This is a genomic window from Sphingomonas sp. UV9 (genome assembly GCF_004101245.1).
Classification (GTDB): domain Bacteria; phylum Pseudomonadota; class Alphaproteobacteria; order Sphingomonadales; family Sphingomonadaceae; genus Sphingomonas.
The window spans coordinates 254,127-311,246 of record NZ_SCIN01000001.1; the positions used below are offsets into that span (position 1 = coordinate 254,127).

General features: G+C 66.3%; 48 protein-coding genes and 1 riboswitch (2 of these 49 running past the window's edge). Of the genes, 21 read left to right on the forward strand and 27 right to left on the reverse strand.

The genetic code is table 11. The features are described 5' to 3' along the window. Positions 1–992, reverse strand: the 5' end (the start) of a protein-coding gene (locus tag EQZ23_RS00990; protein WP_128452627.1) for a penicillin acylase family protein. It extends 1,204 nt beyond the left edge of the window; the window shows 992 of its 2,196 coding nt (coding positions 1–992); the start codon lies at positions 990–992; its stop codon lies beyond the left edge, outside the window. A 79-nt stretch (positions 993–1,071) separates the two neighbouring features. Beyond that, complete coding sequence (locus tag EQZ23_RS00995) at positions 1,072–1,797, reverse strand: DUF6629 family protein (protein WP_128452628.1); 726 nt, start codon at positions 1,795–1,797, stop codon at positions 1,072–1,074. Positions 1,798–1,944: 147 nt separating this feature from the next. Continuing rightward, positions 1,945–2,054, forward strand: a riboswitch (TPP riboswitch). Between the two features lie 102 nt (positions 2,055–2,156). On the opposite strand from EQZ23_RS00995, the gene EQZ23_RS01000 reads away from it, so the two are divergent. The 4 genes from EQZ23_RS01000 to EQZ23_RS01015 are packed head-to-tail and all read left to right on the forward strand — an operon-like array spanning position 2,157 to position 9,537. Then, positions 2,157–4,412: a TonB-dependent receptor gene (locus EQZ23_RS01000; protein WP_240663322.1), complete on the forward strand. Its 2,256-nt coding sequence runs from the start codon at positions 2,157–2,159 to the stop codon at positions 4,410–4,412. 1 nt (position 4,413) lies between these two features. After that, on the forward strand, positions 4,414–5,556 hold the full coding sequence (locus EQZ23_RS01005) for an aminoglycoside phosphotransferase family protein (protein WP_128452629.1): 1,143 nt from the start codon (positions 4,414–4,416) through the stop codon (positions 5,554–5,556). Further along, on the forward strand, positions 5,553–6,113 hold the full coding sequence (gene pnuC / locus EQZ23_RS01010) for a nicotinamide riboside transporter PnuC (protein ID WP_128452630.1): 561 nt from the start codon (positions 5,553–5,555) through the stop codon (positions 6,111–6,113). Before EQZ23_RS01005 ends, pnuC begins: the two co-directional genes overlap by 4 nt. 37 nt (positions 6,114–6,150) lie before the next feature. Then, the gene (locus tag EQZ23_RS01015; protein ID WP_240663100.1) at positions 6,151–9,537 is read left to right on the forward strand and encodes a PAS-domain containing protein; all 3,387 of its coding nucleotides are present in this window, start codon (positions 6,151–6,153) and stop codon (positions 9,535–9,537) included. 65 nt (positions 9,538–9,602) lie between these two features. On the opposite strand, the gene EQZ23_RS01020 is transcribed toward EQZ23_RS01015, so the two are convergent. Together EQZ23_RS01020 and acs are read right to left on the reverse strand one after the other, a co-directional pair. Further along, positions 9,603–10,226 carry a response regulator transcription factor gene (locus EQZ23_RS01020; protein ID WP_128452631.1) on the reverse strand — a complete coding sequence of 208 codons (624 nt, stop codon included), beginning with the start codon at positions 10,224–10,226 and terminating at the stop codon, positions 9,603–9,605. After that, positions 10,223–12,178, reverse strand: coding sequence for an acetate--CoA ligase (gene acs, locus EQZ23_RS01025; protein ID WP_128452632.1), 1,956 nt, complete (start codon positions 12,176–12,178; stop codon positions 10,223–10,225). Before acs ends, EQZ23_RS01020 begins: the two co-directional genes overlap by 4 nt. A gap of 145 nt (positions 12,179–12,323) precedes the next feature. On the opposite strand from acs, the gene EQZ23_RS01030 reads away from it, so the two are divergent. Together EQZ23_RS01030 and EQZ23_RS01035 are read left to right on the forward strand one after the other, a co-directional pair. Beyond that, the gene (locus EQZ23_RS01030) at positions 12,324–13,766 is read left to right on the forward strand and encodes a DcaP family trimeric outer membrane transporter (protein WP_128452633.1); all 1,443 of its coding nucleotides are present in this window, start codon (positions 12,324–12,326) and stop codon (positions 13,764–13,766) included. Positions 13,767–13,814: 48 nt separating this feature from the next. Next, positions 13,815–15,482, forward strand: a complete 1,668-nt coding sequence (locus tag EQZ23_RS01035) for an MFS transporter (RefSeq protein WP_128452634.1) — start codon at positions 13,815–13,817, stop codon at positions 15,480–15,482. A 151-nt stretch (positions 15,483–15,633) separates the two neighbouring features. On the opposite strand, the gene EQZ23_RS01040 is transcribed toward EQZ23_RS01035, so the two are convergent. Then, a complete protein-coding gene (locus EQZ23_RS01040) occupies positions 15,634–16,218 on the reverse strand; it encodes a glutathione S-transferase N-terminal domain-containing protein (RefSeq protein ID WP_128452635.1) in 585 nt (194 codons plus the stop codon). 133 nt (positions 16,219–16,351) lie between these two features. Then, positions 16,352–17,131: a class II aldolase/adducin family protein gene (locus EQZ23_RS01045; protein WP_128452636.1), complete on the reverse strand. Its 780-nt coding sequence runs from the start codon at positions 17,129–17,131 to the stop codon at positions 16,352–16,354. 105 nt (positions 17,132–17,236) lie between these two features. Between EQZ23_RS01045 and EQZ23_RS01050 the strand changes: the two genes are divergently transcribed. Next, positions 17,237–17,902, forward strand: coding sequence for a Crp/Fnr family transcriptional regulator (locus tag EQZ23_RS01050; RefSeq protein ID WP_128452637.1), 666 nt, complete (start codon positions 17,237–17,239; stop codon positions 17,900–17,902). 63 nt (positions 17,903–17,965) lie between these two features. On the opposite strand, the gene paoC is transcribed toward EQZ23_RS01050, so the two are convergent. From paoC to paoA, 3 genes are read right to left on the reverse strand one after another with little or no spacing between them, the layout of a single operon-like run. Beyond that, complete coding sequence (gene paoC, locus EQZ23_RS01055) at positions 17,966–20,158, reverse strand: aldehyde oxidoreductase molybdenum-binding subunit PaoC (RefSeq protein ID WP_128452638.1); 2,193 nt, start codon at positions 20,156–20,158, stop codon at positions 17,966–17,968. A 5-nt stretch (positions 20,159–20,163) separates the two neighbouring features. Beyond that, positions 20,164–21,114 (reverse strand): xanthine dehydrogenase family protein subunit M, encoded by a 951-nt coding sequence (locus tag EQZ23_RS01060; RefSeq protein ID WP_128452639.1) that lies wholly within the window; start codon positions 21,112–21,114, stop codon positions 20,164–20,166. Then, positions 21,111–21,767 (reverse strand): aldehyde dehydrogenase iron-sulfur subunit PaoA, encoded by a 657-nt coding sequence (paoA, locus tag EQZ23_RS01065; RefSeq protein WP_128452640.1) that lies wholly within the window; start codon positions 21,765–21,767, stop codon positions 21,111–21,113. Before paoA ends, EQZ23_RS01060 begins: the two co-directional genes overlap by 4 nt. A 99-nt stretch (positions 21,768–21,866) precedes the next feature. On the opposite strand from paoA, the gene EQZ23_RS01070 reads away from it, so the two are divergent. Then, positions 21,867–22,067 (forward strand): hypothetical protein, encoded by a 201-nt coding sequence (locus tag EQZ23_RS01070; RefSeq protein ID WP_128452641.1) that lies wholly within the window; start codon positions 21,867–21,869, stop codon positions 22,065–22,067. 146 nt (positions 22,068–22,213) lie between these two features. Here the strand turns inward: EQZ23_RS01070 and EQZ23_RS01075 are convergent, their stop codons facing one another. Further along, on the reverse strand, positions 22,214–23,629 hold the full coding sequence (locus EQZ23_RS01075) for a dihydrolipoyl dehydrogenase (protein ID WP_128452642.1): 1,416 nt from the start codon (positions 23,627–23,629) through the stop codon (positions 22,214–22,216). Positions 23,630–23,731: 102 nt separating this feature from the next. Here EQZ23_RS01075 and EQZ23_RS01080 point away from each other — a divergent pair, with 102 nt between their 5' ends. Next, on the forward strand, positions 23,732–24,358 hold the full coding sequence (locus EQZ23_RS01080; protein WP_128452643.1) for a glutathione S-transferase family protein: 627 nt from the start codon (positions 23,732–23,734) through the stop codon (positions 24,356–24,358). 46 nt (positions 24,359–24,404) lie between these two features. Here the strand turns inward: EQZ23_RS01080 and EQZ23_RS01085 are convergent, their stop codons facing one another. Genes EQZ23_RS01085 through EQZ23_RS01095 form a run of 3 tightly spaced genes read right to left on the reverse strand, consistent with a single transcriptional unit; the run spans position 24,405 to position 26,072 of the window. Then, positions 24,405–24,974 (reverse strand): DUF1190 domain-containing protein, encoded by a 570-nt coding sequence (locus EQZ23_RS01085; RefSeq protein ID WP_128452644.1) that lies wholly within the window; start codon positions 24,972–24,974, stop codon positions 24,405–24,407. A gap of 10 nt (positions 24,975–24,984) precedes the next feature. Continuing rightward, complete coding sequence (locus EQZ23_RS01090) at positions 24,985–25,398, reverse strand: DUF350 domain-containing protein (RefSeq protein ID WP_128452645.1); 414 nt, start codon at positions 25,396–25,398, stop codon at positions 24,985–24,987. A 32-nt stretch (positions 25,399–25,430) separates the two neighbouring features. Continuing rightward, the gene (locus tag EQZ23_RS01095) at positions 25,431–26,072 is read right to left on the reverse strand and encodes a DUF2491 family protein (protein WP_128452646.1); all 642 of its coding nucleotides are present in this window, start codon (positions 26,070–26,072) and stop codon (positions 25,431–25,433) included. Positions 26,073–26,200: 128 nt separating this feature from the next. Between EQZ23_RS01095 and EQZ23_RS01100 the strand changes: the two genes are divergently transcribed. The 4 genes from EQZ23_RS01100 to EQZ23_RS01115 are packed head-to-tail and all read left to right on the forward strand — an operon-like array spanning position 26,201 to position 29,084. Continuing rightward, complete coding sequence (locus EQZ23_RS01100) at positions 26,201–26,635, forward strand: YjfI family protein (RefSeq protein ID WP_206364141.1); 435 nt, start codon at positions 26,201–26,203, stop codon at positions 26,633–26,635. A 25-nt stretch (positions 26,636–26,660) separates the two neighbouring features. Further along, positions 26,661–27,410, forward strand: a complete 750-nt coding sequence (locus tag EQZ23_RS01105; protein ID WP_128452648.1) for a PspA/IM30 family protein — start codon at positions 26,661–26,663, stop codon at positions 27,408–27,410. After that, positions 27,410–28,579 (forward strand): glutathionylspermidine synthase family protein, encoded by a 1,170-nt coding sequence (locus EQZ23_RS01110; RefSeq protein WP_128452649.1) that lies wholly within the window; start codon positions 27,410–27,412, stop codon positions 28,577–28,579. The genes EQZ23_RS01105 and EQZ23_RS01110 overlap by 1 nt, the downstream gene beginning before the upstream one ends. Continuing rightward, entirely contained in the window at positions 28,572–29,084 is a 513-nt protein-coding gene (locus EQZ23_RS01115; RefSeq protein ID WP_128452650.1) for an ankyrin repeat domain-containing protein, read from the forward strand. Before EQZ23_RS01110 ends, EQZ23_RS01115 begins: the two co-directional genes overlap by 8 nt. 118 nt (positions 29,085–29,202) lie before the next feature. On the opposite strand, the gene EQZ23_RS01120 is transcribed toward EQZ23_RS01115, so the two are convergent. The 5 genes from EQZ23_RS01120 to hppD all read right to left on the reverse strand — a co-directional run bounded on the left by EQZ23_RS01120 (position 29,203) and on the right by hppD (position 33,890). After that, the gene (locus EQZ23_RS01120; protein WP_128452651.1) at positions 29,203–30,159 is read right to left on the reverse strand and encodes a rhodanese-related sulfurtransferase; all 957 of its coding nucleotides are present in this window, start codon (positions 30,157–30,159) and stop codon (positions 29,203–29,205) included. A 54-nt stretch (positions 30,160–30,213) separates the two neighbouring features. Continuing rightward, positions 30,214–30,579, reverse strand: a complete 366-nt coding sequence (locus EQZ23_RS01125; RefSeq protein WP_128452652.1) for a Rieske (2Fe-2S) protein — start codon at positions 30,577–30,579, stop codon at positions 30,214–30,216. After that, positions 30,576–31,220 (reverse strand): maleylacetoacetate isomerase, encoded by a 645-nt coding sequence (gene maiA, locus EQZ23_RS01130; protein WP_206364142.1) that lies wholly within the window; start codon positions 31,218–31,220, stop codon positions 30,576–30,578. Before maiA ends, EQZ23_RS01125 begins: the two co-directional genes overlap by 4 nt. Further along, the gene (hmgA, locus tag EQZ23_RS01135) at positions 31,217–32,557 is read right to left on the reverse strand and encodes a homogentisate 1,2-dioxygenase (RefSeq protein WP_128452653.1); all 1,341 of its coding nucleotides are present in this window, start codon (positions 32,555–32,557) and stop codon (positions 31,217–31,219) included. Before hmgA ends, maiA begins: the two co-directional genes overlap by 4 nt. A gap of 262 nt (positions 32,558–32,819) precedes the next feature. Beyond that, positions 32,820–33,890, reverse strand: a complete 1,071-nt coding sequence (gene hppD, locus EQZ23_RS01140; protein WP_128452654.1) for a 4-hydroxyphenylpyruvate dioxygenase — start codon at positions 33,888–33,890, stop codon at positions 32,820–32,822. A 79-nt stretch (positions 33,891–33,969) separates the two neighbouring features. Here hppD and EQZ23_RS01145 point away from each other — a divergent pair, with 79 nt between their 5' ends. Then, positions 33,970–34,470: a MarR family winged helix-turn-helix transcriptional regulator gene (locus EQZ23_RS01145; protein WP_206364143.1), complete on the forward strand. Its 501-nt coding sequence runs from the start codon at positions 33,970–33,972 to the stop codon at positions 34,468–34,470. Here the strand turns inward: EQZ23_RS01145 and EQZ23_RS01150 are convergent. Then, on the reverse strand, positions 34,425–35,300 hold the full coding sequence (locus EQZ23_RS01150) for a LysR family transcriptional regulator (RefSeq protein WP_128452655.1): 876 nt from the start codon (positions 35,298–35,300) through the stop codon (positions 34,425–34,427). The genes EQZ23_RS01145 and EQZ23_RS01150 overlap by 46 nt on opposite strands. Positions 35,301–35,394: 94 nt before the next feature. Here EQZ23_RS01150 and EQZ23_RS01155 point away from each other — a divergent pair, with 94 nt between their 5' ends. Together EQZ23_RS01155 and EQZ23_RS01160 are read left to right on the forward strand one after the other, a co-directional pair. Further along, on the forward strand, positions 35,395–37,512 hold the full coding sequence (locus tag EQZ23_RS01155) for a malate synthase G (protein ID WP_128452656.1): 2,118 nt from the start codon (positions 35,395–35,397) through the stop codon (positions 37,510–37,512). Next, positions 37,512–38,051, forward strand: coding sequence for a gamma carbonic anhydrase family protein (locus EQZ23_RS01160; RefSeq protein WP_128452657.1), 540 nt, complete (start codon positions 37,512–37,514; stop codon positions 38,049–38,051). Before EQZ23_RS01155 ends, EQZ23_RS01160 begins: the two co-directional genes overlap by 1 nt. Positions 38,052–38,114: 63 nt before the next feature. Here EQZ23_RS01160 and EQZ23_RS01165 read toward each other — a convergent pair whose 3' ends face one another. The 4 genes from EQZ23_RS01165 to EQZ23_RS01180 all read right to left on the reverse strand — a co-directional run bounded on the left by EQZ23_RS01165 (position 38,115) and on the right by EQZ23_RS01180 (position 43,685). After that, positions 38,115–39,446, reverse strand: coding sequence for an outer membrane protein transport protein (locus EQZ23_RS01165; protein ID WP_128452658.1), 1,332 nt, complete (start codon positions 39,444–39,446; stop codon positions 38,115–38,117). Between the two features lie 50 nt (positions 39,447–39,496). After that, entirely contained in the window at positions 39,497–39,907 is a 411-nt protein-coding gene (locus EQZ23_RS01170; RefSeq protein ID WP_128452659.1) for a DUF2147 domain-containing protein, read from the reverse strand. A gap of 323 nt (positions 39,908–40,230) precedes the next feature. After that, positions 40,231–42,549 (reverse strand): 3-hydroxyacyl-CoA dehydrogenase/enoyl-CoA hydratase family protein, encoded by a 2,319-nt coding sequence (locus EQZ23_RS01175; protein ID WP_128453519.1) that lies wholly within the window; start codon positions 42,547–42,549, stop codon positions 40,231–40,233. Further along, a complete protein-coding gene (locus EQZ23_RS01180) occupies positions 42,549–43,685 on the reverse strand; it encodes a thiolase family protein (RefSeq protein ID WP_128452660.1) in 1,137 nt (378 codons plus the stop codon). The genes EQZ23_RS01175 and EQZ23_RS01180 overlap by 1 nt, the downstream gene beginning before the upstream one ends. Positions 43,686–43,821: 136 nt before the next feature. On the opposite strand from EQZ23_RS01180, the gene EQZ23_RS01185 reads away from it, so the two are divergent. Both EQZ23_RS01185 and EQZ23_RS01190 read left to right on the forward strand, forming a co-directional pair. Then, entirely contained in the window at positions 43,822–45,504 is a 1,683-nt protein-coding gene (locus EQZ23_RS01185) for a long-chain fatty acid--CoA ligase (protein WP_240663101.1), read from the forward strand. Beyond that, positions 45,501–45,893: a MerR family DNA-binding transcriptional regulator gene (locus EQZ23_RS01190; RefSeq protein WP_056058932.1), complete on the forward strand. Its 393-nt coding sequence runs from the start codon at positions 45,501–45,503 to the stop codon at positions 45,891–45,893. Before EQZ23_RS01185 ends, EQZ23_RS01190 begins: the two co-directional genes overlap by 4 nt. 221 nt (positions 45,894–46,114) lie before the next feature. On the opposite strand, the gene EQZ23_RS01195 is transcribed toward EQZ23_RS01190, so the two are convergent. Both EQZ23_RS01195 and EQZ23_RS01200 read right to left on the reverse strand, forming a co-directional pair. Further along, positions 46,115–48,592 (reverse strand): PhoX family phosphatase, encoded by a 2,478-nt coding sequence (locus EQZ23_RS01195; RefSeq protein ID WP_128452661.1) that lies wholly within the window; start codon positions 48,590–48,592, stop codon positions 46,115–46,117. A gap of 49 nt (positions 48,593–48,641) precedes the next feature. Then, positions 48,642–51,029 carry a TonB-dependent receptor gene (locus EQZ23_RS01200; protein ID WP_206364144.1) on the reverse strand — a complete coding sequence of 796 codons (2,388 nt, stop codon included), beginning with the start codon at positions 51,027–51,029 and terminating at the stop codon, positions 48,642–48,644. A 169-nt stretch (positions 51,030–51,198) separates the two neighbouring features. On the opposite strand from EQZ23_RS01200, the gene EQZ23_RS01205 reads away from it, so the two are divergent. Beyond that, positions 51,199–52,878: an alkaline phosphatase D family protein gene (locus EQZ23_RS01205; RefSeq protein ID WP_128452662.1), complete on the forward strand. Its 1,680-nt coding sequence runs from the start codon at positions 51,199–51,201 to the stop codon at positions 52,876–52,878. On the opposite strand, the gene EQZ23_RS01210 is transcribed toward EQZ23_RS01205, so the two are convergent. Continuing rightward, positions 52,861–53,514 (reverse strand): DedA family protein, encoded by a 654-nt coding sequence (locus EQZ23_RS01210; protein ID WP_128452663.1) that lies wholly within the window; start codon positions 53,512–53,514, stop codon positions 52,861–52,863. The two genes, EQZ23_RS01205 and EQZ23_RS01210, sit on opposite strands and share 18 nt — an antisense overlap. A gap of 78 nt (positions 53,515–53,592) precedes the next feature. Further along, the gene (locus EQZ23_RS01215; protein ID WP_240663102.1) at positions 53,593–54,150 is read right to left on the reverse strand and encodes a DNA-deoxyinosine glycosylase; all 558 of its coding nucleotides are present in this window, start codon (positions 54,148–54,150) and stop codon (positions 53,593–53,595) included. A gap of 139 nt (positions 54,151–54,289) precedes the next feature. Between EQZ23_RS01215 and EQZ23_RS01220 the strand changes: the two genes are divergently transcribed. Then, the gene (locus tag EQZ23_RS01220; RefSeq protein WP_276318448.1) at positions 54,290–55,801 is read left to right on the forward strand and encodes an ATPase domain-containing protein; all 1,512 of its coding nucleotides are present in this window, start codon (positions 54,290–54,292) and stop codon (positions 55,799–55,801) included. A 1-nt stretch (position 55,802) separates the two neighbouring features. Continuing rightward, positions 55,803–57,120, forward strand: partial view of a hybrid sensor histidine kinase/response regulator gene (locus tag EQZ23_RS01225; protein ID WP_128452665.1) — the 5' portion only. Its footprint extends 659 nt past the window's final position; only the first 1,318 of its 1,977 coding nucleotides appear in the window; the start codon lies at positions 55,803–55,805; its stop codon lies off the right edge, out of view.

A 57,120-nucleotide genomic window follows, 5' to 3' on the forward strand; every position in this document is an offset into this window, starting at 1 on the left:
GGGCCGTGATGCGTGCGATAGGTCGTGAAGCTTCGGTCGCCGGTCGAACCGTCCGGCTTGCGGTACCGTAGCGTCACGATTTTCGTCGCGACCGGTCGGCTGATCTTGCCATAGCGATAGGTATAGCCGTCGCCGCGCCGCGCGATCCGTTCGGCGAATTCGTCGACATTGTCGACCGTCGACGAGGTATGCATCCAGCCGGCCTTCGCGTTGAAGCCCTGATAGATGAAGAACTGTCCCCAGGTGCTCGCGCCGTACGCGTTCAGTCCCTCGGTGCTGGTCATCTGCGCCTCGGACCGGAAATAGAAGCTGGTGTGTGGATTGATCAGCAGCAGCGCATGGCCGTTCGCGGTCAACTTCGGCGCGATCGCGATGCCGTTGGAGCCCGACGGTTCGCGCGGAACCATGCCGCGCTCCTCGGGGGTGGGCGGGGTCGGGCGTCCGTAGAACGTCTTAAGGTCGCTGAGCGAGATACGCTCGATATCGCCGCCGATACTGCCCTCGGTGAAGCTCAGCGCCATCCAGGGCTCGAACCGGGTCAACACCTTGGGCCTGATCTGCGGATGCGTCGCGAGATAATAGTTCAGCCCGTCCGCCCAGGCCTGCATCAGCGTGCGCAGCCACGCCGGGCTTGCCGCATACTGCGCCTGGAGTTCGACCGGATCGGCGAACAGCCGTTGCCGCAGATCCGCCCAGATCGCGTCCTCGCCCGCCGCTTCGGCGGTACGGCCCAGCGCGGTCAGGTAATTCGCCTCGATCCGCGGAAAATCGTCCTCGGCCTGCGCATAGATCAGGCCGAACACCGCATCGGCATCCGAACGCCCCTGGATATGGGGGATCCCCCAATCGTCGCGCGTGATGGTGACACGGGCGGCTTGCGCCTGCCACCGCGTCCGCTCGGTCGGCGGCGTACCGGGGGCGGCCGTGAGGGGGGCGCCCAGCAGGGCCAACAGGATCACCGGAGTGCGCGCGCGTTGAAAAACCGAGGTCATGGAGACAGCGTAAGGCGACAAACGGCGAAAGACCATGCGTCGGCACGGCACGGTCGATCCGCGCGACGACGTCGCCATTTTAGGCGTGCGACGTCGCTCTTGACCGCGTGGGCCTCAGCCAGATGAGCAGGAACGGTCTTTCTGCCACGGAAGCGCCGTTGGGGGTGCTGATATCGATTTTCCGCCGGTGGAACTGCCAATAGAGAATCACGCTGAGGATCGCGGCGTAGAAGCACCAGACCGAGGCGAACGCATAGCCTTTGACCAGATGAACGATCGTCAGCCCGATCACGTTGACGATGCCATAGGTCCGGACGACGCGGTGGCTCGACAGCAGCAGTGCGCCGCAGGTCGCGAGGATGTAGAAGACCGACACCACGATGTTGCTCGTCATCGCGTTCAGATACGCGATCGAGTGCTGTTCGATGAAGGCATGGGTCGGAAACAGCACGAGCCCGGCAATGTCCCACAGGCAGACGAGCGCGCCGGTGATGGTCAGGCCGACGATCGCGGTCCGGCGCCAGCCGGGCGGTTCCATCAATGCCACCGCGGTCGGCATCAGCACGGGCAGGATACCGAGGGCGTAGACCGTGAACAGCAGCACGGCGTGATCGAGCGCGACCTTGCCCAGTTCGCCGTGCAGGGCCAGCCATACCAATCCTTCGCTGAACTGGTGAACCGCGAACAACAGTGGCACGGAGGCGAAGAGCAGCGCGCGTGGCTCGCGGACATGCCGCAAGGTGGCGACGCCGATCGTGGCGAGTACCCCGGAGGCAGCGAAGCTTGCGGTCGCCGAAAAGCACATGCGCGGTCGTCCAGGCTGTTGGCGGTTCGTCAGGGCGTGGCGTGTTTCCTGCCACATAGCCAGCGCCGCTTGGCCGTATCGGCTCTCACATCCGCCAAGGGTCTGTGGCGATGACGCTTTCCAACACCCGATCGAGCGCCTAAGCGACGGAAATCCCCGGGGGGCCGCTGATGCGCGGCTGAGAGGTGGGCTGCAGCCCATGACCCGCTGAACCTGATCCGGCTTATACCGGCGTAGGGAGGGTCTGCGGCTGGCCCGTCGTCCCTCCGATTGGAGTGGACGTGACGTTTTTCAGTGCTGGTTCGAGTGTGACTAATGCCGGGCGCGAGCGCAGGCTGTTGGGGCGGGTCGCGCTGACCCTGTCGGCGACCCTCGCCGCATCGTCGGCCGGGGGACAGGTCGCATCCGAGCCCGTCGAACCCGCCGAGATCCGGGTGGTCGGCAAGCAGGATCCGGCCGGACTGCTCCCCGACCAGAAGGTGCCGCGGGCGCAGAGTGCGATCTCCGCCGACTTCATCGTCAAGCAGGCGCCGACGCTCAACGCGTTCCAGCTGGTGACGCTGCTGCCCGGCGCCAACGTCGCGTCGAGCGATCCGTACGGCCTGTCGACGAGCTCCAGCCTGACGCTGCGCGGTCTCGGCCAGGACGAGATCGGCGTGCTGATGGAAGGCGCGCCGCAGAACGATATCGGCTATTATTACGCCTATCCCTCGCAGTTCGCCGATCCCGAGAACCTCAAGCGCATCTCGCTCGCCCAAAGCTCGGTCGATATCGATTCCCCCACGCTCGGCGGGGCAGGCGGGCTGTTGTCGCTCGCGCTCGACGATCCCAAGGCGCGTCCCGGCGGGCTGGTCGACCTGTCGCTCGGCAGCTACGCGGCGCGGCGCGCGTTCGTCCGCATCGATAGCGGGACGATCGGCAATACCGGGTTGAAGGCCTTCCTCTCCTATTCGAACACGCGCGCGGACAATTGGCGCGGCGCCGGCTACGATACGCGCCAGCATATCGACGCCAAGATCCTTAATGAATGGGGCGCCGGCAACCGCGCCAGCCTCGCGCTGTCGTACAATGACGCGAACTCGTCGAGCTACCCCAGCCCGACGCTCGCCGAGTGGAACGCGCAGGGTCGCGATTTCAATTTCGACGAGCGCTACACGCCAGGGAACACCAACTATTGGCGGCTGTACCGCGCGCCGTTCCGCAACCTCTACGCCTCCGCGCCGGTGCATATCGTGCTGAACGACCGGCTCGCGCTCGACACCACGAGCTATCTCCAGTTCGGCTACGGCAACTCGCCCTACGGGACGCAGCTCACCACCGACGGCAATTTCCTCGGGACCGAGGAATTGGCCCAGCCGATCGCGCTGCCCGGTGCGGTCGACGGCGTCGCGACCGTGCTCGGCAATTATACCGGCGACCAGATGCGCGTCGGCAACGTCAGCAAACTGACGCTCAAGGCTGGCGTGCACACGGTCACCGCCGGGCTCTGGCTCGACTACGGCACCGACCGCGTCACGCAGTCCTACACCTCGATCGACGCCGACGGGCAGCCGGTCGACCGCTGGGGGTATCGTGCCAAGGCGATCCGCACCGCCGATGGCCGCCTGCTCGCCTATGAGAACCAGCGCACCGTCACCGTGACGAAGGGCTTCTTCCTTGCCGACAGCATCGCGCTGACGCCGCGGCTGACGATCGACGCCGGTTTCAAGGGCGTGAACGTCCTGCGCAACGGCCGCACCTATCTGCCAGGACCGCAGGACAAGGTGCGCAACGACAGCTTCGCCGCGCTGCCACGCGCCGCCATCCACTACCGGCTCGACGATCGCCAGCAGCTGTTCGCCAACATCACCACCAACTTCCGCACGCCGAACGAATTCACGCTCTACAACAGCTATTTCGGCGGCGAGTTGGTCGTGCGGGGGACGAACGCACTCAAGAACGAATATTCGGTCTCGCAGGAGATCGGCTATCGCTTCATCGGCGAGCAGCTCTCGGCGTCGGTGACGGGCTTCCACTACAAGTTCCGCAACCGCCAGCTCGCCACGGTGATCGATCAGGGCGGCGCGCAGGTGAACGCGACGATCAACGCCGGCGGACAGACCTCGTACGGCGTCGATGCGGAGATCGACTACCGCCCGGTGGCAGGCGTCAGCCTGTACCTCTCGGGCGAATATCTGCGCGCGCGGATCGACGACGACCTGCCCGTCGGAGCGGACTTCCTGCCGACCAGGGGCAAGCGCGCGGTGTCCAGCCCGACCGTCCAGTTCGGCGCCGGCGGAATCTATGACGACGGCCGGTTCTTCGGCAGCGTCGCGTCGAAATATATCGGCCGGCAATATGCGACCTTCATGAACGACGAGGCGATCAAGGGCTATGCGACGCTCGACCTGTCGGTCGGCATGCACCTCGCCGACTGGCTCGACGGCAAACGCACCGATCTGCGCGTCAACGCGATCAACGTCACCGATCCGCATGTCCTCGCGGGCGTCCAGTCGGTCAGCCCCAACGCGCAGGACACGATCGGGCGCAACGGCACGGTCATCGTGGGCGCGCCGCCGGCCTATTATATCGGCAGCGGCGCGGCGGTCATGGCGACGGTCTCGCGGGCGTTCTGAGATGGCGACGCAGCCTGCACACCTGGTCCACGGCATGGGCACGGCGATGGAGGCGCCGACCTGGCCCGCGATCACCGCCGACGAGGCAGATGCGGCGATCGCCTGTTTTCCGGCGGCGGGACGGCTGACCGGGCTGCACTGGCATTCCCCGCGACCCTTCTCCGCCGCGACGCTGGCGCATACGACGCAGGGCGCGTTCCTGGTGAAGCGCCACCACCACAGCGTCCGCTCGATCGCAGGGCTGGCAGAGGAACACGCGTTCATCGCGCACCTAGCCGGCGCCGACATGTCGGTGCCCGAGGTGATGGCGACCGCGGCGGGCGCGACGGCGGTGGCGAGCGGCGCGTGGTCGTACGAACTGCACCGCGCGGCGCCGGGTGCGGACCTGTACCGCGACAGCCTGTCGTGGACGCCGTTCGCTTCGCACGCGCATGCCCATGCCGCCGGCGTGGCGCTCGCGAATTTGCATGCGGCGGCGCGCAGTTTCACCGCGCCGGCGCGCCGACCGCAGCCACTGGTTGCCAGCTTCACGATCCTCCCCGCCGCCGATCCGATCGCCGCAGCCGAAGCCTATGTCGCGGCCCGTCCCGCGCTGGCCGCGTTCCTCGAATCCAGGCCTTGGCGACGCGAGCTCGCGAGCCTGTTCGATGCCTTGGGGCAGGGGGTGGCCGCTTTGCTTGCCGGACAAGCGCCGCTGTGGACGCACAACGACTGGCACCCCTCCAACCTGCTCTGGGCAAGTGACGGCAGTGTCCGAACCGCGTTCGACTTCGGACTCGCCGACCGCACCTGTGCCGTGCACGACATCGCCACCGCGATCGAGCGGACGGCTGTTCGCTGGCTCGACCTGGGGCAGGGGACGGACGATATCGGCGATCCGGAGGCGGCACTGGCCCTCCTCGCGGGCTACGCCACCGTCGCACCGCTCGGCCGCGCGGCCCTAGCCGCGATCGTGCGCGTGTTGCCGCTGGTCCACCTCGAGTTCGCGCTGTCGGAGATCGACTATTTCACCGCGGTCGTCGAGGATCCGGCCTCCGCTGTGCTGGCCTGGGACGGGTATGTAGTCGGTCACGCCGCGTGGTTCCGCTCCGCGTCGGGCCGGGATTTCCTCCGTGCGCTCGAAACGGGAGCACCCCAGCAATGACCGCGTTCGAAATCGTCGCGGTCGCGGTCAGCGTCACGGGCATCTGGCTGACCGCGACGCGGCGCATGCTGTGCTGGCCGGTCAACCTCCTCGCCTGCGCGCTCTATTTCAAGCTGTTCCTCGACGTCCGGCTCTATGCCGACATGGTCCTGCAAGCGCTGTTCGGAATTGCGATCCTTTACGGCTGGGTCGCCTGGACCCGCGGCAAGGACGCCACCGGCGACGTCGTCGTGGTGCCGCTCCGCCCCGCGCACGCGATCGCGAGTCTCGCCGCGGGCGCGGCCGGCGCGGTCGCGATCGGATGGTTCATGAGCCGCTACACCGACGCCGCATTGCCCTGGATGGACGCCGGGCTCAGCAGCTTCAGCCTCGTCGCGCAATATTGGACCGCACGCCGCCACACGGCGAATTGGCTGCTCTGGATCGCCGTCGACATCCTCTATGTCGGGATGTTCCTCGTCAAAGGCCTGACGCTGACCGCGGGCCTCTACGCGGCGATGATCGCGCTTGCGGTGATCGGCTACCGTCAGTGGCGCAAGGCCGAGGCGATAGTCTGACGACCGTATCGGTGGACGCGAGCGCTCCGCCGATCCTGTGCTAGGACGTGTCCTCGGACAGCCAGAACGGAGCGCCACCATCGTCGGGCCCAGTGTCATCCTCGCCATCCTCGGCTATGGTATCCTGCTGTTCGGAATCGCGTGGGTGGTGGACCGGCGCGGGCTGTCGCAGCGGCTCGGGCGGATCGCGTATCCGCTGTCGCTGGCGGTGTATTGCAGCAGCTGGACGTTCTTCGGCGGGGTCGGCACCGCGGCGACGCGCGGCTGGGATTACCTCGCTATCTATCTCGGGCCTGCGCTGGTGTTCCTGCTGGCGCCGAAGTTTCTCGCGCGGCTGGTGCAGCTGGCGCGCGAGGAGGGGTCGAGTTCGATCTCCGATTTCATCTCCGCGCGCTATGGTCGCAGCCGGGGCACCGCCGCGATCGTCGCGGGGACGGCGTTGCTCGCATCGGTGCCGTATATCGCGCTCCAGCTGCGGTCGGTCACGCTGAGCTTCGGCGCGATCGCCGGGGTGGGCAGTTCGGCGGAGGTCGGCACGTTCGTCGCCCTGCTGCTGGCTGTGTTCGCGATCCTGTTCGGCGCGCGGCGGTATGAGGTGGCGGGGCGCAATCCCGGCGTGGTCGCGGCGATCGCAGCGGAGTCGTTCATCAAGCTGCTATGCTTCGTCGCGCTGGGTGTGTTCACGGTGATGCTGCTCGCCGACGTGCCCGCGGAGGCGCTGGCGGCGCCACTCGCCCAGCTTGAGTCCGGCTTCACCTGGGGCGCGCTGACCTCCGATTTCTGGGTGCGGACTTTGTTGTCGGCGCTCGCGATCCTGTGCCTGCCACGCCAATTCTATGTCGGCGTAATCGAGGCGCGCGGCCCCGACGCGGTGGCGCGCGCGCGCTGGCCGTTCATCGCCTATATGGTGGCGATCTCGCTGCTCGTGCTGCCGCTGGCGCTCGCCGGGATGACGCTGTTGCCGGGCGATGCCGAACCCGATCTGTACGTGCTGGCGGTGCCGTTGCAGCAGGGCGAGCATCTGGTCGCGCTGATCGCGTTCATCGGCGGGTTCTCGGCCGCGACCGCGATGGTGGTGGTCGAGACGATCGCGCTGTCGACGATGGCGACCAACGACCTGCTCGCTCCCCTGTTGCTGCGGCGCCACGGCGAGGCGGGCGAGGGCGAGCTGGGCCGGCGGATGCTGCGCGTGCGGCGGGTCATCATCGCCGCGATCGTCGCGGTCGCGCTGATCTATGGCCGGAGTCTCGGCGCAGACCTGCCGCTGGCGTCGATCGGGCTGATCGCGTTCGCCGGCGTCGCGCAGTTCGCGCCGGCGCTTATCGCGACGGTCGGCTGGAACTTCGCCAACCACAGCGCGGCCCGGGCCGGGCTGATCGGCGGCGTGATCGTCTGGATCTACTGCCTGTTGCTACCCTCGATCGGCGAGGGCGTCGGGCCCGCAATGGCGAAGTTCACGCTGGGCTGGCTCGATCCGGATGCGTTGCTCGGCTGGCGGATCGGCTCGCCACTGGTCAACGGCACGGTGTGGAGCCTGGGCGTCAACGTCGCGCTGATGGCGGGCCTGCACCTGCGCGAACGGCATCGCGGGAATGCTGCGCTCGATCATGTCACCACGCTCGGAGAATTGCGGATGCTCGTCGCGCGGTTCGTCGGCGACGGCGAGGCGGAGGCGATCGGCGTGGCGTCGCCGGACTTGCGCGCACCGATCGACGGCCCCGCCGCGCGCACCGCCGAGCGGTTGATCGCCGGCGTGATCGGCGCACCCTCGGCGCGGAAGATCGTCGCGTCGAGCATCGCCGGCTCGGCGATCGACGTCAGCGACGTGGTCCGCCTGCTCGACCAGCGCGGCCGCTCGCTGCGGTTCTCGCGCAATCTCCTGTCCGCGACGCTAGAGACGATCGATCCGGGCGTCAGCGTGATCGACGCGGACCTGCGGCTGGTCGCGTGGAATCCGCGCTATGTCGAGATGTTCGACTATCCCGAGGGCTATGTCGTGGTCGGCCGCTCGATCGCCGACCTGATCCGCTACAATGCGGAGCGCGAGGGTAAGGGCCCGGGCGATATCGAGGCGCATGTCGCGCGGCGGATGGGGCATCTTGCGCGCGGCACGCCGCATAGTTTCGAGCGCCAGCGGCCATCGGGGCGCTGGATCAAGATGGTCGGGCGGCCGATGCCGGGCGGCGGCTATGTCCAGAGCTTCACCGACATCACCGCGGAGAAGGAGGCGCAGGCCGATCTCGAGGCGCGGGTGACGGCGCGAACGCAGGATCTGGCGCAATCGAACGCGATGCTGGGCGAGGCGCGCGCGGTGGCCGAGACCGCGACCCGCGACAAGACGCGGTTTCTCGCGGCGGCGAGCCACGATTTGTTGCAGCCCCTGCATGCGGCGCGGCTGTTTTGCGCGGCGCTCGACGAGGGCCTCGATGACGATAGGGCGCCGCACCAGGCCGAGCTGGTGCGCGCGATCGATGGCGCGATCGGCTCGGCGGACACGTTGCTGCGTGCCCTGCTCGACGTGTCGCGGCTCGATGCGGGGGGCGTGGTGCCGAAGGTCGAGCGGTTCGCGTTGGGGGCGTTGATCGAGGAATTGGTGGTGCAGTTCCGGCCGTTGGCGGCGGAACGCGGGCTAGTGCTCGCGTCGCATCCAAGCGCGTTCAGTGTCGCGACCGATCGCTCGTTGTTGCGGTCGATCCTGCAGAATTTCCTGTCGAACGCGGTGCGCTATTCGTCGGACGGGCGGATCTGGATCGGCGCGCGGCGGAGGGGCGACGATGTGTCGATCGAGGTGCGCGATGCCGGGCCGGGGATCGCCGATGCCGATCGCGAGCGGATCTTCGAGGAGTTCGAGCGGCTCGAAAGCAAGGGGAGTGCGGGCTGCGGCGTCGGTCTGGGGCTGGCGATCGTACGGCGGACGGCGCGGTTGCTCGAGGCGCCGGTCGAGTTGCGGTCGGCGCCGGGGCGGGGGACGACGTTTGCGGTGCGCGTGCCGATTGCGCCGGCCGGGCTCGACGTACCGTTGCCGACGCCTTCGGCGACGGGCGCGTTGGTGCCGGGGTTGCGGGTGTTGTGCCTCGACAACGACGCGACGATTCTAGTAGCGCTCGATGCGGCGTTGCGCGCGCGGCGGTGCGTGCCGTTGCTGGCGGCGACGATCGCCGAGGCGCTGCAACTCGCGGCGGACGAGGAGCCGGATGTCGCGCTGGTCGACTATCATCTCGACGAGGCGGAGGACGGGCTGGATGTGGTCTCGCGGTTGCAGGCGATGGAGCCCGCCCCGGCGATCGCGTTGGTGACGGCGGATCGCGCGGTCGCGGATGATCCGCGGTGTGCCGGGCTGGTGGTGCTGACCAAGCCGGTCGTGCCGGCGGATCTGTGGCGGTTTATCGAGGAGGCTTCGGCCGCAGCGGCGCGGGGGAGGTGAGCCCTTGTTTCCTCCCCCTTGCGGGGGAGGATTGTGTGCGCTGATGGGGGCGCAGTTGGTGGCCGTCAGTCTGCGAAATGGATGTCCATCGCTCTCGCCGCGAGGACCGCCTGCGTGCGGTTCTGCACGCCAAGTTTGCGCAGGATCGCCGTCATGTGACCCTTCACCGTGCCCTCCGAGATACCGAGGTCGAACGCGACCTGCTTGTTCAGGCGACCGGCGAGCACGCCGAGCAGCACCTTCAATTCGGTCGGCGTCAGGCTGGCCACGCGCGCCGCCATGGCGTCGACGGGGGCGCCCTCGCTCGGCGCATCGCGTTCGCCGGCCAGCGCTCGCGCGACGGCGTTTTCCAGCGCGGCAAGATCGGCGGTCTTCGAGACGAAGCCGATCGCACCATAAGCACGCGCACGCGGTGCCGCCTCGGCTTCGTCCGCCGACGATACCACGACGATCGGCGTGTCGGGCCGCTCTGCATGCAGCAGCGCGACACCCGCGAACCCTTCCGACCCCGGCATCCGCAAATCGAGCAGGATCAGGTCGAGATGCACCGTACTGCGTACCGCATCGGCCGCCTCGCAGAGCTGCCCCGCCTCGATCACCACCGCATCGGGCGCAGCACGGCTGACCGCCAGCTTCAACGCCTGGCGGAACAGCGGGTGGTCGTCCGCGATGAGGATCGTGCGCGTCATGCCGGAACGGGGATGGCCTCCTCGCGGCCCGCGATCAAGGCGTCGACCACCGCCGGATCGGCGAGCGTCGAGGTGTCGCCGAGCTGGTCGAGCTGGTTCTCGGCGATCTTCCGCAAAATGCGGCGCATGATCTTGCCCGAGCGCGTCTTGGGCAGCGCCGGCGCGAACTGGAGGATGTCGGGCGTCGCGATCGGCCCGATCTCGCGGCGGACCCACTGGACGAGTTCCTTGCGCAGAGCGTCGCTTGGCTCGGCGTTCGCGTTGAGCGTCACGTACGCATAGATGCCCTGGCCCTTCACGTCGTGCGGCATGCCGACGACCGCGGCCTCGGCGACCTTCGAGTGAGCTACCAGTGCGCTCTCGACCTCGGCGGTACCCATGCGGTGACCGCTGACGTTGATGACGTCGTCGACGCGGCCGGTGATCCAGTAATAGCCGTCTTCGTCGCGGCGGCAGCCGTCGCCGGTGAAATACTTGCCCGGATAGGTCGAGAAATAGGTCTGGAAGAAGCGATCGTGATCGTTCCACACGGTCCGCATCTGACCCGGCCAGCTGTCGGCGATGACGAGGTTACCCTCGACCGCGCCATCAAGGACCTTGCCGTCCGCATCGACCAGCTCGGGCATCACGCCGAACAGAGGCTTGGTCGCGCTGCCGGGTTTGAGCGCGGTCGCGCCGGGCAGCGGGCTGATCATGTGACCGCCCGTCTCGGTCTGCCACCAGGTGTCGACGATCGGGCAGCGGCCGTCGCCGACGACGTTGTGATACCAGTTCCACGCCTCCGGATTGATCGGTTCGCCGACCGAGCCGAGCAGGCGGAGCGACTTGCGGCTGGTGCGCGTCACCCAGTCGTCGCCCTCGCGCATCAGCGAGCGCAGCGCGGTCGGCGCGGTGTAGAGGATGTTGACCTGGTATTTGTCGACGATCTGCCAGAAGCGGCTGTGGTCGGGATAGTTGGGCACGCCCTCGAACATCACCGTCGTCGCGCCGTTCGCGAGCGCGCCGTAGAGCGAATAGGTGTGGCCGGTGACCCAGCCGACGTCGGCTGCGCACCAGAAGATTTCGCCGGGGCGGTAGTTGAAGACGTATTCGTGCGTCATCGACGCCCAGACTAGATAGCCGCCGCTGGTGTGAAGCACGCCCTTGGGCTGGCCGGTCGAGCCGCTGGTGTAGAGGATGAACAGCGGGTCTTCGGCGTTCATCGGTTCGGGGGCGCAGTCGGTCGACTGGTCGGCGACGCACTCGTGATACCAGCAGTCGCGGCCTTCGGTCATCGTGACCTTTCCACCGGTGCGCCGGACGACGATGACCGCCTCGACGCCGAGATCGCCGTGGTCGAGCGCGGCGTCGACATTGGCCTTCAACGGCACGGTCTTGCCACCGCGCAGCCCTTCGTCGGCGGTGATGACGATGCGGCTGTCGCAGTCGTGGATGCGGTTGCACAGGCTCTCGGGCGAGAAGCCGCCGAAGACCACCGAATGGATCGCGCCGATCCGCGCGCAGGCGAGCATCGCGAACGCCGCCTCGGGGATCATCGGCAGGTAAATGGTGACTCGGTCGCCCTTCTTTACGCCGCGCGCCTTGAGGCAGTTGGCGAGCTTCGACACCTCGTCGCGCAGTTCGGCATAGCTGATCTTGCGCGACTCGTCGGGGTTGTCGCCTTCCCACAGGATCGCGGTCGCATCGGGGCCGGCGTCGGCATGGCGATCGACGCAGTTGGCGGCGACGTTGAGCTGACCGTCCTCGAACCAGCGGATGTGGAAATCGCTCTCGTCGAACGAGGTATCCTTGATCTTGGTCGGCGGCACGATCCAGTCGAGGCGCCTGGCTTCCTTGGCCCAGAACGCGTCGGGATCGCTCGCGGCCTCGGCATACATCCGGTCATAGGCGGCGGCGTCGATCAGCGCGTCCTCTGCCCATGCTGCGGGGACGGGATAGCTGGCCTCGGTCATCTGGCTCTCCTTTTGCCGCGCTGTACCCGGTCGCCCCGGCCAGTTCATCCCGCACCAAAGTCAGGGATGGCCGGGCGTTCGTGATGCGCCATGATCACGAGGCTTATTCCACGCGCAAGACCAGTGGAAGGGCGCGGAGACGGGTATGACACGAAAGGCGTTCAAGACGCGGCTGGCACTGCCGGCGTTGCTGGCGGGAACTGCGCTGGTACCGGGCATAGCGCAGGCGCAGACGGCACGTGAGATCGAGCTCGAGACGCGGTTGAAGGCGCTCGAAGCGGCGGTGCAGGATCTGCGCGGCGAGTTGACCGCGGCGCGCGCGACGGCTTCGGCGCCGATCGCCCCAACGTCCATGAACGCCAATCCCATGACCGCGTCTTCGATGACCGCGTCTTCCGAGTCGCCAGGCCAATCGTCCGGCGCGACCAATGTGGCCCAGGCCAGGCCCGTCGCGACGAAGTCCGCACCCACCGACGGTTTCCGCGTCGGGAACACCACGGTCAAGCTGGGCGGCTTCGTGCGGCTCAACGCCATCGCCAGCCGCTACAGCGGTGGCGAGGTCGCGGTCGGGGGGCTGGGCAAGGAATTCTTCCTGCCGCAGCAGATCCCGGTCGGCGGCGGGTTCTCCAGCCAGGACCTGCTGCTCTCCGCGCGCCAGACCCGCCTGCTGTTCAGCACGGCGACGCCGATGAACGGCACCGACATAAAGACGCTGGTGGAGTTCGATTTCGCGCTCGCGACGGCGCCGGTCGGCGCGCAGCGCGCGACCAATCCCTACACGCCCACCTTCCGCCGTGGCTTCATCGAATATGGCAACCTGTTGGTCGGGCAGGAATGGTCGACCTTCCAGAACATCGCGGTGCTGCCCGAGACGACCGATTTCGTCGGACCGCTCGACGGCACGGTGTTCAACCGCCAGGCGCTGATCCGCTATTCCATCCCGTTGCGAACCGGGCTGACGTTGCAGGTCGCGGTCGAGAACCCCGAAACGGAAACCGCCCTGCCGGCCAACGCGGCGCTGGTCGACACGGATGACGACCGCCTGCCCGACGTGGTGGCACGGCTGAACTGGAAGTCGACGCTGGGCGATTTCGCGCTGGCCGGTCTCGCGCGCGAACTGCGCACCGATACGCTGGGCCGCGGCGATACCGCCTTCGGGTGGGGCGTTTCCGGGTCCGGCAAGATCCCGATCGGCAAGCGTCACGACCTGCGCTTCATGGCGACCTACGGGCAAGGCATCGGCCGGTATCTGGGATTGGGATATGTCCCCGACGCGATCTACGGCGGCACCGCGACCCGGCTCGAGCGGATCGACAATTTCGCGGCCTTCGCGGCGCTGCGGATCGGCTGGACCGATTCGATCCACTCGACCGTCATGGGCAGCTACCAATCGGCCGATTATCCGGCCGGCGTGATCGTCACGGGACTGGCCAATGCCAAGTCCTATGGCGGCGCGGGAAACCTGTTCTGGTCGCCGGGCAAGGGCTTCGACATCGGCGTGGAATATCGCCACGCCGTCCGCGAACTGGTCTCGGGTGACACCGGTGCGCTCGATCGCTTGGAATTCGCCTTCAAATACGGGTTCTGATTGCCCGACCCTCCACACTCCCACCGCTCCACCCAAGAGGATACCGCCATGGCAACGACAACAGGGGACGCATCGCCCCTTGGTCACGTGAAGCAGAGCCAGCCGTTGATCATCATCGCATCCTCGCTGGGTGCGGTGTTCGAATGGTATGACTTCTACCTCTACGGCCTGCTCGCGACGATCATCACCGCGCAGTTCTTCTCGGGCGTCAACGAGACGACCGGGTTCATCTTCGCGCTGGCGGCGTTCGCGGCCGGGTTTGCGGTGCGGCCGTTCGGCGCGCTCGTGTTCGGGCGGATCGGCGATGTCGTCGGGCGCAAGAACACCTTCCTCGTCACCATGGCGATCATGGGGCTGTCGACGTTCCTCGTCGGCTTGCTCCCGAGCTACGCGTCGGTCGGCGTCGCCGCACCGATCGCGCTGGTCGTGCTGCGCTTGTTGCAAGGCCTCGCGCTCGGCGGCGAATATGGCGGTGCCGCGACCTATGTCGCCGAGCATGCGCCCGACAACAAGCGCGGGCTGTTCACCAGCTTCATTCAGACCACCGCCTCGCTCGGCCTGTTCGCGGCGTTGCTGATGGTCATCGGTGTCCGCACGGTCGTCGGCGAGGAGGCGTTCGCCGCCTGGGGTTGGCGCATCCCGTTCATCGTCTCGATCGCGCTGCTGGCGGTGTCGCTCTGGATCCGCATGCAGCTCGAAGAGAGCCCGGTGTTCCAGAAGATGAAGGACGAGGGCAAGACCTCGAAGGCGCCGCTGACCGAGGCGTTCGGCCAGTGGAGCAATTTGAAGATCGTCCTGATCGCGCTGTTCGGTGCGGTCGTCGGGCAGGGCGTCGTGTTCTACACCAGCCAGTTCTACGCGTTGTTCTTCCTCGAGAAGAACCTGCGCGTCGACGGGCCGACCACCAACATCCTGATCGCGATCGCGCTGCTGATCGCGACGCCCGCGTTCATCTTCTTCGGCTGGCTGTCGGACAGGATCGGTCGCAAGTGGATCATCCTGACCGGCTGCGCGCTTGCCGCCTTCACCTACATGCCGCTGTTCCATGCGCTGTCGAAGGCCGCCAACCCCGCGCTGTATGCGGCACAGGCCAGTTCGCCGGTGAGCGTCGTCGCCAATCCCGAGGAATGCTCGGTCCAGTTTGATCCGGTCGGCAAGAACAAGTTCGACAGCAGCTCATGCGACATCGCCAAGTCGTATCTCGCTAAGGCGGGCATCTCGTACACCAACGTCGTCGCCCCCGCAGGAGCGGTCGCGCAGATCCATATCGGCGGCACGACGGTCCCGGTCGTCAACCCGGCAGTCGTCACCGGTCCCGATCGTGCTGCCGCGATCAAGACGTTCGGTACCGAAGTTAAGACCGCCCTTACCGCGGTCGGCTACCCTGAAAAGGCGGACCCGGCGCAGATCAACAAGCCGCTGGTCGTCGCGATCCTCGTCATCCTCGTGCTGTACGTGACGATGGTCTACGGCCCGATCGCCGCGCTTTTGGTCGAGCTGTTCCCGACCAAGATCCGCTACACGTCGATGTCGCTGCCCTATCATATCGGCAATGGCTGGTTCGGCGGATTCCTGCCGACCGCGGCGTTCGCAATGGTCGCGGCCACCGGGGATATCTATTACGGGCTCTGGTACCCGATCGTCGCCTGCGCGGTGACGGCCTTGGTAGGCCTCGTGTTCCTGCCGGAGACGTTCCGCCGGTCGCTGCATAGCTGATCGTACCGAAACGCTTGCGCTGACGGCGGCGTCGATCCGAACATTCGGATCGACGCCGTCCTGCGTTCCAGCCCGCCTTCCTGTGGGGATGTACGGGGCAGGCAGAGCGCTTCCTCCACGCCCGCAGCCCCGCACCACGCGTCGCGCCGGTCTAGACGAGGCCCTCGTGGCGCATCGCTTCTTGCACGGCAGGGCGCGCCATCATGCGCTCGCGGAAGGCGACGAGCGGCGGCGGCGCATCCAGCTGGTTCTTCGCCGCCCACAACAGCATCACGAACAGATAGCAGTCCGCCGCACTCACCGCAGCGCCGAACAGATAGTCGCCTTCCATCGTGTCGGCGAGATAGGTCATCCGCTTGACGATGACCGCGCCGGCCTTCGCCTTTTCCTCGTCGCTGCCCCCGGCAAAGAACGGCTTGAAGCTCTTGTGGATCTCGGTGGAGATGAACGCGAGAGCCTCGAGCAAATGCGTATGCCCCATCGATCCGGTCGGCTTCAGCGCCGTATCCTGATGGGCGATCCAGTCGAGGATCGCGATGTTCTCGCTGAGCGTCTCACCCGTGTCGAGCGTGAGGGCAGGGACATAGCCCTTCGGATTGATCGCCGCGTAATCGGCGCCGCTTTCGGTCCGCTTGGTCTTCAGATCGACCTTCTCGTGGTCGAACGACAGCCCGGCCTCGTGCAAGGCGATGTGGTCGGCCAGACTGCAGGCACCAGGCGAATAATAGAGTTTCATCGATGTCTCTCCGTGTTGCCCTGCCTGAACGCGCAGGACGGGCGACCGGCTGCATGGCAAGCACGGCGCGGGTCCAGTGCCGCGCCGGTCAAGGATCGCCGCCGCCGCCCGATGGGAGGCGGCGGCGATCTGGTCAGTCCCGATAGCCCGGATTGACGCGGTCGAGCTTGCGCAGCAGCGCCGGCCAGGCGAGGCCATCGGCCAGCATGCGCATACCGGGGCCGCCCGACTGGCCTTCGACCTTTTCGGCGACGCCCTGGTTCGGCGTGTTCAGGTTCTCCCGGCCGGCACTCAGCATCAGGACCTGTGCCTCGCACGCGCGCTCCAGGAAATACATGCGGAGAAAGGCCTGCGGAACGGATTCACCCACGGTCAGCGTGCCGTGGTTGCGCAGGATCATCGCGTTCTTCGTCCCGAGATCGGCCACCAGCCGCTCGCGCTCCTCCAGTTCGGTCGCGATGCCCTCGAAGTCGTGATAGGCGACGTCGTGCCCGGCGATCATCGCGGTCTGGGTATGCGGGAGCAGCCCCTCCGACATCGCCGATACCGCCTGGCCATGGGGCGTATGAAGATGCAGTACGGCGACCGCATCGTCGCGCCCGCCATGGATCGCGGAATGGATCACGAAGCCCGCGCGATTGACCGGTGCCGGGGTGTCCATGACCTTGTTGCCGTCGACGTCGATCTTGACCAGCGAGGATGCGGTGATCTCCTCGAACATGTGCGTGTACGGATTGATCAGGAAATGATGATCGGGACCCGGCACGCGCGCCGACAGATGCGTGAAGATCAGGTCGTCCCAGCCATAGAGCGCGACCAGCCGGTAGGCGGCCGCCAGATCGACCCGCAGCGCCCATTCCTCGGCGGATACCTGCTCCCGTATCGTCGCCGTCGCCTTCAGTGCCGTAGCCATCATCCGTCTCCTATCGTTCATATCGTTGAGCCGACGATACGGCAGTCGCTGCGATAAGAATGTCGCGATGGTGACAATCTCGCCGAACCGCGTAAAAATGAGCGGATGCGCGATCTGGACATCGACCTGCTTGCGAACGATCCGTGGTTCGCGACCATGGCGGCAGAGCGTCGCGACGCGCTGTTGCGCGAGGCCCGCATCGAGCGGTTTGCGGCCGGTGCGCGGATCTACGGATTGGGCGATCCGCCGAACGGGCTATGGGCGGTGCTGAAGGGACAGGTCCGGTTGAAGGGCGTTTCCGTGAACGGCGTCGAGTTGCTGGCGCTGATCGTACGGCCGGGGACCTGGTTCGGCGAGTTGTCGACGTTCGACGGGCTGCCGCGTCCTCATGAGGCGACGACGTTCGGAACGACAAGCCTGCTCCACGTGCCGATGACCGCCTTCGTCCATGCAGCTGCGCTACAACCGGAATTGTACCGCGATCTCGGGCTGCTGGTCTGTGCGCATCAGCGCACCGCGTTGCGGTTCATCGCCAACAGCATCGGCCAGAGTATCCGGGTTCGGCTGGCCTTGGCGCTGCTCCGCGCGTCCGTTGCCGGCGATGGCACCGTCACCATTCGCCAGGACGAACTTGCCGCAATCGTCGGCATCGCCCGCCAGACCCTCAACCGCCATCTGAAAACCTTCGAGCGCGAGGGTGTCGTGGCGGTCGCTTATGCGAAAATACGGATACTCGATATGGCGGGCTTGCACGGCATCGCGACGGAATAGTCGGTCGCGATACTAGTGCTCGCAAGTCCCCCGCGTCGTTCGTCACGACGCGGGGAAGGGCGGTCAGGCCATCTTGCCGATGACCTTGTCGAGCGTCAGCGGGTATTCGCGGATGCGGACGCCGCAGGCGTTGTAGACCGCGTTGGCGATGGCTGCGCCGACGCCGCACAGGCCGAGCTCGCCGATGCCCTTTGCCTTCATCGGCGAGGATTTCTCGTCGAGTTCGTCCATGAAGAACACGTCCTGCATAGGAATGTCGGCGTGTGCGGGAACGTGATATTCGGCGAGGTCGTGATTGACGAAATAACCGAACCGCTTGTCGACGACCGCGTCCTCCATCAGCGCCGCGCCGACGCCCATCGTCATCGCGCCGATCACCTGGCTGCGGGCCGATTTCGGGTTGAGGATACGGCCGGCGGCAAACGCCCCGCTCATCCGGCGAACGCGGATCTCACCGGTCGCCGAGTCGACGCCGACTTCGACGAAGTGCGCGCCGAACGTCGCCTGCGCATAGGTCTTGGTCAGGTCACCGAACTCGATCGAGTCCTCGGCGGACAGGCCGGCATCGCCTGCGGCTTCCGACAGCGATACGCTACGGTTACCGGACTTCACCTTGCCGTCCTCGAACACGACGTCGGCCGAGTTGAAGCCGAGCTTCCGCGCGACCGAGTCCCGTAGCGCCATGCATGCCGCATAGACGCCAGCGGTCGAGCTGTTGCCGCCCCACTGGCCGCCCGAGCCCGACGAGGCCGGGAAGCTGCTGTCGCCAAGCAGGACGATCACCTTGTCGATGGGCACCCCCATCAGCTCGGCGGCGGTCTGCGCGATGATCGTGTAGCTGCCGGTGCCGATGTCGGTCATGTCGGTGGCGACGGTCACGACGCCCTTCTTGTCGACGCCGACGCGCGCGCCGGATTTCATCGTGACGTTGTCGCGGAACGCGGACGCCATGCCCATGCCGACCATCCAGCGTCCGTCGCGAACCTGGCCGGGGACGGGGTTGCGCTTGTCCCAGCCGAAACGTTCGGCGCCGGTCTTCAGGCAGCCGACCAGATCACGCTGCGAGAATTGGCGCGACGGCTTTTCGGGATCGACCTGCGTGTCGTTGATGATGCGCAGCTGGACCGGGTCCATCTTCAGCTTCTCGGCCAGCTCGTCCATCGCCGCTTCGAGCGCGAGCAGGCCGACCGCCTCGCCCGGCGCGCGCATCGCGTTGCCTTCGGGGAGATCGAGCACCGCGAGACGCGTCGCGGTCATGCGGTTGGCACCCGCATACAGAAGCCGCGTCGCGTTCGGCGCGGTCTCGGGGCCTCCGCCCGGCAAGTCGCCCGACCAGCTCTCATGCGCGATCGCGGTGATCTTGCCGTCCTTCTGCGCACCGATACGGAGACGCTGGATGGTGGCAGGACGATGCGTGGTGTTGTTCATCACCTGCGGACGCGCAAGCGCGAGCTTGACCGGACGCCCGCCGATCGCACGCGATCCGAGCGCCGCCATCACCGCATCGCTGCGGATCCACAGCTTCGAACCGAAGCCGCCGCCGACATAGGGCGACATGATGTGGATATTCTCCTTCGCCATGCCCAGAGTCTCGCTCATGTCGCGGACCGCCCAGTTGATCATCTGGTTCGACGTCCACAGCGTCAGCTTGTCGCCCTTCCAGGCGGCCGTGGTCGAATGCGGCTCCATCATCTGATGGCTCTGGTCGGGCGTGGTATAGCGCTCGTCGACCTTGACGGCCGCCTTAGCGAAGGCCCCTGCGAAATTGCCGACGGCGGTGTCGGGCGTACCGTCCTTGGGCTTAGTGGCCGATGTCTTGACCGCTTCCAGATCGAAGCTGCCGGCGGTCCGCGCGTAGGTCACGCGCAACAGCTTGGCGGCGGCGCGGGCCTGTTCGAACGTCTCGGCGACGACGACGGCTACCGCCTGGTCGTAATGCTGGACGTCGGGGCCTGCGAGCATCCGCGCGGTATGTGCCTTGGCCTTCGCGACCGTGCCGGCATTCTTGTAGGTGACGACGGCAAGCACGCCGGGCGCAGCCTTCGCGTCGGCGTCGTCGATGCTCTCGATCCGGCCCTTGGCGATCGCCGAACCCAGGATATAGCCATAGGCCGCATCGGGCGCGACATCGCTGCGCTCATAGGCGTAATGCGCGGTGCCGGTGGTCTTCAGCTTGCCGTCGACGCGGTCGATCGGCTGGCCGAGCACCTTCATGCGGTCGGTCGGGTTCGCCGTGGCGGGGGTATCGAACTTCATGGGCGTCAGGCCTTCGCTTCTTCGAACACGGCGCCGATGGTGCGTTCGACCAACGGCAGCTTGAACGCGTTCTGTGATGTGGTGCGGGCGCCGGCGAGGACCGCCGATGCGGTCGCCTTGGCGCCATTGGGCATCTGCGCCTCGGCCGCTTCGACGCGCCATGGCTTGTGGGCAAGACCACCGAAGGCGAGACGCCCGCGGCCACCCGGCTGGATCACCGCCGCAACCGATATCAGCGCGAACGCATAGGACGCGCGGTCACGCACCTTCTGGTAGATGTGCGTGCCACCGATCGGCTTGGGCAAGGTGACCGCGGTGATCAACTCACCCGGCGCGAGCGATGTCTCGATATTTGGCGTGGCCCCGGGCAGGCGGTGGAAGTCGGCGATCGGGATCGCGCGCGTTTCGCCCGCCGCGTTCACCGTCTCGACGGTCGCGTCGAGCACCCGCATGGCAACCGCCATGTCGCTCGGATGCGTGGCGATGCACGCCTCGCTCGTGCCCATGATCGCGAGATTGCGGTTGAACCCGCCGATCGCCGCACAGCCGCTGCCCGGCTGACGCTTGTTGCAAGGCTTGGTGGTATCGTAGAAATACGGGCACCGCGTCCGCTGGAGCAGATTGCCCGCGGTCGTCGCCTTGTTGCGGAGCTGACCCGACGCGCCGGACACGAGCGCGCGGCTGAGCACGCCATACTCTTTCCGCACGCGTGCATCCGCGGCGAGATCGGTGTTGCGGACGAGCGCACCGATGCGGATACCACCGTCCGACGTCGGCACGATCTTGTCGAGGCCGAGGCTGTTGACGTCGATCAGATGCTGCGGCGTCTCGATCTGGAGCTTCATCAGGTCGAGCAGGTTCGTCCCGCCGGCGATGAACTTCGCACCCGGCGTGCGGACCGCGGCGCTGGCCGCTTCCTTCGCCGAGGTCGCACGCTCGTAGGTGAAGGCCTTCATGCCGTGCGCTCCGTACCGGCGACGTCGTGGATCGCGTCGATGATGTTGGAATAGGCACCGCAACGGCAGATGTTGCCGCTCATCCGCTCGCGCAACTCGTCGGTGCTGACGGTCGGCTGAGCAGCGATGTCGCCGGTGACGTGGCTGGGGATGCCCGCCTTGATCTCGCCGAGCGTCGCGACCGCCGAGCAGATCTGGCCCGGCGTGCAATAGCCGCACTGGTAACCGTCATGCTTGACGAACGCCGCCTGCATCGCGTGCAGCTTCTCGGGCGTGCCGAGGCCCTCGATCGTGGTGATCTCTTCGCCTTCGTGCATGACGGCGAGTGTCAGGCAGCTGTTGATCCGGCGACCCTCGACGATCACCGTGCACGCGCCGCACTGGCCGTGGTCGCAACCCTTCTTGGTGCCGGTGAGCTTCAGATTCTCGCGGAGCGCGTCGAGCAGCGTGGTGCGCGTGTCGACATTGATCTTGGTCGTACGGCCGTTGACCTTGAGCGTGACCGGCATGGTCGGCGGCGCTGGTTGCGTCGTGCCCTGAACCTGGTCTTGCGTTTGCGCCTGTGCGACGGGTGCGGCCGCCAAAGTGGCCGACGCGACGCCGCCGGCGATCACGCCACGGCGCGACACCGGAAAAGTTTCATCGTGATGCATATAAACCCCTGTATCTGCTAACCGAACGGACGAGGCGCGGCAAAGTTGCGCCAAGCCGTGTCGGTTTTGTTCCGCCGAATTTTTGAGCAAGGTATTGGAATGCGTACGATCTCTTCCAGCGTCTCGGTTCGGCTCTATCACCTCGACGAGAGCGGCGAGGGCGGGGCGGCGACGACGCTGTTCTACGGTCCGTTGGAGGAGGCTCTGACGATCGCCGCTCGGCAGGAGGAAGACGTGCAGGCAGGACTGTATCTGGCAACCGAGAACGACGTCGTCGGGTATCTCGATCTGGAGGAATGACGCCACAATGTGGATCCTCCCCCGCCAGGGGGAGGTGTCTGGCTCGTGCCAGACGGAGGGGGAGGAAAGGGAAACAGCCGTTCCGTGACCTCCCCTCCGTCACCTTCGGCGACACCTCCCCGTTGCGGGGGAGGATCGTTGGGTGCTCACGTCCCCGGGACAAACCCGTCATCGCGATCCGATGGCGTCGGCGCGTGAACCTCAGCACAGATCGACCGCAATGCGCCCTTCATCCCCTCCTCGAACGTCGGGTGATAGAAGGGCAGATCCAGTACCTCGGTCGCGGTCCAGCCGCTCTGGATCGCCCAGGCGATCAGGTGTGCGCTGTGCTCGACTGCGGGCCCTGCCATCGTCGCCCCGGTCAGCCGGCCATCGCGGCGATCGGCGTAGAACCGTACCAGCCCCGCATTGCACGCCTCCACCTTCGCGCGGCCCTGATCGTCATATGATGCGGTGCCGATCACGCTGTCGGCATCGTCGTCCTGCGCGATTCTGCCGATCACCGCGACATTGGGGTGGGTGAAGGTGATCGCGAACGGCACGGTCCGCGTGCCCGGCGTAACCTCCGGATAGCTCGCCGCGTTACGCCCGGCGATCGTGCCCTCGGACGACGCCTCGTGCAGCACAGCGCGATCATGATCCGCATCGCCCGCGATGAAGATCGGCGCGGTGCCGCACTGCATCGTCTCGCAGTCATAGTCCGGCATCCCGTGCTCATCGAGCGCGAGACCGGTCGTTTCGAGCCCGATGCCCTTAATCTGCGGCGGCCGCCCGGTCGCGACGAGCAGATAGTCGAAGCGCTTCTTCCCCGTCGCCGAGCCCGTCCACGACAGCGCAACGCCGTCGCCTTCGCGTTCCGCTTCGAGATCGACGCCGAGCAGGATCGGCATCTCCCGCGACAGGATCGCGTGATACGCCTCGGCCACGTGGCGATCCTTCAGCCCACCGATCGTCTCACCAATGTCGAATACCATCGTCTCTACCCCGAGCCGCGCCATCGCTTGCGCGAGTTCGAGCCCGAGTGCGCCCGCACCGACCACGCCGATCGAGCCGGGCAGATCCTCCAACGCGAAGATGCTCTCGTTGGTCAGCACCCGGTCACGCACCGCGTCGAACATTTCGGGGATCGCAGGGCTCGACCCGGTGGCGATCACCACCGCCTTGGCGTGAACTTCGCGCCCGTCGCTTAACGACAGGATCGTCGCTCCGGCGAACGTCGCCCGCGCTTCGATCTTCACGTCATCGGGCAGTTTGTCGATCGAGGCCTCGACGCCGGCGACGAACGCATCGCGCTCCTTGCGAACCCGCGCTATCACCGCGACGCCGTCGACCTTGCCCGAAGCCTCGACCCCGAACACACCCGCATGCTTCACGGCGTGCATCGCGTTTCCGGCCGCGATCAACAGCTTGGAAGGCATGCACCCAACGCTCGCGCAGGTCGTGCCGCCAAAGCCCTCGTCGATCAGGATCGTCCTGGCGCCGTTGCGACGCGCGCTACGTTCGGCGGCAAGCCCGGCGGTCCCGGCACCGATGATCGCCACGTCACAGGTCAGCTTCGTCATGAGTCTCTCCGTTGCCGGAGAATTCCGGAGCCACGCGTCACGAAACCTTCGATGCGGCCCAGCCGTTCCGCAGTGCAACACATTCCTAGTCGAAGGACGCCTATGTTAACGCTCCACCACCTGAATTACTCGCGCTCGATCCGCGTCCTGTGGCTGCTCGAAGAGCTCGGCATCGAATACGACCTCGTGAAATACGAGCGTGACGAGAATTTCCGCGCGCCGCCGGCGCTCAAGGCGATTCATCCACTGGGCAAGGCGCCCGTCCTCGTCGACGACACACTGACGCTGGCCGAGAGCGCACCGATCCTGTCGTACATCGACGAGCGCTATGGCGACCGCCGCTTCTCGCCGCCGGTCGATAGCGACACGGCCGCGATCCACGACGAGTGGCTGCAATATGTCGAGAGCTCGGCATCGCTGCCGATCATGATGACCTCGCTCGGCAAGCGGATGGGCGGATTGCCCGACGGCCTCGCCAAGTTCACAGGTCCCGAGGTGATCAAGACGCTCGACTATATCGGCGCGGGCGTCGGTGACGGTCCCTATTTGATGGGCGAGCAGCTGATGCTGGCCGACATCCAGATGTGCTACATCCTCGCTATCGCCGAAAGCGCCGGACTGCTGAAGGAGCACCCCGACGTTGCCGCGTATCTCGACCGCCTTCGCGCCCGACCTGCGTTCGTCGCCGCCACCGAGATCGGTGGCCCGCTGATGCCCGCCCGCCGCTGATCCTGGCGAGCGATCCTGGCGGGCGGCAAGGGGGATGGCGCCCGCGTTATCCCCCGAAGCTGCGCCCGCCGAAGCCGCCACCGAAGCCGCCGCGCGAGATCACGGAGCTGCGTGACTGGACGCGGGCAGGGGCCCTAGCGGTGGTCGGCGTGAACGCGTCGGACCCGACGCGGGTTCGCCCGGTGACGTAGTCGCGGTTGATACGGCCGCCAGCGCCGCCGTAGTAATTGCCGTTCCGGTCGCGGTACATCGGCGCGCCGCGATTGCCGAAGCCACCGTTGAGCGCCTGCCCGACCAGGAAGCCGGTCAGCAGCGGCGTGAAGAAACTCCCGCCACTGCCGTTGTTGCGCGGCTCGCACTGCGCGGCGCCGAACTGTTCCTCGCAGGTCTGCCTGTCCTCGAACCGCGGCGCGGTCTTGGCGGCGTCGGCCTTCGCCTGTTCGAACGCGGTATCGCACTGGACCGCCGACAACGCACCCGCCGCGCGGCATTCCTGAACCGACGCATAGCTTTGCGCCTCGACGGGTTTGCCGCCGACATCGCCGTCGCACGCGGTCAGCGAGACACCCGAGCCCGCGATCAGGCTGGTCAGGACGATCGTTCTGGAACGCTTCATCGATGCTTCCTCAATTCGTCATGCAGGCGGCGTTGAGGATGCCGACGCACAACGAGATGCTCCCCATATAGGTCGCGGCGGCGATGTCGCCACGGACGATCCGGTCGTGGATGTCGCGCATCACCAGCCGCCGCACGACCAGCGCGGCGACGATCTGGATCACGCCCGCCAGCAACGCCCAGATCGCGAATTCGAGCAGCGTGACGGTATGCGTCAGCGCCGACGCCAGCGGCAGGACATAGCCGAGCAACGCCGCACCCAGCGTGATCGCAGCGGCCGTGTTGCCTTCGCGGATCAGCGATTTCTCGTGATACGGCGTCGTTGCCTGGAAGATGATCTTGAAGACGATCGTGAACGCCCCCGCCGCGACGAATGCGATCAGGAAGGCGAGCGCGCTCGCGCCGAAGCTGTATTGGTCGATCATGGCATTTCCCCCGGAGCCGTTCGCCGCAGACGCTAGGCCCTGAACTCGCCGAGTTCCAGTGCCACGCCCAGCATGATCTCGAACGAGATGTCGCCGGACTCGGTCTCCATGTCGATCGCGAGCAGCAGTTCGCGGCCGTCGTCGCCGGGCAGGTCGCGGCTGAACAACATGCAGGTTTGGAAGATGCGGCGATCGACGATCCCGTCGCGGTCGTCGTGGAGGTCCTCCCAGAACGTCACGGGCTCCTGCTCGCTGGCCTCGGGACCGAACCAGGAACGCCCGTATTCGGGAAGGCCTTCGGCGGTGAAGGTGCGCGCCTTGAGGCGGCTCTTCCACGCCGGGCGCTCGGCGGCAGACGACGGGTAGCTGCTGTCCCATGGTGCGAACAGCGTGACGTCGGTGACGTCCTGCCCGGCGCGGTCGTTCGACACCGCCTGGAACATGATGTCGTCGTCGGTGTAGAACCGGTGGACGAAGCCGCCTTCGTTCAGGTCGATCAGTCCCTGCGCGACGATCACCAGCGTATCGCGGTCGAACGGGAACAGGAGTTCGTCCCCGAACCGGCGCCAGGCGAGCGGATCGACCGTCACCGTGCGCCCAAGCGTCACGTTGCGGATGACGGGAAGTCCGGCGCTCTCAAGCGGTTGCTTGCGGCCGAACAGGCGATCGAACATGCAATCCTCGCGTCTGTATGGTTGGCCTCCTGCATAGGGCAAAGCGCGGGCCGTCGCAAAGCGCCATTGGCGTGCCCGCTGCCCGCGCCTATGTGTCTGACCGAGCGACAAGCACGGGAGTTCTTGCATTGACCGACATCTGGACCGTCCGCAGCCTGAAGGCCGCGCTCGATACGTCCGAGCCTGCGAAGATGGGCGAATTCACCGCGCGAATCCTGGAAGGCGCGGACCCGGTATTGCTGGTGACGATGCACCATCACGGCGACCTCGAACTGTTCGTCAACGTCAGCGAGGCGCAGATCGCGTGCTCGACCCTGCTTTGGCCGTGCGACGAGCAGGAGGACGAGTTGGCGTTCAACACCTTCCTGCTGAAATCGCAGAAGCTGGTGCCGCTGTCGAATTTCGGGATCGGCACCGTCGACGGCCGCGATTATTACGAGCTGTTCGGCGAACTTGCGACGTCGAGCCGGCTCGATACCGTGATCATCGAACTGCGCACGCTTGCCGAGAACGCGATCGATGCGGCCACCGATTTGCGCCACGCGCACATCCCTGCCGCCTGAACTAGATACAAACGGAGAGACTGGCATGGCCATCTGGAGCAAGCTTTTCACCCTCGGTCGTGCCGGCGCGCACGAAGCGGGCTCGGCGGTCGTCGATGCCAACGCGCTGCGCATCCTCGACCAGGAAATCCGCGATGCCGACAAGGCACAGGGGAAGGCGCGCGACGATCTCGCAGGGCTGGTCGCGCGCCGCCGCATCCTCGAAACCGAGGTCGAGAGCTTCCGCGCGCAGGCTGCGAAGTATGAGGCGTCGGCGCGCATCGCGGTCGAGAAGGGCAATATGGACCTCGCGCGCCAGGTCGCCCAGCGGATCGCCGATCTCGAACAGGACATTGCGCTGAAGACCCCGCAGGTCGAGGACATGCGGTCCGCCGAGGAGCAGATCCACACTGCCGTCGCACAGACCGACCGCAAGATCGAGCAGCTCCGCCGCGAGGTCGAGGTCGTCAAGGTCAACGAGTCGGTGCAGAAGGCGCAGGCCTCGGTCGCGTCGGGCAGCATGGGCGCGGGCAACAAGCTCGGCTCGGCTGCGGATAGCCTTGCGCGCATTCGCGAGCGTCAGGCGATCCGTGGCGAGCGGATCAAGGCGGCGGGCGAACTGGAGGATCGTCGCACTGGTGCCGATCTCGACGAAAAGCTGCGGCTCGCGGGCATCGGGCCGGGCCAGTCGTCGGCGGACGACGTGCTCGCGCGCCTGACCGCGCCAAAGACGCCGGAGCTCGGCCAGACCTTGCAGATCGGCCAGCGCGACGACACCAAGACGTCGGACTCCTGATGCGCCGGATCGCGGTCGACCCGCGCGGCGACTGGCGCGACCGGGCCGACGCGATCGGGTTCGTCTATCACGACACCGACGGCGAACCCTATTGGGACGAGGGCGCGGCGTACGCCTTCACGCTGGCAGAAATCGAGGACGACCTCGAGCCCGCGGCGGAACAGCTGCACGCGATGTGCCTCGATCTGGTCGACGAGGTGGTTCGCGACCAGCAGTTGATGGAGCGGCTCGCGATCCCGCGCGAGCAGTGGAATTACGTTGCGGAGACGTGGCGGACGCGTCAGCCGTCGCTGTATGGTCGGTTCGACTTTGCCTATGACGGGACGGGTCCGGCAAAGCTCTACGAATATAACGCCGACACGCCGACCTCGGTGTTCGAATGCGCGACGTTCCAGTGGATGTGGCTCGAGGATCTGCTCGCGAGCGGCAAGCTGCCGGCGGGGACGGACCAGTTCAACAGCCTGTTCGACAAGCTCCGCGAGCGGTTCCGCGCGCTGTTCCCGAGTGGCGGGTTCGTCCACTTCGCCGCCGATGCGTCGGCGATCGAGGACCGCCAGACGGTGCGGTTCTTCGAGGATCTGGCGAGCCAGGTCGGGATCGAGCCCAAGTTCGTCGAGATGAAGGATATCGGCCTCGCCGCGGACGGGCGGTTCATCGACACCGACGGCTTCGAGGTGCAGGCGGCGTTCAAGCTGTACCCGTGGGAGTTCATGCTCCGCGAGCCCTATGCGCCGAACCTGTCGCGCGCCGATGTCCGCTGGATCGAGCCGGCGTGGAAGTCGATCCTGTCGAACAAGGGCATTCTGCCGCTGCTGTGGGAGCGGCATGCCGAGCATCCGAACCTGTTGCCCGCGTTCTTCGACGACGATCCTGCGGCCAAGATCCTCGGGCCGAAATATGTGCGCAAACCCCTGTTCTCGCGCGAGGGGGCCAACGTCGAGGTGATCGGCGAGGGTGGGCACGCGGTGCTCGACCAGGGCTATGGTGCCGAGGGTGCCATCCGCCAGGCCTATGCGCCGCCGCCCGTGTTCGACGGTCGCCACCCGGTGATCGGCGCGTGGGTCGTGGGCAACGAAGCGGCTGGGATCGGCGTTCGCGAGGATGAAACGGTCGTGACGCGCAATTTCGCGCGGTTCGTGCCGCATATCATCGAGGCGAATGATGACTGACGCGCGTGAGCTACCCCCGTTGCCGCCGATGGAGCGGCTGGTCGAACTGATGTTCGATGCCGCGCGGACGGGGCGCGGCGAGATGATCCCGGCGCTGTTGCAGGCGGGCGTGGATATCGAGACGACCGATGCGAAGGGCTACACGCCACTCGTGATCGCCAGCTACAACGGCCAAGTCGAAGCCACCGCGGTTCTGCTGGCCGCCGGCGCGCAGGTCGACGGCGCTGCGGATGCGCGAGGCAACACCGCACTGATGGGCGTCTGCTTCAAGGGCTATACCGAGATCGCCCAGCTACTGCTCGATGCTGGCGCCGACGTGAACCGGCGGAATGCGGTCGGCCAGACCGCACTGATGATGGCGGCGCTGGTGGACCGAAAAGCGATTATCGATCTTTTGCTGGGGCATGGCGCGGATCCGGCGATTGCCGATGCGGCCGGGAATAGCGTGCATTCGCTGGCGGTGTCGCAGGGTAATGCGGATCTGGCGGCGCGGTTTTCGGCTTAGTACCTGAGGGCCACCACCCCGGCGAAGGCCGGGGCCCAAGGGGACAGGTCGCAGTAACGAGGGACTGCGCGTAGGCATTGCCGGCCTCCAATTGGGCCTCGGCCTTCGCCGGGGGGGGCTAATCCGGCTCGTGCGCCTTTGCCAGAACAGCCCCGACATGTGTCTCGCCCCGAGCCTCAGCGAGCCGAACCTGCCGCTCGCGCTCCGCATAGCCAGCCCGCTGAATCTCGTCTCGTGCATCGTGGCACGCCGCGCAGCTAATCCCCTCGACGTAGAGCGGCGAGGCACGATCCTCCACGCTCACCGGCATCCGGCACGCGTGACACAGCGCATGCGTCCCCGGTGCAAGCCCATGGCCAACCGCAACCCGCTGATCGAAGACGAAGCATTCGCCTTCCCAAAGGCTCTCTGCCTCAGGCACGGTTTCGAGATATTTCAGGATGCCGCCCTTGAGGTGATAGACCTCGTCGAGCCCTTCGGACTTCAGGAACGCGGTCGACTTCTCGCAGCGTATGCCACCGGTGCAGAACATCGCGATCTTCGGTGGCGGCCCGTTGCCGACCAGTTCTTCGCGGTGCTCCCGAAACCAGGCCGGAAAGTCCCGGAACGTCCGCGTCTGCGGATCGACCGCACCGGCGAACGTGCCGACCGCGACCTCATAATCGTTGCGCGTATCGATCACGATCGTCCCCGGCTCGGCGATCAGCGCGTTCCAGTCCACCGGCTCGACATAATGGCCGACGCCCTCCAGCGGATCGATCGCGGGCTCGCCCATCGTCACGATCTCGCGCTTCAGCCGGACCTTCATACGGTGGAACGGCATCGTCTCCGCGCCCGATTCCTTGACGTCGAGGTCGGCACAGCCCGGCAGCGCGCGGATATGCGCGAGGACTGCGTCGATCCCGGCTTCGGACCCGGCGATCGTGCCATTGATCCCCTCGGCCGCGAGCAGCAGCGTCCCCTTCACCCCGTTGGAACAGCAGGCGAGCGCGAGCGGCGCTTGGATCGCGGCAATGTCGGGAAACGGCGTGAAGCGGTACAGCGCCACGACGCGGATGGGCAGGGTTTCGGTCATCGGTCTATCATGCAGGGGTGAAGCGCCGTCCCTTAGCGCAACGCGGCACCGGCGTCAGCCTGTGGTGACGATCATGCCTTCGACTACGGCGACCGGCCAAGGTGTCAGGCGCGCGCCACCACACGGTCCGCCAACGCACGCGCCGCTCTCGATTTCGAACAACGCCGAATGCCAACTGCACGCGATCAAATCGCCACGCGGCGTGAGATACTCGTCGAGCACCTGCGCAAGCGGCAACCCCATGTGCGGACAGCGGTCGACATAGCCGAACACCGCGTCGTCCTTGCGCACGACGAAGCCATGAAAGCGACCGGCGCGCATCTGCAGCACGAAATTCCGCGCCTTGCCCTCGGCGACGGCGTCGAGCGGTGCAAGTTTAATCCCGCCAGGCGTCGCGGTCAGCCGCTCGCCGTCGCTCATGTTGGGTCGGAGTCGGGTTGCCGGTCCGGATGCGCGTCGACGAAGGCGGGGAGGGCGCGGGCGGTATCGGCTGCAGCTTTAAGATGCGGATAGGGGGAGAGATCGACCGCGAACCGCTCGGCCGAATAGACCTGTGGCACCAGATGACAGTCGGCGATCGTCAGCGTCGCACCGAACGCGAAGCCGTCGCCGTGCCGCGCGATAGACGTCTCCAGCGCCGCAAACCCGTCGCCGATCCAGCGTGCGATCCAGCGGTTCACGGCCGCCTCGTCGGCCCCCAGCCCGGCGCGCAGCGTGGTCAGAATGCGCAGATTGTTCACCGGGTGAATGTCGCAGGCGATGGTCGCCGCCATCGCGCGAACGACAGCCCGCCCGGTCGCATCGGACGGTAACAACGGAGGTTCGGGATAGGTCTCGTCGATCCATTCGAGGATTGCCGGGCTCTGCGTCAGGACCGCGCCATCAACATCCAAAGCCGGCACCAAGCCTTGCGGGTTCAGCGCCCGGTATCCGCCCTCGCGCTGCGCCCCGGTGCGCAGGTCGTGCGTGACCTGCGCATACTCGACCCCCTTCAACGCCAGCGCGATGCGAACGCGGTAGGCGGTGGTCGAGCGCCAATAGCCGTGCAGAGTCAGGCTCACTTCGGCAGCACCGCCTTCGGGAAATCCGACCAGACCGTGTCGTAATCGAGCTGCGCATGCTCAAGCGCATAGGTGGTCGGCGCGTAGGGCCAGCAGCTTTCGAGCATGAACGCCATCGTGCCCTCGATCTTGTGCGGCTTGAGGTCCGCGGCACTCGCGCCCTGCCAGCTTGCAAGGTCCGGACCGTGGCCGGACATCAGATTGTGCAGCGAGATACCGCCCGGCGCGAAACCCTCGGCCTTGGCGTCGTACGCGCCCGTGATGAGCCCCATCGCCTCCGACATGACGTTGCGGTGGAACCAGGGCGGGCGGAACGTGCCCTCCGCGACCATCCAACGCGGCGGGAAGATCACGAAATCGGCGTTGGCGCGGCCGGGCACGTCGCTAGGCGAGGTCAGCACCGTGAAGATCGACGGATCGGGATGATCGAAGCTGACCGTGTTGATCGTGTTGAACCGCGACAGGTCATAGCGCCACGGCGCAAGGTTGCCGTGCCACGCGACGACGTCGAGCGGCGAGTGATCGAGCGTCGTGGTCCACAGCGCGCCCATGAACTTCTGGACGACCTCGACCGGTTCGTCACGATCCTCGAACCACGCGACCGGCGTTTCGAAATCGCGCGGGTTGGCGAGGCCGTTGGCACCGATCGGCCCGAGATCGGGCAGGCGGAACAGCGCGCCGTAATTCTCCGCGACATAACCGCGCGCCTCGCCATCGGGGAGTTCGGCGCGGAAGCGGACGCCGCGGGGGATCAGCGCGATCTGGCCGGGGGCGATATCGATCCGCCCGAGCTCGGTCAGCAACCGCAGCCGTCCGCTCTGCGGCACGAACAGCAATTCGCCGTCCGCATCCATGAACACGCGGTCGGTCATGTCGGTGTTGGCCGCATAGACGTGGAGCGCAACGCCTTCGAGATCGGCGGGATCGCGGTTGGCGAGCATCGTCGTCATGCCGTCGATCAGGTCGGTGCCCGGCGCGGGGGACGCGATCGGGTCCCAGCGCAGCCGGTTGGGCGCGAGCGGCGCGTCGGTGGTGCCGGGCGCGAACCGCTTGGCGCCGGTATAGCGCTCGAACGGCGGATGCTCGGCGGTCGGGCGCATCCGGTAGAGCCAGCTGCGGCGGTTCTCGTGACGCGGCGCCGTGAAGGCGGTGCCGGAGAGCTGCTCGGTATAAAGCCCGAAGGCGGGACGCTGGGGGGAGTTACGGCCGATCGGCAGTGCGCCGGCGACAGCCTCGGTCGATACGTGATTGCCGAAGCCGGGGAGGTATTCGTTGGGGTCGGGCTCGCTCTGGCCGGCGGTCTCGCCTGCGGCGTTGGTCGGCTGGTGGATTGTCATGGCTTCCTCTCCGTCACCTGTTCCGATCAACGCCCGAACCGCCGGCCGTTCAAACTTCTAACCTCGACCAAAAGGACGAGGTGCCTCTATCGATCGCCTGCCGTTTAGCGGACGACGTCGCAGCAAATACTCCGTCACCCCGGACCTGTTCCGGGGGGCGCCGTGCCGCAAACCAACTGCTTAAGATCTTGCGGGACCGTGGATGCCGGAACAAGCCCGGCATCACAGATAACCTTGTGTCCTACGTTGCCTTTCGCTTCGATCACGCGTCGACGGTGATCACCCCGCGGCGAATCTGATCCAGCTCGATGCTCTCATACAACGCCTGGAAATTGCCGTTACCGAAGCCCTCGTTACCCTTGCGCTGGATGATCTCGAAGAAGATCGGCCCGAACATGTTCTCGGTGAAGATCTGCAGCAACAGCCCTTCCTCGCCGACATTGCCGTCGATCAGGATGCGGTTGCGGCGCAGGCGTTCGAGGTCGTGGCCGTGGTTGGGCACGCGCTTGTCGACGAGCTCGTAATAGGTCTCGATCGTGTCCTGCAGCTTGACGCCCCGCGCGCGCAGCTTCTCGACCGTCTCGAAGATGTCGTCGGTCGTCAGCGCGAGATGCTGGATGCCCTCACCGTTGTAATCCTTGATGAATTCCTCGATCTGGCTCTTGTCGTCCTGGCTTTCATTGAGCGGGATACGGATCGCGCGGTCGGGCGCGATCATCGCCTGGCTGAACAGGCCCGTCGCCTTGCCCTTGATGTCGAAATATTTCTGCTCTTCGAAGCCAAAGATCTGGCCGTAGAATTCGGCCCAGGTCCGCATCTGGCCGCGCTTCACATTGTGCGTGAGGTGATCGAGCAGGTCGAGGCCGACGTTGTTGGCAGCCTCCGCCTCGGCCGCGCCGGGCACCTGGTTCCAGTCGTCGTACAGGCTGCCCGCCGCGCCATGCTTGTCGACCAGATACAGCAGCGAACCGCCGATCCCTTCGAGCACATAGCTGCCCTCGCCGAGTGCGCCCGTGCTGGCATCAGCCGCCTTCGCGCCGCGGGCGAGCGCCGCATCGAACGCCGCTTTCGCGTCGTGAACGCGGAACGCCATGCCGCTTGCGGACGGCCCGTGATCCGCGCGGAACGTCGCTGCGTGGCCGCCGTCCTCGCGGTTGAGGAGCAGGTTGATCCGGCCCTGTTTGTAGCGCGTCACGGCCTTGGTCGGGTGGGTCGAGGCGGCGACGAAACCGAACTGCTCGAACTGCGCGGCCATCCGGTCGGGATCTGGCGAGGTAAACTCTGCGAACTCGAACCCATCGAGCCCCATCGGGTTGACGTCCATATGGTCCATGACTCGATCCTCAAAATTGGTATCCGTTGTTACCAATCTGGCGACTTGAACAACTGGTGTCAATCGTTACGATTTCGGGATGCCCCACCGTGACGCCGCCCGCACACTCGTTCTGGACGATTTCATTCCGTATCGCCTGTCGATCACGTCGAACCTCGTCAGCGAGGCGGTGGCGGACACGTATGAGGCGCTGTTCGGGCTGACGATTCCCGAGTGGCGGCTGGTGACGGTGGTCGCCGAAGCGGGCGGCATCTCGCAGCAGCAGATCGGCCATCAGACCCGCATGGACAAGGTGACGGTCAGTCGCGCGGCGATCGCGCTCGTCGAGCGCGGGCTGATGCAGCGGCATGCCAACCCGGAGGATCGCCGGTCGCACCTGCTGAAGCTCACCGACGACGGGCATACGCTCTATGCGTCGGTGGCGCCGAAAGCGCTCGATCTCGAACGGCGGATTTTCTCGGGGTTTTCAAAGGGCGAGGTCGAGCAGTTCGTCGCGATGCTACGGCGGATCGATGCGGTGACGATCGACCTCGTTCAGGATTCCCACGGGGGTATCGGCGACCAGAGCGCGCGCAGGTAATCGAGCAGCGCGGTGGTGCCCGACGACACCGGCCCGCGTGCGTGGACCGCGTAGATCCCGACGTCCGCCGAGCCCGCGAGCTCCGGCAGCACGCGGACGAGCCGGCCGCTCGCGAGATCCGCGCTGACGTCCCATAGAGAGCGGAGCGCGATGCCGACGCCGGCCAGCGTGAGTTCGCGGACGACCTCGCTGGAATTGGTGGCGACATAGCTTAGGCGGTCGATCGTCAGGTCGCCGTCCGGCCCGGTCAGCCGCCACGGCATCTGGCCTTTTGCTGCGAGCAGGCGGTGTTGCGAGAGGTCGGCGGGGTCGCGCGGCGGACTGTAGCTTGGCGCGGCGCACAGGACGCGGCGGCTGTCGGCGAGGCGGTATCCCGTGAGGCTTGGGGGAACGGCCGGCGCGATCCGGATGGCCAGGTCGAGCCGGTCGCCGATCACGTCGGCAAAACCGTCGGACAGGTCGAGGTCGAGTTCGATTCCAGGGTGCGCGTCGAGGAACGGCTTCAGGTGCGGCGCGATGTGGAGGCGGCCGAACGAGGTGGGGGCGCTGACACGAAGCGGTCCGGCGGGCGTCTCGGCGCGGTCGGACACGCGTGCCTCGGCGTCGCGGATCGCGGCAAGGATTTCGACCATGTCGCGGTGATACGCTGCGCCGCGTGGCGTCAGGTCGAGGCGGCGGGTGGTGCGGTTGAGCAGCCGCACGCCGAGCCGCGCCTCCAGCCGCGCGATCCGCTTCGACACCATTGCCGGAGAGATGCCGAGCGAGCGTCCCGCCGCGCTCAGGCTGGCGGTGCGGACGACTTCGGCGAACAGGACGATGTCGGGGTCCATTTATTCTCCAGGCGATCAACAGATTTCGGTTTATGGTGTCTAGTGGCGAAGGTGGCGCTCGTCTATCATGGTGCAAAGAGCATGGGAGAGCAGCATGGCCGACATCGAACGCTATCAGGACAAGGCAGGTCTTAATGTCGCCGCGTCGCTGGCCGACTTCATCGAGACTCAGGCGCTGCCCGGCACTGGCCTCGACGCGACCTCGTTCTGGAAAGGTGTGGCTGACATCTACGCGCGGTTCGCGCCGGAGAATGCGGCTCTGCTCGCCGTGCGTGACAATCTCCAGGCGAAGATCGACGCTTGGCACGACGCTCGCGCCGGCAAGCCGATCGAACAGGCCGAGTATCAGGCGTTCCTGCGCGAGATCGGCTATCTGGTCGACGAACCCGTGCCGTTCGCCGTCGCGCCGACCAACGTCGATGCGGAGGTGGCCTCGCTGGCGGGTGCGCAGCTCGTGGTGCCGATCCTCAATGCGCGCTTCCTGCTCAACGCCGCGAATGCGCGGTGGGGGAGCTTGTACGATGCGCTCTACGGAACCGATGCGATCCCCGGCGCGGCGTCGGGCAAGGGCTACGACGCCGAACGCGGTGCGAAGGTGATTGCTTGGGCGAAGGCGTTTCTCGACGACGCCGTGCCGCTCGAGAGCGGGTCTTGGGCGGACTGGACTGGTGGCGTGCCGCCGCTCGCCGATCCGAGCCAATTGGTCGGTCATGCCGGTAATAATATCTTGTTGCTCCACAATGGCCTGCATATCGAACTTGTCATCGACCCTGACCATCCGATCGGTCGCGACGATCCGGCCAACCTCGCCGATGTGGTGCTCGAATCCGCACTCAGTACGATCGCCGATCTCGAGGATTCGATCGCCGCGGTCGATGCCGAGGACAAGGTCGCCGCCTATGCCAACTGGCTCGGGCTGATGAAGGGTGACCTGACCGCGAGCTTCGAGAAGGGTGGCCGCACCGTTACGCGGTCGCTCGAGCAAGACCGACATTATACTGCGCCCGACGGCAGCGCGTTTACGCTGCCGGGCCGCAGCCTTATGTTCGTCCGCAACGTCGGCCACCTCATGACGACGCCCGCGATCCTGCTCGCCGACGGCAGCCAGGCGCCGGAGGGCATCCTCGACGGCATCGTCACGTCGCTGATCGGCTTGCACGATCTCAAGAGCAAAGGCCCGATCCGCAACAGCCGTGCGGGCTCGATCTATATCGTCAAGCCGAAGATGCACGGCCCCGACGAAGCCGCCTTCACCAATCGGGTGTTCGACGCGATCGAGGATCTGCTCGGCCTCGCGCGCCACACGATCAAGGTCGGCGTGATGGACGAGGAGCGGCGCACCTCCGCCAATCTCGCCGCCTGCATCGCCGCGGTGAAGGACCGCGTGGTGTTCATCAACACCGGCTTCCTCGATCGCACCGGCGACGAGATGCACACGTCGATGCGGGCCGGGCCGATGATCCGCAAGGGCGAGATGAAGACGTCCAGCTGGATCAAGGCGTACGAGGATCGCAACGTCCAGATCGGCCTGGCCTGCGGGCTCAGCGGCAAGGCGCAGATCGGCAAGGGGATGTGGGCCGCGCCGGACCGGATGGCGGACATGCTCGAGCAGAAGATCGCGCATCCGATGACCGGCGCGAATACTGCCTGGGTGCCGTCGCCGACCGCCGCGACGCTCCACGCGACGCATTACCACCGCGTCGACGTGTTCGCGCGGCAGGCGGAGCGCAAGGCCGAACCGATCGCGTCGCTCGACGCGCTGCTGACGATCCCCGTGGCGACCGGGCATAACTGGCAGCCGGACGAAGTGCGCGAGGAACTGGAGAACAATGCGCAGGGGATCCTCGGCTATGTCGTGCGCTGGGTCGATCAGGGGGTCGGCTGTTCGAAGGTGCCCGACATTCACGATATCGGCCTGATGGAGGACCGCGCGACGCTGCGGATCAGCTCGCAGCACATGGCGAACTGGCTGCTCCACGGCATCGCGACGCCGGCGCAGGCGGACTCAGCGCTGCGGCGGATGGCGGCGAAGGTCGACGCGCAGAATGCGGGCGATCCACTGTACCGGCCGATGGCGGGCAACGCGGACGACAGCCTCGCATTCCAGGCCGCCCGCGCGCTCGTGTTCGATGGCCTGACGCAGCCGAGCGGCTATACAGAACCGCTGCTCCACGCCTATCGGGAGCGCGTGAAGGAAAAGGACGCCGCCTGATGCCGCTCTACGCGATCGAGGGAAAACGCCCGACTTTGGCGGACGACGTCTGGGTCGCGCCGTCCGCCGACGTGATCGGTGACGCGCATCTGGGGGAGGGGGCGAGCGTCTGGTTCGGCGCGGTGATCCGCGCGGACAACACGCCGATCCTCGTCGGCGCGCGGACCAATATCCAGGAGGGTGCGATGCTGCACTCCGATCCGGGCGCTCCGCTGACGGTGGGGGAGGGGTGCACGATCGGTCACCACGCGATCCTCCACGGCTGCACGATCGGCAGCAACGTGCTGGTGGGAATGGGCGCGACGATCCTCAACCACGCGGTGATCGGCGATAATTGCCTGATCGGCGCGAACGCGCTCGTGACGGAGGGGAAGGTGTTTCCGGCAGGGAGCCTGATCGTCGGGTCGCCGGCCAAAGCGGTGCGCGAGCTGTCGCCCGAGGCGATTGCCGGGCTGACGATGTCGGCGGCGGCCTATGCGGCCAAGCAGCGTGTCTATGCCGAAGGGCTGACGCTGGTCGACGAGCAATCGGGGCCCTGAAAACAGCACCCACCCCGGCCGAAACCGGGGTGGGTGCTGGCTAACATCAAGACCCGTGCGCGCTTAGAAGGTCAGGCGACCACCGAGCGATACTTCGATCGCATGCGCGTTTTGGAGCAACCCTTGGGTCCGGATCGGCGTCACCACGGCGGTGCCGGCATAGGCAGCGGTGGCGCGATCGATCGTGGTGTCGCTGAAGTCGATATAGTTCGCGCCAAGATCGAACGCCATGCGCGGGGTCAGCTGGTAGCTGCCGCCGGCCGCATAGGTCCAGCGATTGGCATCGGGCACGCGCGCGTCGCGCAGGCCGTCCTGGGTCGGCGTCTTGGCGCGCTGGATACCGGCACGCAACGTCGCCTTAGGTGTGACGTCATAGTCGAACCCGCCCGCCAGGCTCCAGCTGTCGCGATAATTCTCGGGGATCGCGGTGTTCAGCGGTGCGCCGAGATCGATCGTGTCGAACTTGCTCCAGTTATAGGCGACGACCTGTGCGTTGAGCGTCAGCTTGTCGGTGCCGCGGAAGCGGCCGGCGACGATCACCTGGCCGGGCGTGTTGAAGCTTGCCGTGGCGCCGTCGATCGAGGCGTTCGAACTGGCCAACGGACCGACCAGCCCGGAGATGTCCAGGCTGCCCTTCAGCTTGTGGCGGATGCTCGACTTGTAGCTGACGCCGACGGTCGCGAAATCATTGTGCAACTGGACGCCTGCGGTCCAGCCGAGATCCCAGCCATCGCCCTTCAGCTCCTGAAAGCCGTCCGGCTGCGCGGCCGACAGGTTGGGCAGCGCGTTGTTGAGGATCGCATCGGTGTATTCGATGTTGAGCGCGCCGCCGACCCGCAGCCAGTCGGTGACCGCGATGCCGATCGAAGGCTGGATGTCGATCGTGCGCAGGCGCGTCTTGTCCGCAGTGTAGCGCGCCCAGCTATTGGCTTCGTAGTTGGTGGTGAAGCTGAACGGCGACGTCACCGCGACGCCGATCGCGATGCGGTCGGTCAGCGGATAGGCGATGGCACCCGAGGGGACGACGCCGTTGTTGATCGGATCGCTCGAAACGCCGTTGCCGCCGACCGGGGTGAAGTTGGTGCCGTTCCGCACGCCCGTGGCCGAGAAGGTCGGGCGGCCGATGACGGTGCCGTTGTCGACCACGTCGCCCTTCGGCCGGATCACGGTCGCTGCGATCGCAGCGCTGCCGTCGCGGATGCCGGCGATCGCGGCCGGGTTCCACCACAGCGATGCGGCGCCGGTGTCGGCAGCCTCACCCGAAAACGCACGGCCGGTGCCGCGCGCGGACTGCGACTGCAGGTAGAAGGCGTTGGCGGAGGCGGCGCTCTCGAAGCCGAAAGCGGAGACGAGCGCGGTCACGGCCAGCAACGGGGCCTTGGTACGAAACGACATGGGAAAGTCCTAAGCTAAGATACTGATTTTATTGGTAGAGGCGCAGCGCCTCAGCGCACGCGCGTCCAGGTCTGGGTCTTGCAGAGCGGGAAGAAGACGCAGCCGCGCAGCTTGAGCTGGTTCGCGCCGACGGGCGTGATCTTGCCGCTATAGGTCTTGCCGTCCTCGGCATTGTAGACCTGACCGCTGCTCCACACGCCGTCCTTGTCGGGCTTGAAGCCGCTGAGCATCTGCATGCCCTGGACCGGACGGTTGCGCAGCGCGGTGTTGGAATTGTTGGCGTCCTTCATCGAAGGATTGGCGCGCAACGCATCGGAGGTGACGATCTTGCCGCAGATCGACGGGCCGCAACGCGCGATCTCGACGATGGCGTTGTGCGTCTCGGTCTTCCAGCGACCGATTACGGTGTCTGCGGTGGCGGGGGCGCCGGCGAGCATCGCGGCGATAAGCATCAGGGACATCGTCTATCCTCTCCTAGGTTCGTGGGGGCGCCATATGCGTATGGTTACCGAATGTCTCGTCAAGAGCGCGACGTTATCGCGACCTTGTTGCCGTATACGGCAGTTACCGGTCCGCCCTAGTTTTGTACGAAGACAAGTCAAGTCTTCTTACTGAATCCGGTCGGTGAAAAAGTGTTCATCCACCCACTCCGTAACGACAACCCCGTCATGCCGGGCTCGTTCCGGCATCCACCGTTCCGCACACCCGATGGCATCGCGTTGGCGGAACGGTGGACCCCGGAACCAGTCCGGGATGACGGAGTCGATGGAGCGAGTACTGTGCTTCAGTTCCGCAGCGGCTTGCCCGTCTGCAGCATGTGGACGACGCGCGCCTGTGTCCGCGGGTCCTTGACGCTCGCCATGAACGCCGCGCGCTCGAGGTCGAGCAGCTGGTCCTCGGTCACGGTGTCGACCAGGTCGGCGTCGCCGCCGGTCAGCACCTCGGCGAGACGATCCGCGACGACGAGGTCGTACTCGGTCGCCATGCCCTTCTTGTGGAAGTCCGCGACTGCCATGCTGAGCCCCGTGCGGCCGCTTTCGCCCGCGAGGCGGAAGGTCGGCTTCTCCGGTGCGACATAGCCGTCGACCAGCGACAGCGCCTTGGCCTTGGCGTCCGCCAGCAACCGGTCGCGGTTCATCGTGATGCCGTCGTCCTTGCGCAGGATCATCATCTCCTTGGCCTCCGCCGCCGACTTGGCGACGACCGCGGTCGAGATGCTGGTGAACACCGTGGTCAGCACCGGCATCGGGCCCTTGGGCAGCATGCCCGACCTGGTCCAGCGATCGAGCATCTCGCCATTGCCGCCCCAACCGGGGACGAGGCCGACGCCGCATTCGACGAGGCCCGCATAGGTCTCGGCATGCGCCTGCACCGCATCCGAATGGAGCAGCATCTCGCACCCGCCACCGAGCGCGAGGCCCGCCGGCGCGCTGACGACAGGGAAGGGGGCGTATTTCAGCGCCTTGTACGCCTGCTGACCCTTTGCGACGCTGCCCTCGACCATGTCCCAAAGGCCCGCACCGACTGCGAACATCGCCGCACCGAGGTTCGCACCCGCCGAGAAGTTCGCAGCTTCGTTATAGACCACGAGCGCCTTGAACCGCTCACGGACGACGGGAATAGCCTCCTCGATCAACGCCACGACCTGATCGTCGAGCGCGTTCATCTTGGTGTGGAATTCGAGCGCGGCGACACCGTCGCCGACGTCCCAGAGCGATGCCGACAGGTTCGTCAGGATCGGCTGCGAGCGGAGCTTGATATCCTCGAGCAGTTCGACGCCTTCACCACGCGGGACATCCGCATACTCGCCGGCGGTGGTCAGATACTGACGCTTGCCGCCCTCGACGCGGTAGAACGGACGATCGCCCGCGGTCGTCAGGATCGCAGGCACGTCGCGGCCTTCGGCAGCCAGACGCTGGGCGAGCAGGCCCGGCCCCATGCGGTCGATCAGCTCGAACGGCCCGTATTTCCAGTTATAGCCGAGCTTCATCGCGTCATCGATGCCGATGATATCGTCGGTCGCTTCGCCGACGAGCATCGCGGCGTAGGACAGCACGCTGCCGAGGATCGTCCACGCATAGGTGCCGATCTTGCCGGGTTCGGCGATCAGCGCGGCAAGATCCTTGCCGGTCTTGCCGGGCAGGTCGGCGGGCTTCGCCTCGGGCCGGTATTCGCCGGTCGCGAGATCGAGCGACAGCTTGGTCCGCGTCGCCTTGTCAAAGCGGTAGAAGCCGCCCTTGCCCTTGCGGCCGGTGAAGCCGTCGGCGATCATCTTGTCGACGAGCGCCATGTCGCGCACCGTGTCGAAATAGGGATCGCCCGCGGGCAGCGTCGACGACAGGCTCTTGGTCAGCAGCGGCATCAGGTCGACGCCGACGAGATCGACGAGCCCGAAGATCCCGGTCTTGGGCACGCCCATCGGCCGGCCGCCAATCTGGTCGGCCTCCTCGACGGTCAGCCCCTGGTCCATCGCCGCGTTGATCGCGACCGCGAGCCAATAGGTGCCGATGCGGTTGGCGATGAATCCCGGCGTGTCCTTTGCGCGGACGATCCGCTTGCCCATGAAGCGATCGACGAAATCCTCGACCTTTTCGGCGACCGCGACATCGGTGTGCGCACCGCGGACGATCTCGACCAGCCGCATGTAGCGCGGCGGGTTGAAGAAGTGGGTGATCAGGAAGTCGGCCTTGAACTGGTCCGAACGGCCCTCGACCAGATGGCCGAGCGGGATCGTCGATGTATTCGACGAAACCGCGGTACCCGGACGCTTCAACGTCTCGAGCTTGGCGTAGAGCGACTGCTTGATGTCGAGCCGCTCGACGATCGCCTCGACGATCCAGTCGCACTCGCTGACCCGGCCGAGATGGTCGTCGATGTTGCCCGTCTCGACCAGCTTGGCCGCGCGCTTCGACATGAAGGGCGCGGGGTCGGTCTTGAGCATTTTCGCGACCGCGCCCTTGGCCACCGCATCGCGGTCATCACCCTCGCGGGGAACGATGTCGAGCAGCAGCACCGGGATGCCGGCATTGGCGATTTGCGCGGCGATGCCCGCGCCCATCACGCCTGCGCCGATGACGCAGACCTTCTTTACAGCATCGACCATCATGCGCGCTCCAGCACCGTAGCGATGCCCTGACCGCCGCCGATGCACTGGGTGGCAAGCGCGTAGCGGCCCCCCTCGCGTGACAGCAGCGAAGCAGCCTTGCCGACGATCCGCGCGCCGGTCGCGCCGAGCGGGTGGCCGATCGCGATCGCGCCGCCATCGAGGTTGATGGTCTCGTCCTTCAGCCCGAGATCGCGGATGCAGGCGATCGCCTGGCTGGCGAACGCCTCGTTGATCTCGACCACGTCGAGGTCGGCGACCGTTATGCCGGCGCGCTCCAACGCCTTCTTCGACGCGCCGATCGGGCCGAGGCCCATCGTCTCGGGTGCACATCCCGACACGCCGATCGACTTGATCCGCGCGAGGATCGTGAGGCCATGCTTCTTGGCGAACTCTTCCGAGGTGACGAGCACGGCGGAGGCGCCATCGGTCAGCGGCGACGACGTGCCCGCGGTCACCGAACCGTCGCTGCTGAACGCGGGCTTCAGGCCGGCGAGCGCTTCGGTCGTGGTGCCGGCGCGGATCGTGCCGTCCTGGCTGACGGGGCCTGCCTTGGTCTGGATCGTCACGATCTCGTCGGACAGCCGGCCATCGGCGCGCGCGGCGGCGGCCTTGTCCTGGCTCTTCACCGCGAACGCGTCCTGCTCGGCCCGCGTGATCTGGTACTGGCGTGCGACGTTTTCCGCTGTCTCGCCCATGCCCATGTACGCGCCAGGGCTCTTCTTCGCGAGCGCGGGGTTGGGGAGGGGGTTGTAGCCGCCCATCGGCACGCGGCTCATCGACTCAAGCCCGGCGCAGATGAACGCCTCGCCAGCGCCCACCGCGATCTGTCCGAACGCGATGTGGATCGCGCTCATCGACGACCCGCAGAAGCGGTTGACCGTCATGCCACCGACCGAGATCGGCAGGTCGGCGATCTGCGCGATCAGCTTGGCGACGTTCAGGCCCTGCTCGCCTTCGGGGAAGGCGCAGCCGAGGATGATGTCCTCGATCTCGGCGGGATCGACGCCCGTCTTGTCGAGCAGCCCGCGAATCGTTTGCGCGGCAAGATCGTCCGGACGGACGCGGGCGAGCTCGCCTTTGCCGGCGAGGTGGAACGGCGAACGGGCGTACCCGGCGATGACGACGTTGGTCACGTGGATCCTCTCTCTAAATGCGATCGACCCGCTTAACGCTTGCGGGTTACCCTTAAGGTGCGATACCTCACCTTTACGTCAAGGTGAAGCGCCCGACAATATGGGTTTAGATGCGCACCGGATTTTGGAGAGCGAGATGCACAATACCACCGGAGTCGCGATCGGCATGCCCCTGCTCGGCGAGCCGCGGTTGCTCGGCGACATGCTGGACCGGTCGGTCGCGCGATTCGGCGCGCGGACGGTGCTCGATTTCATGGGCCGGACGATGACCTATGCCGAGCTCGGCGACCAGGTCGCGCGGGCGGCACGGGGGCTCCAGGACCTCGGCGTCGTCAAGGGCACGCGCGTCGCGCTCTGCCTGCCCAACACGCCCTATTACCCGGTTCTGTTCTTCGCGATCCTCAAGGCCGGCGGGATCGTCGTCAACGTCAACCCGCTCTATGTCGAACGCGAGCTGGCGCATCTGCTCGAGGATTCGGGCGCGACGATCATCGCCACCTGCGACATCACCGAGATCCATGCGCGCGTCCTTAAGGTCGCCGGCCAGATGGGCGTGATGCACGTCATCACCTGCCCGATCGCGGGCGCGCTGCCGACGGTGAAGTCGATCGCCTACCGCCTCTTCAAGCGCGCCGAGATCGCCCACGCCCCCAGCGACGCGCGCCATTGCACGTTCGACTCGCTGCTCAAGGCGAAGGGCGCACCGGCCCCCGTCGCGGTATCGCCGGACGAGGTCGCCGTGCTGCAATATACCGGCGGCACGACCGGCGAGCCGAAGGCGGCGATGCTGAGCCATGCCAATCTCGTCTCCAACGCGGATGCGATGGTGGTGTTCGTCGGCGGCGAACGGCCCGAACAGGACCGGGTGATGGGGGCGCTGCCGCTGTTCCACGTCTTCGCGCTGACCACCGTGCTGACCTATTCGATCCGCAGCGGTGCGCAGATGATCCTGCTGCCGCGCTTCGAACTGCAGCAGCTGCTCAAGACGATCGCGCGGACCAAACCGAGCTATTTCCCCGCCGTTCCGACCATCTACGCCGCGATCACCACCGCGGCCGCGTCGCAAAAGATCGACCTGTCCTCGATCCACGCGTGCATCTCGGGCGGCGCGCCGCTGCCGGCCGAAGTCCATGTAGCCTTCGAGACAGCCACCGGCGCGAAGCTGGTCGAGGGATATGGTCTGTCCGAAGCCTCGCCGATCATCACCTGCAACCCGATCGACGGCGTCAACAAGCCGGGCTCGGCTGGCCTGCCGTTCCCTGGCACCACGATCGAGATCCGCGACCGCGAGGACCCGACCCGGCTGTTGCCGATCGGTGAGAATGGCGAGATCTGCGCACGCGGTCCGCAGGTCACGCAAGGCTATTGGCACAAGCCTGCGGCCACCACCGACCTGTTCGTCGACGGCGCGCTGCGGACCGGCGACGTCGGCCATCTCGACGCGGACGGCTATCTGTTTATCGTCGACCGGATCAAGGACCTGATCCTGTGCGGCGGGTATAACGTGTACCCGCGCGTGATCGAGGAGGCGCTGTACGAGCACCCCGCCGTACTCGAAGCGGTAGTGATCGGCGTGCCCGACCCCTATCGCGGCCAGGCGCCTAAGGCGTTCGTCGTGCTGGCCGAAGGGACGGCGGCTACCCCGCTCGAACTGCGCGATTTTCTGCGCGACAAGATCAGCAAGATCGAGCTTCCACGCGAGGTCGAAATCCGCGACAGTCTGCCCAAGACGCTGATCGGCAAGCTATCCAAAAAGGAACTTGTCGCAGAAGAGGCCGCAAAGGCCGCAGCGGCGGAGGCGAGGGGAGTAAACGCGTGAACGACCGACAGGACGATCTGACCGGCATACAGGAGGTCTCGCGCATGCTCGGCGTGAGCGCGCGCACGCTGCGGTTCTACGAGGACAAGGGGCTGATCGAGCCCTGCCGGATCGGCACCACGCGGGTCTACACGCGGCGAGAAGTGGCGCGGATGCAGTTGATCCTGCGTGGTAAACGTCTGGGGTTCACGCTGCGCGACATCGAGGAGTTCCTTGATCTCTACGATGCCGACCCGCAGCATGTAGAGCAGATGCGCGCGCTGGCCGAACGCTGTCGCCAACGGATCGACCTGCTGGATGCGCAACGCGAGGCGATCGTCCAGACGCGCGACGAACTGGAGAAGATCGAGCAGGAGGCGCTGGCGCGAATTCCGCCAGGAACGGTCTAGGGAATAAGACGACAGAGCTCGGTCCGCAACTGAACCACCCCGGCCTCCGCCGGGGTAGTTGAAAAGCCAATCCTCCCCCGCAAGGGGAAAGGTGGCTGGCACTTGCCAGACGGAGGGGGCGGTTAGCGAAACCGAGGTTCCGCGTCCTCCCCCTCCGTCACCTTCGGCGCCACCTCCCCTTTGGGGGGGGGAGGATAGTGAAGAGGCTTCGCCCCTAGAGCTTAAAGCCCGACAACACCCCCATCCGTCTTCGTGATCACGATCGTCGACGACCGCGGCCGTGATGGCGTCGTCACCGTACCCGCCTGGTTTGCCGGCCAGCTGCTGGTGATGTTGGTCGGACCGCCACCTTCGCCCGGATGCTGGATGTTCACGAACAGCGACCGTCCGTCCGGCGTCGAGTAAATACCGGTTATCTCGCACTCCTTCGGCCCCACCAGGAAGCGGCGCAGCGTGGCGCCCGGCGCCTTGCCGATCCGCGTCGTCACCGAGCCGGTCGCCGCGCCGACCGTGTTGGTCACCGTCCGCGTGCCGCCATCGTTGACCTTGCCCGGCACCGAGGCGAGCAGCATGCAGTTTGTGACGTCGGTGTACGCCCCGTCGTCGGTCTCGATCCACATCACCGGCGCGATCGTCCCTGACGCGTTGCTCGGCAGACCGAACCACAGGCCGTCAGGCGACGAGAAGTCGTTGGTCGCATCGAGGCCGGACAGGTTGATGTTGGTCGCATCCAGATCGGAGCCCGCCCCGAATGCATAGATGTCCCACGCGAAGCTCGTCGCCTCTGACGTGTCGCCCGTCTCGCGCAGACGGATGATATGCCCGTTGACGTTTCCCGTGCCGTTTGTGCGACCATCGGTCCGAGGATCGACATAGGCGCGCGGGTTCGCCGCGTCCGCCGCCGCCACGGTCCGCGACGTATTGTTGGTGAGCGTGCAATACATCTCGCCGGTTGCCGGGTTCACCGCGGTCCACTCCGGCCGATCCATCCGCGTGGCGCCGAGAGCATCGGCGGCCAATCGCGTATTGATCAGCACATCCGCCTGGTTCGAGAAGGAATACGCCGCATTGGCAGAGGTGAGGGGGCCCTGGCCGAACACCAGCGGCATCCACTGCCCGCTACCATCCGCCGCGAACTTCGCCACGTAAAGCGTTCCGGTGTCGAGATACTTATCACCAATCGCCAATCGGTTCACCGCGGTGGCATCCGCGGCGGACCACGGCGTCGCCGACACGAATTTGTAGATATATTCGTTCTGCGCGTCGTCCCCCATGTAGAAGGCCGGTTTCACGCCAGCGATCGTCCGGCCGATCTCGCAGCCCTCGTGGTTCATCCGGCCGAGCGCGGTGCGCTTGCGCGGCGTCGAGGCCGGATCGAACGGATCGATCTCGACCACCCAGCCATATTGGAAGATCTCGTTGCGGAAATCGCCCGTGCCGTCGGCGGGTGCGCCGGCCTGCGCGGTGATGTTCCAGCGCGCATAGGCGGTGCTGGTCGTGTCAGCCGGTCTGACCGTCGACCACCCATAGTTGCCACCGGAATTGCTCTCGCCCTTGCCATAGCGCGCGAGCGAGCCGTTCGCCTTCACGCCCGCTGCGCCGGTCGCTGCACGTCGCGCGCCATCGCCGACCTCGCGCCTGAAATACCCGACCCAGTTCTCTTCGTTCGTCAGGTACGTATTCCAAGGCATTGTGCCGTTGGCACAATTGTTGATCGTGCCCCGTCCGGCCGTCGCATCCGGCGAATAGCGCGTCTTGAGGCTGTCATTGCCGCGCACTGGCCCAGAAAAGCTCATCGGGGTCAGCGGGGTGATGCGCCGATTGAACGACGAGGTCGGAACATAGGCCCAGTTCGCGGACCGGTTGACCTCGATCACCGATACGCCGTGGCACTCCATTTCCTTTAGCGCTTCGGCCTCGGGACGGACGCCGCCCGGATTGGTCGCGCCGTTGGGATGCAGATACGGCTGCGAGATATTCTCGTGGTTGAGCACCAGCAGTCCACGCGTGTTGCCGTTCGCATCGGGCGTGCCGCTCGCCGACAACCCGAAATAGCTCATGCCGTCGTGATGGTCGCCGGCCCGCTTCGAGAAATTGGCGTCGCTGCCGTCGTTCACATAGGCCGCGACGCCGCCTGCGATCGGATCGCCGAGACGGTAGAGCACCGTCACCGCATATCCGGTAGGAACCGCAACGACATCCGCGAGGCTCTTCGCAACCGCCGTGAAGCCCAGCGAGGCAGCGCCGACCGTCACGCTCGTCGTCGCGCTCACCGATCCGCTCGCCGACACGGCGGTGAACTGGAAGCTCAGTACCGTGCTCGCCGTCGCACCCGGCACGACGAAGGTCGCGGTCGCGGTGGTCGCACCGGCCAGCGTGACCGCCGGGCCCGCCGTCTGCGCCCAGCTCACGCTGTCGACCTGGCCGATCGCCGCGCCGGTCAGCGTCGCGACACGCCCCGCGGACGAACTGCCGCCCGCGGTCGCGGTGACCGTGACCGGGCTGCTGCCGTTGCCGTCGTTGTCATCGTCGCACCCGGTCAGCAGCATCCCGCCGAACACCGCGGCGGCGGTTGCCGACATGCCGCCCATCAACGTCTGGCGCCGCGAATAGCGCGTATCGATCAGCTCGTTGAGATGCGGATTGGCGGTCGGATTCGTGTCGATATCGCCGTCGGTATAGATGGTGTCGATGGTCATGCTTCGTCCCCCCGGGGATGGTTGCTCGGTACGGTAGCGATACGTGGAGTTAGAATTTCGCGCCCAGCTCGACGCCGTAGAAGCGTGGTTCGCCGGCGATGTAGGTCGGGATGCCGAAGCCGCCGCCGGTGTTGCCCGCGTCGATCAGGTAGCGCTTGTTGGTCGCGTTCCGGACGAACCCGCCGACGCTGTAGCGCCCTCCCGCGAACTCGAGCCCGGCGCGCGCATTGACGAGCGTGTAGCCCGGTGTGCTGATCGCCGGGTTGTTCGGCAGTTCGAAGAACACCTTCGAGCGGTAGTTGATGCTCGGCGTCGCATAGAGCGTCGCGCCACCGACCGGCAGCCGCAACGTCAGGCCGCCCGATGCGGTGGTGTCCGGCTGGAGGCGGAAGCTGTTACCGGCAAACGAGCCTGCCGGCTTGTCGGCAATACCGCCGTCGATATACGCGAACGTCGCAAACGCAGTGAGATACGAGGCAAGCCTCATATTGCCTTCGAGCTCGACACCGAGATTTTTAGCGGAACCCGCGCTCTCCGTGCGCGCCGATCCGTCAGCCTGTGTGACCGACACCTGGAACCCGTCATAGGCTTGGTAGAAGACCGACGCCGCGCCGCTGAACGGGCCGACACGCCCCTTGATGCCGCCTTCGTAGTTCCAGACGTTTTCCTGCGGGACGATCTGGAGGTTCGGACCGACACCGAACGCCGTGTTCTGCGCTGTGAGCTGCACCACCGGCGAGCGGCGGCCCTTGCTGATCGTCGCGTAGAGATTGACGTCGTCATTCAGCTTCAGCAGCGCATTGAAGCGCGGCAGAATCGCGGTGAAGCTCCGTTCGGCGACGAACTTGTTGCCGTTGGTGTTCGCGGTGCCGAGCAGGCTCGTGCGAATGCCGAGCGCGGCGAGGATCACCGAATTGGGCTGGACCGACGAATAGCCCGACTGGCGATCCTCGATCAGGATGCGCGCGCCGGCGGTCAGTTCGAGTGCCGGCACCGGGATATAGGTCGCGTCGGCGAACACCGAATAGGTGTTGTTCCTGCCGTAGTTCGTGAACTCTGCGGCGTAAGGTATTGCAGTTGCGCGGCCACCGGTCAGTACCGCGGTAGCGCGGGTGGCCGGGATGGTGCCGTTGGGGGCGACGCATGACTGTTGTGTCGGGATACCCGCATTGGTCAGGATGGTGCGGATCGGGGCATAGGCGGTCGATACCGAGCAGGCGAGATACGTGCCCTCTTCGGTCGCGAACGGGACGCGCTGGAAACCGTTCTCGAAGAACGCGTTCCAGCCCACCGACGCCCGATATTTCGGGCCCTCGAACGCGAACCGGCTCTCATGGCTCCACTGGTCGCCCTTCGCGTCCTCGGCGAACTCGAGATACGCGGCGGGGCCGCCGTCGGCGTCGAAGATCTCGAGCGCGTCGAACCGGCGATACCCGTTGACCGTGGTGAAGGTGATCCCCGGCGACAGGTCTGCGGTGATCGTCAGGTTCGCGTCATAGACGTTGCGGTCGAGGCCGAGCTTGCGCGCGCCGAGAACCTCCGCGCTGTACGGCGAGCCCGACAGTTCGGCATTGCCATAATCGCCGGTCTGTCCGCCGGTCGGGGCATGCGCGCGGCTCTTGAATGCGGTGCCGGGATTGCGCTGGCCGTCATAGGTCAGGACGAGATCGGCGGTGATGCTGTCGCTCGGGCGATAGCGCAGCGAACCGCGGATGCCGCGCTGGTCCTGGCCGTTCAGGTCGTCCTGGTCGACCAAGCCCTGGTTCTGGTTGGGGACGGTCTTGTCGCCGGCGATGTTGCGGACGTAGCCGTCGCGATACTTATACGCGAACGCGATGCGACCCGCGAGTACGTCGTTGCCGGCGTTTAAGAAGCCCGACACCTGGGTCCGGTTGAAATTGCCATAGGAGCCATTGATCGCGCCCGACACGCCCGGCTCGGGCTTGGCCGAGATGACGCTGATCGCACCGACCGCGGCGGCGGTGCCGAACAGTGTCGCCTGCGGTCCCTTTACGACCTCGATCCGCTCGAGATCGAACAGATCCTGATACGCGCCGCGCGACCGGCTGATGTCGATGCCATTGTAATACAGCGTGACACGCGCGCCCTGCTGTGACGATCCGTTGTCCGAGGTAATGCCGCGGATCACGAAACCCGGGTTGTTTGCGCTCTGCTCCTGGATCTGGAGGCCCGGGATGTATGCGGCGACTTCGCTCAACGAATTGACGCCGATCGAGGCCATCTTCGCGCCGGTAACGGCCGTGACCGTGACGGGCACATCCGAGATCCGTTGCTCGCGCTTCTGCGCGGTGACGACGATTTCGTCGCTGGACGTCGCCGCCTGAAGTTCGGCCTGGTCGGTGGCTTGCGCGAGTGCGGCCGTCGAGCAGGTCGTCGCGAGCGCGGTCATCGCAAGCCGCGTGAACAAGTGTGTCATGAAGTCCCCCGTGTCGTTGGAGAGGCACTACGGGGCCGACGTGACGTTTCGATGGCGTAATAATGAAAGGAGGATGACGATTGCGTAACGGCGGTGTCACATCGCTGCCACCGCGCTGTCTTGGATCGCCGCTAGCAGGCGGACGACACAGCCACGAAAGCCTCAGCCGATGACGATCAACCGCCGCGACGCCTTGAAGAACGCCTTGAAACTCGCCGGCTCGGGCGCGACGCTGGCGCTGCCCGCCGTCGCGACGAAGGCCACCGGTGCGGTCAAGAGCCGCTTCGATCACGGCGTGGCGAGCGGCGATCCGGCGGTCGACGGCGCGATCCTGTGGACCCGCGCGACGCCCGCCGACGCCACCCAGGCCGGCGATATCGCACTCACCTGGCACGTCGCCGAGACGGAGGGCGGCAAGCCCCTCCGCTCGGGCAGCGTCAAGGCCCGCGCCGCCCGCGACTTCACCGCCAAGGTCGAGGCGACCGGGCTCCAGCCGGGCCGCGACTATCGCTACTGGTTCGACGCGGCGGACGGTACCCGCTCGCCGGTCGGCCGGTTCCGGACGCTACCCAAGGGCAAGGTCGCCGACGTCGTCATGGCGGTGGTCTCGTGCCAGCTTTACGCGGGCGGCCTGTTCAACGCCTATGACGCGATCGCCAAGCTCGACCGGCTCGACGCGGTGCTGCACCTCGGCGACTATATCTACGAGTACGGCGTCGACGGCTATGGCGCCGATATCGCCAAGAAGATCGGCCGCCTGGTCGAGCCGCGCCACGAGATCGTCAGCCTCGCCGATTACCGCATGCGCCACGCGCAGGTGAAGCGCGACGCCGACATGCAGGCCGCGCACGCCCGCGCCGCCTTCATCTGCGTCTGGGACGATCACGAAGTCGCCAATGACGACTGGATGCACGGCGCCGAGAACCACGATCCCAAGACCGAGGGTAACTGGGAGGCGCGCAAGGCCGCCGCGATGCAGGCCTATTTCGAATGGATGCCGATCCGCGATCCCAAGCCCGGCCAGCCCTGGGCGGCGATCAACCGCAGCTTCGATTTCGGCGACCTCGCGACGCTGGTGATGGTCGAGACGCGCCTGCTCGCGCGCAGTCATCAGGTCGTGTCGAAGGGCGAAGAGATCATGCCTGCGGAATACGCGGCGATGCTGGCCGAACGCGCGCGAATGGACCGCGAACTGCTCGGCCCCGCGCAGCTCGCCTGGGTCGAGAAGACGATGGCGACCTCGGTCGCGGCGGGCAAGCCGTGGCAGGTGCTCGGCAACCAAGTGGTGATGGCCAAGGTCGCCGGTCCCGACATGGAGCGGCAGCTCGGCCCGGTGAAATTCGCCGAGACGATGGCGAAGCTACCGGCGATGTGGCGCGAGCGACTGATGGCGAGCATCGCCTCGTACCGCGCCGGACTCCCGTTCGGGTTCGACAGCTGGGACGGTTATCCGCCCGCCCGTGAACGCCTGTATGCAGCATTCCAGCGCGCCAAGTCGCGGCCGATCGTGCTGTCCGGCGACAGCCACGCCGCTTGGGCGAACGACCTCCACGACGCGTCGGGCAGACTGGTCGCCGCGGAGTTCGGCTGCACCGCGATCACGAGCCCGTCCTACGGCTCGCTGCTGCCCGGCATCGGCACGCTCATAGCCGACGCCAACACGGGCGAAGTCCGCTTCTGCGACCAGGACGGCAAGGGCTTCACGCTGCTGACGCTTACGCCCGAACACGCGACCGCCGATTCGATCACCGTCTCAACCGTGATGACCAAGCCGTACACGCAGGCCACCGCGGCGCGCTTCCGCACCCACGCCGCTCGCCCGGATCAGCCGTTAGAGAAGATCGCCTGAGGCTGGGGTTCGTTCGGCGCCGTCGGTCGACGCCACCGAGCGAACGCGGTCGGCTTCCGTCAGGCGTGCGGCGTTCGATCGATGCCGTCGCCAACGGCGGATCCCGGTCATCACCACCGCCACCAACGCGATGATCGCGACGATGCTGAGCAGCTTGTGCCTCGGCATCACCGCATCGATCGCCTCCATCAGGCTATGCCCGAACAGATAGCCGATGCCGGTGAACAGCACGCCCCACACCGCCGCCGAGATCGCGTTGAGCATGATGAAGGTTCGCGCAGGCACGTGCGACGTGCCGATCGCGATCGGGCTGATCGTGCGCAGTCCGTACAGAAAGCGGAAGCCGAGGATGAACACGGTCGGATGCCGGTCCAGCGTATCCAGCGCCTTGGCGAAGGCGGGTCTCGCCGCGATCCGGCGCACGCGCGCGGTATCGCGGTAGCGCCGGCCTGCGAAGAAGAAGATCTGGTCGGCGGCGAACGACCCGATCACTGCCGCCAGCGCTGTGCCCCATAACGACAACAGGCCCTCATGCGCGAGCAGGCCGCCGGTGACGACCGAGGTCTCGCCTTCCAGCCCTGCGCCGACGAAGATCGCGGCAAGACCATATTGGGCGATGAGCGTTTCGATCGACATCCGCTGTCCTTGCCGCAGCGCGGCAAACTTCGCCAGTGTTGTAAAAACGCGCGGGCCTGCGCGGCGTCGATCGCTACTTCAGCCACGGAATGCCAGAGGCTCGGACAGGAACGCAGCGAGCTGATCCCACGCCGGTTGTTTCGCCGCCAGTCCGATCGTGTGAAGCGGACTGCTCGACGGCAGGGCGACGATCGCCGGACCGCCCGTATCCGCTTTTCCGCCGAGCAGTTTCAGCCCCTGTTTCAGCGCCGTCCCGCCATTGAACGCGATCGCACGCAACCGGGGCAGTCGCGCGGCCAGTCCGGCGATGTCGTTGCCCGCGATATCGACGATCGCCGCGTCGCTGCTGCCCGCCCGCCGTGCGGACCCTACCACGTCCCACAATGCGACCCCGCTCGCCCGCAACGTCGCGAGCCGGTCATCATAGGCGAGCACGACGAGGTCATGGCCGACGACCGGCGACATCAGCTGCCAGAACTGGTTCTGCGGATGCGCGTAATAGCGTTGCGCAGCCAGCGAGCGGTCGCCCGGAAGGCTTCCCAGCACCAGCACGCGGGCATCGTCGTCGGCGACCGGTGGAAACGAGTGCTTGAGCGGCATGGAGTCCTCGATCGTGGCGATGGTGCGCTGTGTCATGGCCGACCGCGCCGCCGCAAGATTGGCCGCAGAGCGTTCATGGTACAAGGCTAGGCGACTGGTAGCTAATCCCCTAAGGTGCAGAGAACAGGTCGTATCCTCGAGAGGGTGCGCCCGCTCGACGGGAAGGACGGCCGCGTTGGCAAAAGACGGACAATTGCCGGCGCTCGCCCGGACTGGAATCGCGGGTCTGGACAATATCCTCAACGGCGGACTGACGCCGGACCGGATGTATCTGATCGAAGGCACGCCGGGAACCGGCAAGACCACGCTCGGTCTCGGCTTCCTGCTGGCCGGTGCGTCGGTCGGCGAGGCAGGGCTGTACATCACGCTGGCGGAGACAGAGGTCGAGCTGCGCGCGGTGGCCGAAACCCATGGCTGGTCGCTGGATCCGCTCACCCTGTTCGAGATGGTCCCCGCCGATGGCTTTGGCGAGGATCACGAACAGACGCTGCTCCACCCGAGCGAGGTCGAGCTCGGCGAAACGATCCGCGCCGTGATAGCGAAGGTCGACGAACTCCGTCCGAAGCGCGTCGTCATCGACAGCCTGTCCGAACTCCGCCTGCTCGCGCAGAGCCCGATCCGCTATCGCCGCCAGATCCTCGCGCTCAAGCATTTCTTCTCGACGCGCGCCTGCACGGTGCTGTTCCTCGACGACAAGAGCGGCTCGGGCAGCGATCTCCAGTTGCACAGTATCGCCCACGGTGTCGTGTCGCTCGAACAGACCCTGTCGGGGTTCGGTGCGCAGCGGCGGCGGATGCACGTCGTCAAGATGCGCGGCGTCCGGTATCGCGGCGGCTATCATGATTTCGAGATCGAACGCGGCGGGCTGCGGATCTATCCGCGCCTGATCGCGTCCGAACACGTCATGAAATATTCGGACGATGCCGTGTCGACGGGATCCGTCGAACTCGACACGTTGCTCGGCGGCGGGCTGATCCCCGGCACCGCGACGTTGCTGACCGGGCCGGCCGGCGTCGGCAAGACGACGGCGTCGGTCCAGTCGATGATCGCGGCACTGAAGCGTGGCGAGCGGGCGGCGTATTTCCTGTTCGACGAACGTCTCCCCACGTTGCTGAAGCGAAGCGCGTCGCTCGGCATGGATCTCATGCCGTACGTCGACAGCGGCCAGCTCGAACTGCGCGCGATCGATCCCGCCGAGATGTCGCCGGGTGAGTTTTCGGGCGCGGTGCGCGCGGCGGTCGAGGAGCACGGCGCCAAGGTCGTCGTCATCGACAGCCTCAATGCGTATCTCCAGGCGATGCCGAACGAGCAGTTCCTGATCCTGCAGATGCACGAGATGCTGACCTATCTCGGTCAGAAGGGGATCGTGAGCCTGCTGATTCTCGGTCTGCACGGCATCACCGGCGACGTCCGGTCCGATGTCGACCTGAGCTATCTGTCCGATACCATCGTCCAGCTCCGCTATTTCGAGGCGCACGGCGAGGTGCGACAGGCGATTTCGGTGATCAAGACGCGCACGGCACGGCACGAACGGACGATCCGGGAGTTTCAGATCGGTAGCAACGGGTTGCTGGTCGGCGAACCCCTTCGCGAATTCCAGGGTGTGTTGACCGGTGTCCCGACATTCTCCGGCGAAGGTAAGACGTTGATGACCAGACGGATGGGGATGCGGGACGCGCAGGACTGAGATGGAAGACCGGGTTCTGATCCTGGCGCCGCGCGGTCGCGACTCTGCGATTGCCGCCGACCTGCTCGACAGGAACGGCATCCCCGCGACAATTTGTCGTGATCAGGCCGACCTTCTTGCGGAGCTCGCCAACGGCGGCGCGGCGGTATTGCTGACCGAAGAGGCGCTCACGGCCGAGGAGCCCGAACCCATGGCGGCGTGGGTCGCCGCGCAGCCGACCTGGGCCGACATTCCGTTCGTGGTCCTGGCAAATGGCAGCAAGACGCCGCGGACGGCCCGCGCGACGCAGCGCCTGAGCGATCTCGGCAACGTGGTGCTGCTCGAACGCCCGCTGCATGCCGAGGCGATGCTCGGGGCGATCCGGTCCGCGCTGACCGCGCGGCGGCGGCAATATGAACTGCGCGACGTCGCGGTCACGCTCGAGCGCACCGTTCTCGACCGGACCAGCGAACTGCGCTCCGCCCGCGAGAGCCTCGAGATCGCGCTGGAAGCCGCCGGCATGGGCAGCTGGGACATCGATCTGGCGACGGGTGAGTCTCGGCGCACGATGCGTCACGATGCGATCTTTGGCTATCCCGAGGGCCGCGCGGAGTGGGGCCTGGATACGTTCCTCAGTCATGTCGATGCCCGCCAGCGCGCGATCGTGACGCGGGCGATGGACGAGGCGATGAAGACCGGCGTCATCGATGTCGAGTTCCGGATCGATGCCGCCGACGGCCAGTCGCGCTGGGTCGTTTCGAAGGGTCGCGTCCGCTACGACGATACCGGTGCGCCGTTTCGGATGACCGGCGTCATCTCCGACGTCACCGACCGCAAGGAAGCCGATGCGCAGCTCGCCCAGGCCCAGAAGATGGACGCGATCGGCCAGCTCACCGGCGGCGTCGCGCATGATTTCAACAATCTGCTGACCCCGATCGTCGGCAGCCTCGATCTGCTCCGCCGACGCCACAAGGACGACGAGCGCTCGCAGCGGATGATCGGTGGCGCATTGCAGGCGGCCGAACGCGCCGCGACGCTGACGCAGCGATTGCTCGCCTTCGCGCGGCGCCAGGCGTTGCAACCCCGCGCCGTCGATATCGGCGCGTTGATCGACGGGCTGGTCGATCTGATCCGGCGGTCGCTCGGTCCATCGATCGCGGTGACGATCGAGATACCGCGGCACCTCTCCTCAGCGCGCGTCGATCCCAACCAGCTCGAACTCGCGCTGCTCAATCTTGCGATCAATGCGCGCGATGCGATGCCGGGCGGCGGCAAGCTGACGCTGTCGGTCAGCGAAGCCGTGGTCGACGAGCGCAATCTCTTCGGACTGGCGCCCGATC

What these genes read in the sequence shown, in the direction of transcription:
- EQZ23_RS01215 (WP_240663102.1), bottom strand. Translation starts at nt 54,150, where the DNA reads ATGACACAGCGCACCATCGCCACGATCGAGGACTCCATGCCGCTCAAG.
- EQZ23_RS01145 (WP_206364143.1), top strand. Translation starts at nt 33,970, where the DNA reads ATGCCCCACCGTGACGCCGCCCGCACACTCGTTCTGGACGATTTCATT.
- EQZ23_RS00995 (WP_128452628.1), bottom strand. Translation starts at nt 1,797, where the DNA reads ATGTGCTTTTCGGCGACCGCAAGCTTCGCTGCCTCCGGGGTACTCGCC.
- pnuC (WP_128452630.1), top strand. Translation starts at nt 5,553, where the DNA reads ATGACCGCGTTCGAAATCGTCGCGGTCGCGGTCAGCGTCACGGGCATC.
- EQZ23_RS01155 (WP_128452656.1), top strand. Translation starts at nt 35,395, where the DNA reads ATGGCCGACATCGAACGCTATCAGGACAAGGCAGGTCTTAATGTCGCC.
- acs (WP_128452632.1), bottom strand. Translation starts at nt 12,178, where the DNA reads ATGACCGAGGCCAGCTATCCCGTCCCCGCAGCATGGGCAGAGGACGCG.
- EQZ23_RS01075 (WP_128452642.1), bottom strand. Translation starts at nt 23,629, where the DNA reads ATGACGAAGCTGACCTGTGACGTGGCGATCATCGGTGCCGGGACCGCC.
- EQZ23_RS01175 (WP_128453519.1), bottom strand. Translation starts at nt 42,549, where the DNA reads ATGGTCGATGCTGTAAAGAAGGTCTGCGTCATCGGCGCAGGCGTGATG.
- EQZ23_RS01050 (WP_128452637.1), top strand. Translation starts at nt 17,237, where the DNA reads ATGCGCGATCTGGACATCGACCTGCTTGCGAACGATCCGTGGTTCGCG.
- EQZ23_RS01090 (WP_128452645.1), bottom strand. Translation starts at nt 25,398, where the DNA reads ATGATCGACCAATACAGCTTCGGCGCGAGCGCGCTCGCCTTCCTGATC.
- EQZ23_RS01205 (WP_128452662.1), top strand. Translation starts at nt 51,199, where the DNA reads ATGACGATCAACCGCCGCGACGCCTTGAAGAACGCCTTGAAACTCGCC.
- EQZ23_RS01045 (WP_128452636.1), bottom strand. Translation starts at nt 17,131, where the DNA reads ATGGCTACGGCACTGAAGGCGACGGCGACGATACGGGAGCAGGTATCC.
- EQZ23_RS01185 (WP_240663101.1), top strand. Translation starts at nt 43,822, where the DNA reads ATGCACAATACCACCGGAGTCGCGATCGGCATGCCCCTGCTCGGCGAG.
- paoC (WP_128452638.1), bottom strand. Translation starts at nt 20,158, where the DNA reads ATGAAGTTCGATACCCCCGCCACGGCGAACCCGACCGACCGCATGAAG.
- EQZ23_RS01060 (WP_128452639.1), bottom strand. Translation starts at nt 21,114, where the DNA reads ATGAAGGCCTTCACCTACGAGCGTGCGACCTCGGCGAAGGAAGCGGCC.
- paoA (WP_128452640.1), bottom strand. Translation starts at nt 21,767, where the DNA reads ATGCATCACGATGAAACTTTTCCGGTGTCGCGCCGTGGCGTGATCGCC.
- EQZ23_RS01005 (WP_128452629.1), top strand. Translation starts at nt 4,414, where the DNA reads ATGGCGACGCAGCCTGCACACCTGGTCCACGGCATGGGCACGGCGATG.
- hmgA (WP_128452653.1), bottom strand. Translation starts at nt 32,557, where the DNA reads ATGACAATCCACCAGCCGACCAACGCCGCAGGCGAGACCGCCGGCCAG.
- hppD (WP_128452654.1), bottom strand. Translation starts at nt 33,890, where the DNA reads ATGGACCATATGGACGTCAACCCGATGGGGCTCGATGGGTTCGAGTTC.
- EQZ23_RS01150 (WP_128452655.1), bottom strand. Translation starts at nt 35,300, where the DNA reads ATGGACCCCGACATCGTCCTGTTCGCCGAAGTCGTCCGCACCGCCAGC.
- EQZ23_RS01170 (WP_128452659.1), bottom strand. Translation starts at nt 39,907, where the DNA reads ATGTCCCTGATGCTTATCGCCGCGATGCTCGCCGGCGCCCCCGCCACC.
- EQZ23_RS01070 (WP_128452641.1), top strand. Translation starts at nt 21,867, where the DNA reads ATGCGTACGATCTCTTCCAGCGTCTCGGTTCGGCTCTATCACCTCGAC.
- EQZ23_RS01115 (WP_128452650.1), top strand. Translation starts at nt 28,572, where the DNA reads ATGACTGACGCGCGTGAGCTACCCCCGTTGCCGCCGATGGAGCGGCTG.
- EQZ23_RS01125 (WP_128452652.1), bottom strand. Translation starts at nt 30,579, where the DNA reads ATGAGCGACGGCGAGCGGCTGACCGCGACGCCTGGCGGGATTAAACTT.
- EQZ23_RS01030 (WP_128452633.1), top strand. Translation starts at nt 12,324, where the DNA reads ATGACACGAAAGGCGTTCAAGACGCGGCTGGCACTGCCGGCGTTGCTG.
- EQZ23_RS01110 (WP_128452649.1), top strand. Translation starts at nt 27,410, where the DNA reads ATGCGCCGGATCGCGGTCGACCCGCGCGGCGACTGGCGCGACCGGGCC.
- EQZ23_RS01020 (WP_128452631.1), bottom strand. Translation starts at nt 10,226, where the DNA reads ATGACGCGCACGATCCTCATCGCGGACGACCACCCGCTGTTCCGCCAG.
- EQZ23_RS01085 (WP_128452644.1), bottom strand. Translation starts at nt 24,974, where the DNA reads ATGAAGCGTTCCAGAACGATCGTCCTGACCAGCCTGATCGCGGGCTCG.
- EQZ23_RS01040 (WP_128452635.1), bottom strand. Translation starts at nt 16,218, where the DNA reads ATGAAACTCTATTATTCGCCTGGTGCCTGCAGTCTGGCCGACCACATC.
- EQZ23_RS01160 (WP_128452657.1), top strand. Translation starts at nt 37,512, where the DNA reads ATGCCGCTCTACGCGATCGAGGGAAAACGCCCGACTTTGGCGGACGAC.
- EQZ23_RS01165 (WP_128452658.1), bottom strand. Translation starts at nt 39,446, where the DNA reads ATGTCGTTTCGTACCAAGGCCCCGTTGCTGGCCGTGACCGCGCTCGTC.
- EQZ23_RS01080 (WP_128452643.1), top strand. Translation starts at nt 23,732, where the DNA reads ATGTTAACGCTCCACCACCTGAATTACTCGCGCTCGATCCGCGTCCTG.
- EQZ23_RS01095 (WP_128452646.1), bottom strand. Translation starts at nt 26,072, where the DNA reads ATGTTCGATCGCCTGTTCGGCCGCAAGCAACCGCTTGAGAGCGCCGGA.
- EQZ23_RS01210 (WP_128452663.1), bottom strand. Translation starts at nt 53,514, where the DNA reads ATGTCGATCGAAACGCTCATCGCCCAATATGGTCTTGCCGCGATCTTC.
- EQZ23_RS01105 (WP_128452648.1), top strand. Translation starts at nt 26,661, where the DNA reads ATGGCCATCTGGAGCAAGCTTTTCACCCTCGGTCGTGCCGGCGCGCAC.
- EQZ23_RS01035 (WP_128452634.1), top strand. Translation starts at nt 13,815, where the DNA reads ATGGCAACGACAACAGGGGACGCATCGCCCCTTGGTCACGTGAAGCAG.
- EQZ23_RS01200 (WP_206364144.1), bottom strand. Translation starts at nt 51,029, where the DNA reads ATGACACACTTGTTCACGCGGCTTGCGATGACCGCGCTCGCGACGACC.
- EQZ23_RS01195 (WP_128452661.1), bottom strand. Translation starts at nt 48,592, where the DNA reads ATGACCATCGACACCATCTATACCGACGGCGATATCGACACGAATCCG.
- EQZ23_RS01120 (WP_128452651.1), bottom strand. Translation starts at nt 30,159, where the DNA reads ATGACCGAAACCCTGCCCATCCGCGTCGTGGCGCTGTACCGCTTCACG.